Here is a 56,050-nt window from a genome sequence, read left to right as displayed (position 1 = left end):
CCTCGGTATGCGTGGGCTCGCTCACGCTCGGCGCGGCGGGCCTGCTGGAGGGAGTCAAGGCGACCACTCACTGGGTGGCCCACGACCTGCTCACGCAGTTTGGGGCACGACCGGTCAACGGACGCTCCGTCAGGGACGGCAAGATCATAACTTCGGCCGGTGTGACGGCCGGCATCGACATGGCGCTCTACCTCGCGTCCCTGCTGGCGGGCGAGGATGTGGCCATGGCGGTCCAGCTCGGGTTGGAATACGCGCCGCAGCCACCGTTCGACGCCGGGACGCCGGAGACCGCTCCCGCAGAGATCACCGAGCTGGTGCGCTCCCTCCTGAGGGATTCCTGAGCTCACAACGGGTGTCGCCACCCCATGCCGGGCCCACGGATCCTCGCCACAATCGTCCATATGAGATCACTCGTGGCCGCTCCCCTCCTCTTCGCCTCGTATGGCATCGCCCGCATCATCGACGGTCTTGACGGCAGCCGCGGCCCGGGCATCGCCTGGACCATCGGGCACCTGTGCTTCCTGGTGGGTCTGGTTCTCTGCGTGCCGGTCTTCCGCAGGCTGTGGGCTCTGGCCGGCGGCGGCGCGACGGCCACGGCGGGTTACGTGATCGGTCTGGTCGGGGCGCTCTCGCTGGGCGTGCAGTTCGTGATCGACCTCGTGGTCGGGTTCCTGTCCGCCGACCACGAGGCGATGGGGCCGCGGTTCGAGGCCGTCCAGGCCGTGCCCGGCGTCGAGCCCCTCGTCTACACCGTCGTACCGCCGCTGTTCTACGTGGGCATGCTCATGCTGATGACCCAGCTCGCCGTACGACGTTCCGTGCCGTGGTGGAGCCCCGCGCTCGTGCTCGCCCAAGCCGTGGTCCCGCTGGCGAGCAAGGACCTGATACCGCTGGCCGCTGCGCTGCTCCTGCTGGCGTTTGTGCCGTTGATGCGGGTGAACCCTGGGCCGACGGGGGCACCGGCCGCTCCGTGACCGGCGTACAGCGAGCCTTTACAACCTGATCTTGCAGGTCACCGCCGTGTTGCGGTCCCCGGAAATCGATCCCCGGGACCGCTTCATCCGAGCGGCCATGAGACCGCCGACCAGGTCTGAAGCCGTCCGGAGCTCCCACAAGAGCTTGTCAGCCCGCCGGACGCCACGCAGAAGGGTCACCTGCGTTGACACCGGTGCCGGCGAGCGTGCGTCTGCGTAACCCGGATAGACGGCTGCGGTGAGGTCAGGCGAAGTCCGCTGCCGGCATGCCGGATGTCAGCGCCGCCTCGACGATGCGGATCGCCTCGTTCGTATCGATGCCGACACCGGCGATCACTGCCGCGTACTCGGCGGCAGCACGGCGGGCACGTTCCCGCCCCTCCTCCCCGGTAGACGACACGAACGACCCTGCCCGTCCGCGGGTCTCGATCAGGCCCGCCTCCTCCAGTTCCCGGTACGCCCTGCCCACCGTGTTGACGGCCAGGCCGAGGTCCGCCGCCAGGTGTCGGATCGTCGGCAGCCGAGTGCCCACCGCGAGCGTGCGGTCCTGGATCTGCCTGGCGAGCTGGGCGCGCAGTTGCTCGAACGGCGGAACCGGCGAGGCCGCGTCGATGACGATCATTGGGCGCTCATCGCTCGCCGTGCCACGGCCACACTCGGCGGTGTCCTGACCTGGATCACGACACACGCCACCACGCCCAAAACCACGAAGGCGAGCGAGGCGACATTCCACCATCCGGGCGCGGATCCGAACAGAAGCACCACGGGCAGCGCCCACAGCACGGTCGGCGCTGTCAGCTCGCGTGCGTCCTCGACACGCATGACGACGTCGGCCGTCAGCGAGACCTCGTCCTCGGCCACGACCGGACGGACCAACAGCTCGCGCAGCCGCAGGGCAGCGCCGACGCCCACACCGAACAGACCGACCAGCAGCACGACGGCCGCGTACCGCACGGCGGAGTCTTGGACGGTCAGAGCACTCACCGCCAGCACCAGCGCGCCGCAGAAGGTTACGACCGCGAAGGCCGCGTACGGCCTACCGAGCACGGCTCGCCAACCGGGCGGGACCGGGTGGGCCACCCGCCGCGACAACGCCACACCGGCGCGCCGGTCGACGCGCCGCACCCACAAGTCGAGCAGCGACTGAGCCAGCAGCAGCCCGGCCACCAACACCGCCAGAGCCAGCAGCGGCATCGGCTGGTGCGGCTGGAACCTACCGAAGGCGGAGGTGGCCAGCCGGTCGTAAGCCAGCGCGAACGCCGCGGCCACGATCAGCAGTGCCAGCGCCATATTGCCGGCCAGGCGGGCCCGTCGCCGTACCTTGAGACGCGCGGCCAGCAACGGGGTCGGCCGGACACCGGCCAAGTCGTGCCGTACCAGCCATGCCTCCGCTCGCCGCAGGTCCTCCGGACGCGCCGGCAGGTAAGCGGCCGATGAGGATGTGGACCGCATGACACCTCCTTTGTCGCAATTATTGTCTCATCAGAATGAGTCATACATTGCGACAAAATCAATGCCGGGCAGCCCAGAGCATGCACCGCGAAAGGTCTCACCGAAGCTACGTCGCATGCAGAGGGCCACGGCTCGACCAAAGGGGCCCTCCAGCGCACAGGGGCCTTCGGTTGAGATGACGGGCGATGCACCTCGAAAAGAAACTGGCCCTCGATCGGCACCGGGCAAGCCGGGCGACCAAGGGCCAGGACCGATCAGTTACCGCAGGTCTACGCCTCGCCGGACGTGAGGCCGATCGGGCACGCGACGCCCGTGCCTCCGATGCCGCAGTAGCCGCCGGGGTTCTTGTAGAGATACTGCTGGTGATACTCCTCCGCGAAGAAGTAGTCCCCGGCGGGGGCGATCTCGGTGGTGATCTGGCCGTGGCCGGCCTCGGTGAGCACCTTCTGGTAGGCGTCGCGCGAGTTCAGGGCGGACTTCTCCTGCCCGGGCGAGTGGAAGTAGATCGCCGAACGATACTGGGTGCCGACGTCGTTGCCCTGGCGCATGCCCTGGGTGGGGTCGTGGGCCTCCCAGAAGACACGGAGCAGCTCCTCGTAGGACACCCGGGACGGATCGAAGACCACGCGGACCGCCTCGGTGTGGCCGGTCTGTCCGGTGCAGACCTCTTCGTAGGTCGGGTTCTGGGTGTAGCCACCCGCGTAGCCGACGGAGGTGGACACCACTCCGGGGGTCTGCCAGAAAATACGCTCGGCTCCCCAGAAGCAGCCGAGGCCGAAGTCGGCGATCTCACTTCCCTCGGGGTACGGCGGAGCCAGCGGAGCGTCGAGGACCGCATGACGCGCGGGCACCGCCATGCGGGTGGGGCGACCTGGGAGCGCGTTCTCCGGGGACACCATGGAAGTCTTGTTGCCGAACAACCAGCCCATTGCGAACCTCCTCTGCGAACCTTCCGACAGAGGCAACCAGCCGGGAGGCCCCGGTGTTCCCGTAAGCATCTCTTAATGATCTGGAAGGGATCGCTAATTTGTATTAAATGCGGTAAGCAGTAAAAATAGGTGACATGCCTGAATCGCGCCGCGGGGTCCTGTATGGCCTCGCCGCCTACACCATGTGGGGCCTGTTCCCGCTGTACTGGCCGCTCCTGAGGCCCGCCGGCGCCCTGGAGATCCTGGCCCACCGCATCGCGTGGTCCCTCGTCGCCGTCGTCGCCATCCTCGCGGTGCGACGCCACTGGTCCTGGTTCCGCGAACTCCTGCGCACCCCGAAGAAGGCCGGCCTGCTCGTCCTGGCCGCAGTGATCATCACGGTCAACTGGGGCGTCTACATCTACGCGGTGAACACCGGGCATGTGGTCGAGAGCGCGCTCGGCTACTTCATCAACCCCCTGGTCAGCGTGCTCTTCGGCGTCTTCCTGCTCAAGGAACGCCTGCGGCCGTGGCAGTGGGGCGCGGTCGGGCTGGGCGCCCTGGCCGTCGTCGTCCTCGCCCTCGACTACGGCCGGCTGCCGTGGATCGCGCTGGTCCTGGCCGCCAGCTTCGGCACCTACGGCCTGGTCAAGAAGATCGCACAGGTCGGCGCGGCAGAGAGCATGACCATCGAGACGCTGGTGCTGCTGCTCCCCGCACTCGGTTACCTGGTCTACCTGGAGGGGCAGGGCACCGCCACCTTCGGGACCATGGGCGCGGGGCACGCCCTCCTGCTGGCCGGCGGCGGCGTGATCACAGCCGTCCCGCTGCTCTGCTTCACCTCCGCCGCGATCCGGGTGCCGCTCACCACGATCGGCCTGCTCCAGTACATCGCCCCGGTCCTGCAGTTCCTCGTCGGCGTGTTCATCGCCCACGAGGTCATGCCGCCCAGCCGCTGGACCGGATTCGCCATCGTCTGGCTGGCCCTGTCGGTCTTCACCTGGGACAGCCTCCGCGCCGCCCGTGAGGCCCGCCGTACGGCGCTGGAGGTCGCAACCGTCTAGGACGGAGGGTTCCGTCACATTGGGCGAGCGAGCTGTCACGTTTACCGGGTAAAGATGGAACGGTCCTGTTACCGTTGACCCGTTCGGACCGGCCAGAGCCTGGCTCACCTCCCTTGGCGGGGGGGAGGTGAGAGACCGCGCCCCTCCGGGACGGAGAAGTCAGCACGACACCTGTGGCGAGGGAGGCGGGTCCTCAGCCGGAGCGCTCGACGACGTAGTCGCAGAGGGCGAGGTAGGCGGCGCGGGCAGGGATATCCGGAAGACCGGAAAGGTCCTCACGTGCCCTGTCGACCCAGCTGACCAGTTCGGCGCGGGCACGCTCCATTGCCGGGTTCGCGCGCAGCAGCCGGAGGGCCTCGTCGATGTCGCTCTCGGCCACCGGTCCGGCCAGCAGTTCGCGCAGGCGGGCGTCCTGCGGCGCGTCGGATGACAGGACGTACAGCACCGGGAGGGTCCGGATGCCCTCACGTAGGTCGGTGCCGGGTGTCTTGCCGGACTCGATCGAGTCGGAGGCGACGTCGAGCAGGTCGTCGCCGAGCTGCCAGCCCACCCCGATGGCCTCGCAGGCGCGGGTCAGCCGGCTGACGATCTCGGGCGAGGCGCCGCTCAGCAGGGCGCCGAAGCGGCCCGAGGTGGCGATCAGGGAGCCGGTCTTGTCGGCCAGGACGTTGATGTAGTGGGCCACGCGGTCCTCGTCGGGACCGGGACCGATGGTCTCGCGGATCTGACCGCGGACCAGGCGGGAGAACGTCTGGGCCTGGATCCGGATGATGTCGGCGCCGAGGTCGGAGAGGATCTCCGAGGCCTGGGCGAACAGGTAGTCGCCGGTCAGGATGGCCACGGTGTTGTCCCAGCGGGCGTTCGCCGACGGGGAGCCCCGGCGCACCGGGGCCTCGTCCATGACGTCGTCGTGGTAGAGCGTCGCCAGGTGGGTCAGCTCGATGACCACGGCGCCGGGGATCACCCCGGCGGCCTGCGGGGACCCGAACTGGGCGGCGAGCAGCACCAGCATGGCGCGGAACCGCTTGCCGCCCGCTTCGATGAGGTGCTTGGACGCCTCCGTGACGAAGGCGTCCTCGCTCTCCACCGAGGTCCGCAGCAGCTTCTCGACCTCTGCCAGCCCACCAGCGAGGTCCTGCGCCAACCGTTCGTCGACAAACGGCAGATCAACAACCGGTGGCGCAGCCATGAAGCCCTACTCCTCTAACGAATGAACAACGCGGACGCAGCCTGGTCCGCCAGATCGAGCACCGGCTGCGGAAATACCCCCAGCACTACGGTAGCCGCTGCCGCGAGGGCGACCACCGCCGAGGTACCCACGGTGGGTGTGGCAATTGTCGGTCCGTCGACGGCCGGCTCGTTGAAGAACATCAGCACGATCACGCGGACGTAGAAGAACGCGGCGATCGCCGAGCTCACCACACCCACGATGACCAGCGGCAACGCGCCACCGGAGACCGCCGCCGCGAAGACGGCGTACTTCCCGAAGAAACCGCTGGTCAGCGGGATTCCCGCGAAGGCCAGCAGGAAGAAGGCGAAGATACCGGCCAGCACCGGGGACCGCTTGCCGAGACCGGCCCACCGGGACAGGTGCCCGGCCTCGCCGCCCGCGTCGCGGACCATGGTGACCACCGCGAAGGCGCCGACCGTGGTGAAGCCGTACGCGGCCAGGTAGAACAGGATGGCCGACAGCGCCTGGGTGTTCTGCGCGAAGGTACCGATCGCGATCACACCGGTGAGCAGGAAACCCGCGTGCGCGACCGAGGAGTAGGCCAGCATGCGCTTGATGTCGGTCTGGGTGATGGCCAGGATCGCACCGACGATCATGGTGAGGATCGCGACACCCCACATGACCGGCTGCCAGTTCCACTGCAGGCCGCCCAGGGCGACCCAGAAGACCCTCAGCACGGCACCGAAGGCCGCAACCAGCACGGTGGAGGCCATCAGTGCGGTGACGGCGGTGGGTGCGCCCTGGTAGACGTCGGGCTTCCACGCCTGGAACGGCGCGGCACCGATCTTGAACAGCAGGCCGACGCCGAGCAGCGCGACGCCGATGTACAGCAGCAGGTTCTGGCCGGCGACCGAGCTGAGCGCGTCGGCGATGACCTTCAGGTCGACCGAGCCGGCGTAGCCGTAGATCAGGGCCATGCCGTACAGGAAGAAGGCCGAGGAGAACGCGCCGAGCAGGAAGTACTTGACCGAGGCCTCCTGCGAGAGCAGGCGGCGACGGCGGGCCAGGCCACAGAGCAGGTACAGCGGCAGGGACATGACCTCAAGGGCGACGAACATGACCAGCAGGTCGTTGGCCGCGGCGAAGAGCAACATGCCGCCGACCGCGAAAAGCAGCAGCGGGTAGACCTCGGTCTGGACGAACCCGCTGCGGACCGCCTCCTCCTCGTCGACGCTCCCCGGTACGGATGCCGCCTGCGCGACGAACTGCTCGTCGTCGTTGACCAGCAGCACGCTGACGAAGGCCAGGATGAGGATGATGCCCCAGATGAACAGGGAGGGCCCGTCCACCGCGACCGCGCCCATGGCGGCGGCCTTGTCCGGCAGGCCGTTCAGGGCCGTCAGGATGGTCGTGGTGAACGCACCGACCAACGCCAGCAACGTGAGCGGCACGTGGATCGACTTGCGCAGGTAGCGGGGCGCGAACGCCTCGACCAGCACACCGAGGATCGCCGCGCCGAACACGATCAGCATCGGGGAGAGCAGTGCGTATTCGATCGTCGGAGCTTGGATGGTGCCGTTCACTGCCCGGCCCCCTTCTTGTCAGCGACGGCTGGGGTGAACTGGACCACCTGGACATTGGACAGCGTCTGGTCCACCGCAGGGTTGATCACGTTGAGCACCGGCGCGGGGAAGAAGCCGAGGGCGATGATCACCGCGACCAGCGGTGCCACCACCCACCGCTCCCGACTGTTCAGGTCGGTGAAGCCCTTGACCGACTCGACCGTCGGGCCGGTCATCATGCGCTGGTACATCCACAGGATGTAGATGGCCGCCAGGACCACGCCACTCGTGGCGATGATCGCCGCGACCGGGTTACTTTCGAAGGTGCCCATCAGGACCATGAACTCGCTGACGAACGAGGACAGGCCAGGCATGGAGAGGCCGGACAGGCCGGCGATCAGGAAGGTGCCGGCGAGCAGCGGGGCGACCTTCTGCACGCCGCCGTAGTCGGCGATCTGACTGGAACCCCGGCGGTAGATCAGGAATCCGGCGATCAGGAACAGCGCGCCGGTCGAGAAGCCGTGGTTGACCATGTAGAGCGTGGCACCCGCACCGCCCCGCGAGGTCATCGCGAAGACGCCCAGCGCGATGAAGCCGAAGTGCGAGATCGAGGTGTAGGCGATCAGGCGCTTGATGTCGGTCTGACCGATCGCCACGATCGCGCCGTAGACGATGCCCACGACCGCCATGACGATCACCATCGGGGTGAAGAACTTCGCCGCGTCGGGGAACAGCTCCAGGCAGAAGCGGAGCATGCCGTAGGTGCCGACCTTGTCCAGCACGCCGACCAGCAGCACGGCGGCACCGGCCGGGGCCTGCGCCGCCGCGTCGGGCAGCCAGGTGTGGAACGGCCAGAGCGGCGCCTTGACCGCGAACGCGATGAAGAAGCCGAGGAACAGCCACTTCTGCGTGGTCGGGTCCTGGATGACGCCGACCAGCTCGGGGAACATGAACGTGCCCTTTTCGGCGATCACGTAGAGCGCGATCACCGCGACCAGCATGAGCAGTCCGCCGAACAGCGAGTAGAGCAGGAACTTCACGGCCGCGTAGGACCGCTGGGCGCCGCCGTATGATCCGATCATGAAGTACATCGGGATCAGCATGGCTTCGAAGAAGATGTAGAAGAGGAAGACGTCGGTCGCCGCGAAGACGCCGATCATCATCGCTTCCAGCACCAGCAGCAGCGCGAAGTAGGTCTTCACCGACCGCTTGGGCGGGGCCGCGGCCCCGGTGCCGTCGGCGTCGTGCCAGGAGGCGAGGATCACGATCGGCACGAGCACCGCCGACAGCGCGATCAGCACCAGGGCGATGCCGTCCACGCCGACGCCGTAGTGCACGCCGAAGCGGGGGATCCAGTCGTAGACCTCGGCGAACTGGAAACGCGTCGCCGAGGAGGGGTTGAACTGGGCCGCCACCACACCGGTCAGCACCAGCACGACCAGGGAGACCGCGAGGGCCACCTGCTTGGCGAGCTTGTCACTCTTGGTGAGGGAGACCCCGACCGCGCCCAGCACGGGCACGGCCATCAGGATCGAGAGCCAGGGCATCACATGTTCCCTACGTAGAGCAGCGCGCCAACGACCACGGCGGCACCGAAGAGGATGGACAACGCGTAGGACCGTACGTAGCCGGTCTGGATGCGGCGCAGCCGCCCGGAGGTCCCACCGATCGTCGCGGCCAGCCCGTTGACCAGGCCGTCGATGCCGCGGTTGTCCACGAACACCGCGATCCGGGCCAGCCACTGACCGGGGCGCATGAACAGCGTCTCGTTCAGCGCGTCGCCGTAGAGGTCACGACGGGCGAACGTGGTGAGGAACGAGCCACGCGGGGCGACCTGGGGCACCTCGGCCGAGCCGTACCGGAACCAGGCGAAGACGGCGCCGACCGCGACCAGGGCCAGCGTGGCCAGGCCGGGGACGCTGAAGGCGTGGAACTCGGGCAGGTGCTCGGGAAGGCCGACGGCCGGGGCGAGGAACTGCATGAACCGGTTGCCCAGGATCAGGTAGCCGCCCAGGAAGATCGAACCGATGGACAGGATGACCAACGGCACGGTCATGACCGAGGGCGACTCGTGCGGGTGGGCACCGTCGGCCCAGCGCTTCTTGCCGAAGAAGGTCATGAAGATCATGCGCGACATGTAGAAGCCGGTGATGCCGGCGCCCACGACGGCGAGCCAGCCCAGGGTCTCGCTGTGCTCCATGGCCGTCTCGATGATGCCGTCCTTGGTGAAGTAGCCGGACAGCAGCGGGAAGCCGATGATTGCCAGGTAGCCGATGATGAAGGTGATCGCGGTGACCTTCATCACCGAGAACAGCCCACCGTACCGGCGCATGTCGACCTCTTCGTTCATGGCGTGCATGACCGAACCGGCGCCGAGGAACATGTTGGCCTTGAAGAAGCCGTGCGTGATCAGGTGCGCGATGGCGAAGGCGTAGCCCGCCGGGCCGATGCCCGCGGCGAGCATCATGTAGCCGATCTGCGACATCGTGGAGCCGGCCAGGCCCTTCTTGATGTCGTCCTTGGCGCAACCGATGATCGCACCGGCGAGCAGCGTGACCACACCGACGATCGTCACGACGAGCTGCGCGGTCGGGGCGACCTCGAAGAACGCGCCGGAGCGGACGACCAGGTAGACACCGGCGGTGACCATGGTCGCGGCGTGGATGAGGGCCGAGACCGGGGTCGGGCCCTCCATCGCGTCCAGCAGCCACGACTGCAGCGGGAGCTGGGCGGACTTGCCGCAGGCGCCGAGGAGCAGCAGCAGGCCGATCGCGGTCACCGTGCCCTGGGAGGTGCCACCGTTCTGGAGCGCCCCACTGACGGCGGCGCCGGAGACCTCGCGGAAGGCGACCGAGCCGAACGTCGTCCAGATCGTGAAGATCGCGATCAGCAGACCGAAGTCACCGACCCGGTTGACGATGAAGGCCTTCTTGGCGGCGGCCGCCGCGGTGGGCTTGAACTGCCAGAACCCGATCAGCAGGTAGGACGCGAGACCCACGCCCTCCCAGCCGATGAACAGGGCGACGTAGTTGTCGGCCAGCACCAGCAGGAGCATCGCCGCGACGAACAGGTTCAGGTAGGCGAAGAACCGGCGCCGGTCGGGGTCGTGCGACATGTAGCCGATCGAGTAGATGTGGATCAGCGAGCCCACACCAGTGATCAGCAGGGCGAAGCTGATCGACAGCGGGTCGACCAGCAGTCCCATGTCGGCGACGCCGGGGATGAACTGGTACAGCTCGATCCCCAGGCGGCGCTGTCCCTCGGGCAGGCCCAGCAGCTCCATGAAGGAGAGGACGGCCACCACGAAGGCACCCAGCGACATGGCGACGCCGAGGAAGTGGCCCCAGCGGTCGGTACGGCGCCCGCCCAGCAGCAGGATCGCGGCACCGAACAACGGCAGCACGATCATCAGCCAGGAGACCCCGATCACTCCACCGGAGTGCTGGAAGATCTCAACAGGAGATTGCACCGGCCACCTCTTAGTACTTCAGCAGGTTGGCGTCGTCCACCGACGCGGACCTGCGGGTTCGGAAGATCATCACGATGATGGCAAGGCCGATCACGACCTCCGCCGCAGCCACCACCATCACGAAGAACGCAATGATCTGGCCGTCCAGGTTGCCGTGCTGCCTGGCGAAGGTGACGAACGCGAGGTTACAGGCGTTGAGCATGAGCTCCACGCACATGAACACCACGATCGCGTTGCGTCGCACCAGCACGCCGACGGCGCCGATCGCGAACAGCAGCGCGGAGAGCACCAGGTAGTGAGTGGTCACTTGGCGTCCTCCTGATGGGCCGCTTCGCTCGCGACGTCGTCTTCCCGCACGACGGTGTCCTTCTCGATGACCTGCTTGATGAGCGCCGCCTTCACCGGGTCGGTCGGCCTGACGCCGTCCTCCTGGTGCCGGGCGAGCACCCGGTTGATCGACTTGGGCGCGACCGAGCCGTCGGGCAGCAGGGCCGGCATGTCGATCGCGTTGTGCAGCGCGTAGGTGCCCGGACCGGGCAGCGGCGACGGCTGGGGACCGGTGAACCGGGCGCGGGCCAGGTCACGCTGGGTGGCCTTGGGCCGGATCCGCTCACGGTGGGCCAGGACCATCGCGCCGAGCGCGGCGGTGATCAGCAGCGCCGAGGTGACCTCGAAGGCGAAGACGTGCCGGGTGAAGATGAGCTGCGCCAGGGCCGGAATGTTGCCGCCCGCCCCCTTGATGGCGCCCTCGATGCCCGCCGCCGGGGCGAACACCGTGTTGCCGACCCCCAGGGCGAGCAGGGCGGCGAAGCCTAGGCCCGCGATGGCCGCCCAGAAGCGCTGCCCCTTGATCGTCTCGACCAGCGAGTCGGCGGAGTCCACGCCGACGAGCATCAGGACGAACAGGAACAGCATCATGATGGCGCCGGTGTAGACGATGATCTGCACCGCGGCGAGGAAGGGAGCCTCCTGAACGGCGTAGAGCACCGCGAGGGACAGCATGACGGCGCCCAGCATGAGGGCCGAGTAGACGGCCTTGCGGCTGAAGACGAGCCCGAATGCGGCCGATACCGAGACGACCGCCAGCACCCAGAACGTGATGGTCTCACCCATTGTTACGTCCCAGCCGGTAGTAGTCCTCTTCGGTCTCGCCCAGACGCATCGCGTGCGGAGGGAGCTCCATGCCGGGCCCGAGCGGCGCGAGGAGCATCTCCTTGGTGTAGATGAGGCTCTCGCGGCTCGAGTCGGCGAGCTCGTACTCGTTGGTCATGGTCAGCGCGCGGGTCGGGCAGGCCTCGATGCAGAGGCCGCACAGGATGCACCGCAGATAGTTGATCTGGTAGGTGCGTCCGTAGCGCTCGCCCGGTGAGAAGCGCTCCTCGTCGGTGTTGTCCGCACCCTCAACGAAGATCGCGTCGGCCGGACAGGCCCAGGCGCAGAGCTCACAGCCGACGCACTTCTCCAGGCCGTCGGGCCAGCGGTTGAGCTGGTGCCGGCCGTGGAAGCGCGGAGCCGTGGGCCGCTTCTCCTCGGGGTAGTTGACCGTCTCGACCTTCTTGAACATGGTGTGGAAGGTCACGCCGAACCCCTTGACGGGGTTCAGCCAATCAGTTAGTCCCACTGGGAACCTCCTTGCGCTCTACCCCGTGGTAGTGCGGCAGGTCGAGCGGCGGCACAGGGAAACCGCCCGCGGCCGGCTCGGCGTTGAGCTGCTCGAACTCGGCCTGGACCTGAGCGGCCTTCTCTTCCTTGCGTCTCTGCAGCACGCTGTCGAAGCGCCACCAGACGGCGAAGCAGCCGACGAGCACGAGCGCGCCCAGGACCAGCACCAGCGTCACGTTGGCGCCGTCCATCCGCATGGCCTTGAAGGTGGCGACCAGCAGGATCCAGCCGAGGTTGATCGGAATGAGGATCTTCCAGCCGAGAGCCATGAGCTGGTCGTAGCGGACACGCGGCAGCGAGGCACGGCACCAGATGAAGAAGCCGAAGACCAGCACCATCTTCAGGAAGAACCAGAGCAGCGGCCACCAGCCGGTGTTCGCCCCTTCCCACATGGAGATCGGCCAGGGAGCCCGCCAGCCGCCCATGAACAGGGTGATCGACACGGCGGACACCACGAAGACGTTGACGTACTCGGCGAGCATGATGACCGCGAACTTCAGCGAGTTGGAGTACTCGGTCTGGAAGCCGCCGACCAGCTCGCCCTCGCCCTCGGGCAGGTCGAAGGGGACCCGGTTGGTCTCGCCCAGCATCGTGAAGATGTAGATCAGGAAGGACGGGATCAGCAGGATCATGTACCACGAGGGCATCGGGATGTTGAGGCCACCCAGCGTGAGCGTGTTGCCGTTCGCCTGGGCGGCGACGATCCCCGAGGTGGAGAGCGTCCCGGCGTACAGGAACACGCCCACGAACGACAGGCCCATCGCGATCTCGTAGGAGACCACCTGCGCGCTGGCCCGCAGGCCGCCCAGGATCGTGTACGGCGAGCGCGATCCCCAACCGGCGAGCACGATGCCGTACACGCCGATCGAGGCCATCGCCAGCACCAGCAGCACGGCGACCGGCAGGTCGGTGAGCTGCAGCGGCGTTTCGACGCCGAACATCGAGACGATCGGCCCCATCGGGATGACCGAGAAGGCCAGGAAGGCGGGGACCGCGAGGACGACCGGGGCGATGAAATAGATCACCTTGTCCACGGTCCGCGGCATCAGGTCTTCCTTGAGACCCATCTTCAGGCCGTCGGCCACCGACTGCAGCAGACCGAACTTACCGGCCCGGTTGGGGCCGTACCGGTTCTGCATGCGGGAGATGAGCTTGCGCTCGAGCCACACGCCGAAGAGCACGCCCAGCATCAGGACGATGAAGATGACGACGGCCTTGATGATGCTGATCCAGAGCGGGTCCTTGCCGAAGTCGGCAAGGGTCGGATCGGCCGCTAGAAGAGTCCGCGAATTCATTGGTCGCTCACCGCTCCTCATTCGCTTCGCGGGCGGCTCGTTCCTCGCCGACCACTCCGCTCATTGCGTCGGGTTCGCTCGCGAAGGCACTCCCGATCTTGACGATGTCACCGGCGGTGGCGCCCAGGTCGCGGGTCACCGAGCGGCCGGCGGAGTTCGCCGGCAGCCAGACCACCCTGTCGGGCAGGTCGGCGATCCGTACCGGCAGGCTCAGCGAGCCCTGCCCCGTGGTGACGGTGATCTTGTCGCCGTCGGCGACGCCGGACTCGGCCGCGGTGGCCGCCGAGACCAGAGCCTCGCCCGTCCGGGCGGTGCCCGCGAGGTACGGCTCACCGTCCTGCAGACGGCCGTCGTCGAGCAGCAGGTGCCAGGTGGCCAGGACCGCCTCCCCCGCCCCGGGGGCGGTGGCCGCCCGGGCGCTCACGGCCGGGGCCGCGGTCCGGGAGCCGCGCCACGCGCCGATGGAGCCGAGCTCGCGGCGGACGGCGGCGGGGTCCGGGAGACCGAGGTGCACGTCCATGTGGTCGGCGATCGCCGAGAGGGCCCGCAGGTCGCTCATGATCCCGGGGACCGGGAGCGCCTCCTCGAACGTACGGCCGCGTCCCTCCCAGTTGACGAACGTGCCGGACTTCTCGGTCACCGTGGCGACCGGCAGCACCACGTCGGCGCGGTCGGTGACCGCGCTGGCGCGCTGCTCCAGGCTCACGATGAACGGGGTGTTCTCCAGGGCCGCCAGGGCGGCCTCGGGGTCGGCCAGGTCGTAGGGGTCGACACCGGCGACGACGAGGGCGTCGAGCTCCTCGTTCAGCGCCGCCGCCAGGATGGCGGAGGTGTCGCGGCCCGGGACCTCGGGGAGCGAGGCGACGTTCCACACCCTGGCCACTTCGGCGCGGGCGGTCTCGTCGTCGGCCGGACGGCCGATCGGCAGCAGGTTCGGCAGCGCTCCGGCCTCGATCGCGCCACGCTCACCGGCGCGGCGCGGGACCCAGGCCAGGCGGGCACCGCTGGACTCGGCCAGCCGTACCAGCGCGGACAGGGCGCCCGGCGCGGTGGCGAGCCGCTCACCGGCGAGGATGACCGTGCCCGGCTGCGTGACCGCCTCGGAGATCGGCGAGACCCCGGAGAGCAGGTCCTCGACGGCCGCGGCCTCGGCGCCGGGCAGCGTGCGCACCAGCGTGCCGCCCATCTTGGCCAGCGACTCGGTGGCGAACGGCGCGATCGAGAAGACCTTCAGGCCCTTCTTCCGCCACGCCTTGCGCAGGCGCAGGAAGACGATCGGCGACTCGTCCTCGGGCTCGAAGCCCACCAGGAGCACGGCCGGAGCCTTCTCCAGGTCGCGGTAGCGGATCTCGATGCCCTTGCCCGCGACGGCGTGCGCGAGGAACTGCGCCTCCTCCGCGGAGTGGGGCCGGGACCGGAAGTCGACGTCGTTGGTACCGAGCGCGATCCGGGCGAACTTGGCGTAGCCGTAGGCCTCCTCGACGGTGACCCGGCCACCGACGAGCACCCCGGCCTTGCCGCGGGCGGCGGCCAGGCCCTTGGCCGCGGCGGCGAGCGCCTCGGGCCAGGAGGCCGGCACCAGGTGGCCCTCCTCGTCACGGACGAGGGGGGTCTTCAGCCGGTCGGGCTGGGTGGCGTAGGTGAAGGCCCAGCGACCCTTGTCGCAGTTCCACTCCTCGTTGACCTCCGGGTCGTCCCCGGCCAGCCGGCGGGTGACCTTGCCCCGGCGGTGGTCGGTGCGGAGCGAGCAGCCGCTGGCGCAGTGCTCGCACGCGCTGGGCGTGGAGACCAGGTCGAACGGGCGGGCCTGGAACCGGTAGGCGGCACCGGTCAGCGCGCCCACCGGGCAGATCTGGATGGTGTTGCCCGAGAAGTAGGACTCGAACGGCTCGCCGTCGGCGGTGCCGACCTGTTCCTTGGCCCCGCGCTCGAAGAAGTCGATGAGCGGGTCACCGGCGATCTCATCGGAGAAGCGGATGCAGCGGGCGCACTGGACGCAGCGCTCGCGGTCGAGCAGCACCTCGGTGGAGAGCGCGATCGGCTTCTCGAAGGTGCGCTTCTTCTCCTGGAAACGGCTCTCGCCCTGGCCGTTGGACATGGCCTGGTTCTGCAGCGGGCACTCGCCGCCCTTGTCGCAGACCGGGCAGTCCAGCGGGTGGTTGAGCAGCAGCAGCTCCATCACACCGCGCTGCGCCTTCTCGGCGACCGGGGAGGTGAGCTGGGTCTGGACGACCATGCCCGGGGCGACCTCGATGGCGCAGGAGGGCTGCGGCTTCGGGAAGCCGCGGCCGTTGCCCGCGTCGGGGATGTCCACCAGGCACTGGCGGCAGTTGGCCGCCGGCTCCAGAAGCGGGTGGTCGCAGAACCTGGGAATCTGGATTCCGAGCAGCTCGGCGGCCCGGATGATCAGCGTGCCCTTCGGGACGCTCACCTCGAAGCCGTCGATCGTGAGGGTCACCAGGTCCACCGGCGCCTGGGCCGGGGTCGTCGCTTCGACTGTCATGCGGTCCCCCAAACCGTGGACGGAGCGTGATCGAACGGGCAGCCGCCGATCTCGAAGTGCTTGAGGTACTCGTCGCGGAAGTACTTCACCGACGAGTGGATGGGGCTGGTGGCGCCGTCGCCCAGGGCGCAGAAGGAGCGTCCCAGGATGTTGTCGGCGATGTCGGTGATCGTGGTCAGGTCCTCCTCGGTGCCCTGACCCTTCTCCAGCCGCTTGAGCACCTGCTTGAGCCAGTAGGTGCCCTCCCGGCAGGGGGTGCACTTACCGCAGGACTCGTGCGCGTAGAACTCGGTCCACCGCAGGACGGCCCGGACCACGCAGGTGGTCTCGTCGAAGATCTGCAGGGCTCGGGTGCCGAGCATGGAGCCCTTGGCCCCGACCGACTCGAAGTCGAGCGGGACGTCCAGGTGCTCGTCGGTGAAGATCGGGGTGCTCGACCCGCCGGGGGTCCAGAACTTGATCTGGTGTCCCTCGCGGATACCGCCCGCCATGTCGAGCAGCTCCCGCAGCGTGATGCCGAGCGGGGCCTCGTACTGGCCGGGGCGGGTGACGTGACCGCTCAGCGAGAAGATGCCGAAACCCTTGGACTTCTCGGTGCCCATCCCCGCGAACCAGTCGGCCCCGTTGGAGATGATCGAGGGGACGCTGGCCACGGACTCCACGTTGTTCACGACGGTGGGCGAGGCGTAGAGGCCCGCCACGGCCGGGAAGGGGGGCTTGAGCCGAGGCTGGCCGCGGTAGCCCTCCAGCGAGTCCAGCAGCGCCGTCTCCTCGCCGCAGATGTAGGCGCCCGCTCCGCTGTGGACCACGAGCTCCAGGTCGAAACCGGAGCCGAAGATGTCCTTGCCGAGCAGCCCCTTGTCGTACGCCTCCGCGACGGCCGCCTGCAGGCGGCGGATGACGTGCAGCACCTCGCCGCGGACGTAGATGAAGGCGTGGTTGGCGCGGATCGCGTAGGACGTGATGATGACGCCCTCGACCAGCGAGTGCGGGTTGGCCATCATCAACGGGATGTCCTTGCACGTTCCCGGCTCGGACTCGTCGGCGTTGACCACCAGGTAGTGCGGCTTGCCGTCACCCTGGGGGATGAAGCCCCACTTCATGCCGGTGGGGAAGCCCGCGCCGCCACGGCCGCGCAGACCGGAGTCCTTGACGGCCTGGATGACGGCGTCGGGGTCCATGCCCAGCGCCTTCCTGGCCGCCGAGTAGTCGCCGTAACCCTCCAAGGTGAAGGAGTTGGGCTGGTCCCAGTTCGCGGTGAGGACCGGAGTGAGAGTCGTCATGGTGCCTCGGGGGCCTTCCATCCGTTGGCCTTGGCGATCTTGAGTCCTTCAAGTGAGGGACCGTTCGCCGAGGGACCGTCGCCGGCCAGACCGTCGGGCAGGCCGGACAGCACCCGCGAGGCCTCCTTGAAGGTGCACAGCTTCTTGGGACCGCGGGTCGGCGAGATCTCCTTGCCGTCCCTCAGGTCGTCGACGAGCTGCTTGGCCGAGTCGGGGGTCTGGTTGTCGAAGAACTCCCAGTTGACCATCATCACCGGGGCGAAGTCGCAGGCGGCGTTGCACTCCAGCCGCTCCAGCGAGATCTTCCCGTCCGGGGTCGCCTCGTCGTGGCCGACGCCGACGTGCTCCGACAGCTCGTCCCAGATCTGGTCGCCGCCCATGACCGCGCACAGCGTGTTGATGCACACGCCGACGTGGTAGTCGCCCGCCGGCTTGCGCTTGTACATCGTGTAGAAGGTCGACACACCCACGACCTCGGCCTTGCTCAGGCCGAGGATCTCGGCGCAGAACTCCTGACCGTCGTCGGAGACGTAACCGTCCTCAGACTGCACCAGGTGCAGCAGCGGCAGCAGGGCCGACCGCGTCTTGGGGTAACGGCCGATGATCTCCTTGGCGTCTCGTTCCAGACGCTCGCGGACTTCCGGTGTATAGGTCACCGGTCCACACCTCCCATGACCGGGTCGATCGAAGCCACTGCCGAGATTACGTCGGCGACCATACCGCCCTCGCACATCACGGGCATGGCCTGCAGGTTCGTGAAGGACGGGTCGCGGAAGTGAACACGGTAGGGCCGGGTGCCGCCGTCGCTGACCACGTGGGCGGCGAGCTCGCCGCGGGGCGACTCGACCGAGGCGAAAGCCTGCCCCGCCGGGACCCGGAAGCCCTCGGTCACCAGCTTGAAGTGGTGGATCAGCGCCTCCATCGAACCGCTCATGATGTGCGCGATGTGGTCGGGGGAGTTGCCGAGACCGTCAGGGCCGAGCGCGAGCTGCGCGGGCCAGCCGATCTTCTTGTCGTCCACCATCACGCGGCCGCCCTTGAGCGGGCCGGACAGGCGGTCCAGAGCCTGCTCAATGATCTTGAGCGACTCCTCCATCTCGGCCATGCGCACGAGGTAGCGGCCGTAGACGTCGGCGGTCTTCTCGGTCGGGACGTCGAACTCGTAGGTCTCGTAACCGCAGTAGGGCTGCGACTTGCGCAGGTCCCAGGGCAGGCCCGCGGCCCGCAGGATCGGGCCGGTGACACCCAGGGCCATGCAGCCGGTGAGGTCGAGGTAGGCGACGTCCTTGGTGCGGGCCAGGTAGACCGGGTTCGCATCGAGGATCTTGCGCATGTCCTTGATGCGCTCCGGCATGACCTTGAGCAGCTCGCCGACCTTGTCCACGGCACCGGCCGGAAGGTCGACGGAGACGCCGCCGGGCCGGACGTAGGCCATGTTCATCCGCAGGCCGGTGATGTACTCCATCACGTCGAGCACCATCTCGCGCTCGCGGAGCCCGAAGAGGAACGGCGTGGTCGCGCCCAGCTCCATGCCGAAGGTGCCGACGGCCATCAGGTGCGAGGAGATGCGGGTGAGTTCCATCATCATCACGCGGATGGCCTGAGCCCGCTCGGGGATCCGGTCGGTGATGCCGAGCAGCTTCTCGATGCCCATGCAGTAGGCGGTCTCGTTGAAGATCGGCGCCAGGTAGTCCATCCGGGTGACGAACGTGGTCCCCTGGGTCCACGTCCGGAACTCGGTGTTCTTCTCGATGCCGGTGTGCAGGTAGCCGATGACCGTGCGGGCCTCGGTGACCGTCTCGCCGTCCAGGTTCAGGACCAGGCGCAGCACACCGTGCGTGGACGGGTGCTGCGGGCCCATGTTGACGACGAGCTGCTCGTCCTGCTGGCCGGTGAGGGTTTCGACGAGCTCCGTCCAGTCGTTGCCGGAGACGGTGTAGACCTTGCCCTCAGTGGCTTCCTCATACGGAACGGTCACTTGTACGACCTCCTCTCATCCGGCGCGGGAATCTGGGCACCGCGGTATTCGATCGGGATGCCGCCCAGCGGGTAGTCCTTGCGCTGGGGGTGACCGTCCCAGTCGTCGGGCATCATGATGCGGGTCAGCGACGGGTGGCCGTCGAAGACGATCCCGAAGAAGTCCCAGGTCTCCCGCTCGTGCCAGTCATGGGTCGGGTAGACCGAAACGGTGGAGGGCATGTGGGGGTCGGCGTCGGGACAGGACACCTCAAGGCGCAGGCGCCGGTTGTGCGTGATCGAGCACAGGTGGATCACCGCGTGCAGCTCCTCACCCTCCAGGTGGGGATAGTGCACGCCGGAGACGCCGAGCGAGAGCTCGAAGCGCAGGGCCGGGTCGTCGCGCAGGATCCTGGCGACCTCCAGCAGGCGCTCGCGCCTGACGTGGAAGGTCAGCTCGTCGCGGTCCACGACAACACGCTCGATCGCGTCGCTCAGGTCGCCGCCCAGCGCCCGCTCCAGCTCGTCGGCGATGACGTCGAAGTAACCGCCGTAGGGGCGGACGGTGGACAGCTGGGGCTTGCGCCGTACGACCAGGCCACCGTAACCGGAGGTGTCACCGGATCCTGAGGCGCCGAACATGCCCAGGTGGGCGATCGGCTCCTCCGGAACCTCGGGGAGATTGTCCGTACTCATTTGGCTGTTCCCTGGTCGATGAGCGGCAGCGTCCGCAGCGCCTGCAGTTCGAGCTCGTCGATCTGCTTGGCACGGTGCGCGCCGAACTTCATGTTCTGGATCTTGTCGTGCAGCTTGACGATCGCGTCGATGAGCATCTCGGGCCGCGGCGGACAGCCGGGCAGGTAGATGTCCACGGGGACGACGTGGTCCACGCCCTGCACGATGGCGTAGTTGTTGAACATGCCACCGCTGGAGGCGCAGACGCCCATGGCGATGACCCACTTGGGCTCGGCCATCTGGTCGTAGATCTGGCGCAGCACCGGGGCCATCTTCTGGGACACCCGGCCGGCCACGATCATCAGGTCGGCCTGACGGGGAGACGCCGAAGCGCGCTCCATGCCGAAGCGCGCCAGGTCGTGCTTGGGACCACCCGTGGACATCAGCTCGATGGCGCAACAGGCGAGACCGAAGGTCGCCGGCCAGACGGAGTTCTTACGCGCCCAGCCGGCAACCTGCTCGACCGTGCTGAGCATGAACCCGCTCGGAAGTTTCTCTTCAAGTCCCATATCTAGTCCCAGTCCAGACCCTTGCGGCGCCACACGTACGCGTAGGCCACGAGCACGGTGACGATGAACAGCACCATCTCGACCAACCCGAACATCCCGAGCTGGTCGAACGCGACCGCCCACGGGTAGAGGAAGATGATCTCGATGTCGAACACGATGAAGAGCATCGCGGTGATCATGTACTTCAACGGGAAGCGACCACCGCCGACAGGTTGGGGTGTCGGCTCGATCCCGCATTCGTAGGCGTCGAGTTTCGCGCGGTTCCAGCGCCTGGGACCGGTGAAGGGTGCGATCGTCACTGAGAAGATCGCAAATCCCGCCGCGAGAACGGCGAGCACCAGGATGGGTGCGTACAGCTCCATCGCTACGCCTCCTCTCCCATCTCCACGCGCGCCGGCGCGTAGCTCATCACGTTGTTTTGTTGTGCAAGTTTATGCAGGGGGATCATCGCTCTGTTCCAGGTGCGGAGACGTCTGATGCGGTCATGCCGGTGGCGCGACCTTCGACAGAGCGTTGATGATGCGGTCTGACGCGTCGCCTCGCCGGTCGGTGAGGTTAGCAAGAAGTTTGAGCGCGAAGCGCATCAGGCCGGGGTGCGGCAGCGCGTGACGTGTGAAGAAGTCCATCACGCCCCGGTGCCCGATGAGTTCCACGAAGCCCCTGCCAAGACTGAAGTAGCCACCGTAGGCGTCCTTCAGCGTCTGAGGATAGGCCCGCAGCACACGCTCCCGTTGGGCGGGGGTCGCTCTGGCCAGCGCCTGGACGATGGTCTCGGCCGCGATATGGCCGGTCTCCATGGCATAGGCGATGCCCTCACCGTTGAACGGGTTGATCATCCCGCCCGCGTCGCCGACCAGCACCAGGCCCCGGGTGTAGTGCGGCTGGCGGTTGAAGGCCATCGGCAGCGCCGCGCCCCTGATGGGGCCCGTCATGTTCTCCTCGACGTAGCCCCACTCGGGGGGCATGCCCTTGACCCAGCGCTTGAGCAGGTCGCGGTAGTCCATGCCCTTGAAGGCCTCGGAGGTGTTCAGCAGTCCCAGGCCCACGTTGGACGTGCCGTCGCCGACGCCGAAGATCCAGCCGTAACCGGGCAGCAGGGTGTCGCCGTCCCACAGCTCCAGCCAGGTCTCCAGGTAGTCGTCGTCGTGTCGCGGACTCTCGAAATAGGTCCGTACGGCGACGCCCATCGGGCGGTCCTCGCGCTTGTGCAGCCCCATCGCCAGGGAGATCCGGGTGGAGTTGCCGTCGGCGGCGACCACCAGGCGGGACCGGTAGGAGACCTCCTCGCCGTCCTTCTTCGCCGTCACACCCACGATGTGGCCGCTGCGGTCGTCGAGGATCGGGGCGGTGACGTTGACCCCCTGCAGCAGACGGACCCCGCCGCGCACCGCGTTGTCCGCGAGGATCTCGTCGAAGTCCTGCCGGGTGCGGACCAGTCCGAAGTCCGGGTAGCTGGACAGCTCGGGCCAGTCGAGCTCGAATCGCAATCCGCCGCCGACCACGCGCAGGCCCTTGTTCCTGACCCAGCCGGGGGCGTCGATGTCGATCCCCATGGCGATGAGCTGCTTGACCGCCCGGGGCGTCAGCCCGTCGCCGCAGACCTTCTCACGGGGGAATGTAGTCTTCTCCAGCAACAGGACGTCGAGCCCGGCCTGCGCGAGGTGGAAAGCGGTTGTCGAACCGGCGGGCCCGGCGCCGACGACGATGACGTCGGCATCAGTATCAGCGACATTCCGCTGCACGGCGGCTGGCACGGTCACGGGACCTGTCCTGTCCTACAAACTCTGACGGCCTCGGGGTGAGGGGCTCTTCGTTCCTTTGTGAAGGTCTTCACAAACTTGTCGGGCCGAAGTCTAGCCCCTTTGAGGGATGAAGTGGCAGTCGGGTACGGCTATCGCCTGCGAATCTTCTATACAGGCTTATATGCACGGTGGAGTGCCACGATGCCGAAAGCGAGATTACGCCAGGCGACCCGTTCCCAGCCCGCGCCTTGAATGATCTTCGCCAGCGCCGCCTGGTCCGGCCACTCCCTGATCGACTCCGCCAGATACTCGTAGGAGTCGTCGTTGGAGCCGACCAGCTTGGCGGCCTGCGGCATGAGCTTCATGAGGTACTGGGAGTAGATGAGGTCGAAGGACCTGTTCGTGGGGTGGGAGAACTCCAGGATCACCAGGCGCGCTCCCGGCTTGGCCACCCGGAGCATCTCGCGCAGGGCCTGATCGGTGTCCTGGACGTTCCGCAGCGCGGTCGAGATCGTCACCGCGTCGAAGACCTCGTCGGCGAAGGGCAGCCGCAGCGCGTCGCCCGCGACGAAGGTGACGCCCCGCACCCCGCCGCCGGAGAGACCGGAGCCACCCCGCCGCCGCACGCCGGTGCGCAGCATGCCGAGCGAGAAGTCCGAGGCGATCGCACGGGCGCCCAGCGTGGTGAAGGCGTCGGTGGAGGTGCCGGTGCCCGCCCCCAGGTCGAGGACCAGCTCCCCGGGGCCCGCGTCGACGGCCGCCGCGGTCGCCTTGCGCCACAGCCTGACCTGCCCAAGGGAGATCACGTCGTTGACCAGATCGTATCGCCGGGCCGTGCGATCAAACATCGCGGCGACCTCATGCGGTTGCTTGTCCAGCGAAGCGCGCGTCATGAGGATAAGCCTAGGCCTGCTTGGACAATCCACGGAAAGTAGCCACGACGTCACTCTCGGTCTGCTAGAAATTGCCGAATGTTTGCCCGAACCACTTCACTGCTGGCCGCGGCCTTGATTCTGGTCCCCGCCGGGGTCGCCGCCGCCGGCACCACGGAGCACAGCAGAGTCGTCTCCGCCGCTCCGGTGAGAACCACCCCGCACGTGCTCAACGGGATCGTCAACGCCCTCGCCCTGGTGGACGGCACGGTGGTGGTCGGCGGCTCCTTCAGCGAGGTGCGCGACGCCGGGAGCACGACGGTCCTGGAACGCGACAACATCTTCGCCTACGACCTGGCCACCGGGCGGATCCTGCCCGGCTTCGCGCCGTACCTCGACCGCCCGGTGTACGCCCTGGCGGCGGGCACCGGGGGCACCGTCTACACCGGCGGCGAGTTCGCAGTGACCGACGGGGTGCGCGCCAAGGGCCTGGTCCGCCTGCGGCTGTCCGACGGCTCGCCGGTGACCGGCTTCGACGCCCCGGTCCAGGGAGGCATGGTCACCAGCCTGGTCCGCAACGGCTCCCATCTCTACGTGGGCGGCGACTTCACCGGCGTGGGCCACACCCTCCGCACGGCTCTCGCCCGGCTGGACACCACCACCGGCGCCGTGGATCCGGGCTTCACGATCCGGCCGGGCGCGCCCCGGAGCGGCCGGGTCAAGGTCCAGGCGATGGCGCTCTCCGGGGACCGGCTGGCGGTCGACGGCAACTTCACCACCCTCGACGGCCAGTCGCGGCCCCAACTCGGCCTGGTCGACGTCGGCGCCCTGCCCGCGGCGGTGGCCGACTGGCGGACGGACGCCTACGCCGGCAAGTGCATGGACGTCTTCCCCAGCTACGTGAGAGGCCTGGACTTCGCCCCCGGCGGCGACTACTTCGCGGTCGTCACGACCGGCGGGCCCATGGGGGCCAGGACGATGTGCGACACCGCCGCACGCTTCGAGACCCGTACCAGGGGAGAGGTGAGACCGACATGGGTGAACCACACCGGTGGCGACTCCCTCTATTCGGTTGCGGTCACCGGCGCGGCCGTCTACGTGGGTGGCCACCAGCGCTGGCTGGACAATCCCCTCGGCCACGATTCGGCCGGCCCGGGGGCGGTGGAACGGCCAGGCATCGGAGCGATCCATCCGCAGACCGGGAAGGCACTCAAGTGGAATCCGACAAGAGAGCGCGGAATCGGCGTCAAGGCATTCCTGGCCCATCCGGGCGGACTACTCGTGGGGAGTGACACAACCCGGCTGGGCCACGAGTACCATGCCCGAGTCGGCATGTTCCCGTTGCCGTGATCACTCCCGATTCTTGGTGATTCGCTCACTCACCGCGTCGCGCTGTTTGGACAGCAGAACGTAACTGGCCACACCGCTTATCAGGAGTGACGCGACCAGAAGGATCAGCGGCTGACGGAGGCCGAGAAGATAGAGCACACCGAAGGTCACGGCCAGGAGGCCCAGCCGGGACGCGGTGTAAACGAAGACAGGATGCACAGCGTCGAGGTTACGTCACTCTGCCCGCATGAACGCGGGCACGGAGACAGAGCCAACGCCCCCCGCGTCAAGCACAGGCAATGCTAGTGTGCCCAACAGATCAGTTTCGTAAAGAAACAACCACGAGAGTCCCAAAGAGGCTCTATCATATAACAATCGGGCAGTCAGTCGATAACAACCCGTGATCTTTGTTCAAAAGCACGGATAAATCAGGCTTCGCTCGGCACACTGGTTACCTGTCCGCCCGCTGGCAGGAAGCGGGATGCGAGGGGGAGAGATTGTGGAGAGTAGCAGCGAGCGTCTGCTGACGCCCGGAGAGGTTGCCGCCCTCTTCCGGGTCGACCCAAAAACGGTTACACGCTGGGCCGCGGCAGGCCGTATCAGCAGCATCCGTACCCCCGGAGGGCACCGGCGGTTCCGCGAGTCGGAAGTGCACGCCCTTCTGCGCGGAGAGGACGTACTGACGGCCGAACGGCCGGCAGGCGAGTCCCCGCGCGTCTGACGACTTATGACGTCACACCATCGGTGATCCTGCGCGCCCTACCCGGAAGCCGCAGGGTCACCGTGGAGTCGTATAAGATGCCGTCTTTCGCTCCGCGACCGGTGACCTCCCCCCCACAACCGAGTCGCCGCGCTGACGTCAGCTGTCCTGCTCGGCCTTGAAAGCCAGGAACTCCCGCTCCAGCTCGTCGTTCTCCTCGATCCACCGGCGCCGCCGCCGCGCCGACTCCTCCTCCGTGAGTGCCTCGGGCAGCCAGCGGTCGTAGTCCGGATCCCCCGGTGAGAGCTCCACATACGCGTTGCCGATCAGGCGCCCGTCATCGCTGGACAGGCTCTGCGGCACACGCAGAGTCCCGTCAGCGAGCCGGATGACGTACATCCCAGATCACCTAGATTCCGTAGCGCCGGTTGAAGAACAACATGACATTGAGCGCCATCCGCGTGTCACCGCCCAGCATGTCCACCAGGGCGGGGCGCTGCCGGGAGGCGATGGCGGCGAAGGCGTCGGCGAAGAACTCCCTGCGGCCCAGCTCCCCCGGCTGCCGGTGGAAGCCCGAGGCCAGCACGGGAACGCACTGGGCGTAGAGGGCGGCGAACTCCGGGGAGTCGGAGACCCAGTCCCCGTGGGGCGCGTCCACGTCGTCCAGGGCGTGTCCGATCTCGTGCATCATCACGTCGGGGGTGGGTGAGGGGCGATCGCCCACCACCACCTTGCGGTCACCGTACGCTCCAGCGCAGATGTCCCAGGTGGCCCGGCCCGACGGCAGCGGCGCACCCCGCAGGTAGGCCATGTCGTCCAGGTCGGGCACCCCGCCCTCCCCGACGTAGATGCCGTCGAGGCCCTCGGCCAGCTTGTCCTTCAACCGGTCCGGCAGCCTGGCGAGGCTCTCCACGGCCCGCACGATCTCGGGGGGCGGCGACCCCTGCCAGGAGTCCCACTGGCGGTGCAGGATGCGCTCAAGGCTCCCGCAGTGCCGCAGGCCGTCGCCCAGGTCAGGGAGGTCCGGAGCGTTGGGCTGCGCCCGGGGACGCTCGTCCTCCAGCTCGAAGTCCTGCCAGGTGTACTGCGGGCGGTCCACCACGGGCGCCGTCACGGCGCCCAACCGCCACTCGGGCTTCGGCGGGACCTCACGCGGCACCTCCCTGACGGCACTCTCCGTGTGCTGGGACGGACCACGCTGCCACCAGCGCCGCCGATGACGGCCCTTGTCCGCTGAACTCGCCATCACGCCCCCGGGGGAAGTGGCAACAGGTCCCACCGTACGACGTGGACCTCCACCCGTCATCCGGAACGACGGCCTTGGCACACCCCCGCTTGGAATGGCTTACAGTTCGGGCATGCCCCTGCTTGTTGCTCTGGCACTGCTCGCCTTCTGGCTCTACTGCCTGTTCGACGCCATCACCACGCCGGACGAGCAGTCCAGGAACCTGCCCAAACTGGTATGGGTGATCATCATTGTGCTGCTGCCGCCCTTCGGCGGCCTGTTCTGGCTCCTGCTCGGCCGGCCCTTCGGCCCCCAGGAGCCTCGCGCGTTCCCACCTCAGGAGAGGCAGGCGCGCCCCCGCGCCCCGAAGGGCCCCGACGACGACCCCGACTTCCTCAAGGATCTCGACCGGCGGCTGCGCGACGATGAGTAGGCGAGGGCACGCGGGGGCGGACCCCACGTCAGGGATGTCCCCCGGCGGTCAGGGGACCTCCGCGTAGGAGTGCAGCCCGCCGAGGAAGATGTTCACCCCGACCAGGTTGAACAGCAGGCAGCCGAAGGCGATGAGCTGCACGATCATGGCGGCCCTGCCCTTGAAGCCCGCGGTGGCCCGGGCGTGCAGGTAGGCGGCGTAGGCGATCCAGGTGATGAAGGCCCAGACCTCCTTGGGGTCCCAGCCCCAGTAACGGCCCCAGGCCTTGTCCGCCCAGAGGGCGCCGGCGATGACGGCGAAGGTCCAGATCGGGAAGCCGATCACGATGGCCCGGTGCGCGACCCGGTCCAGGTCCGCCAGGGACGGCAGGCGGACGGCGGTGTCCTTCCTGACCAGGTAGAGGATGCCGGAGACCCCGGCCATGATGAACAGGCCGCTGGCGATGATCGCCGCCGACACGTGGATCGCGACCCAGTAGGAGTTGAGCGCGGGCACCACCGGTCCGGCCTGCACATGCAGATACCGTACGGCGAAGCCGAGCCCGAGAGCCGCCGCGACCGTGACGAACGCACCGAGGAAGCGGGTCCCGTAGCGGATGCTCATGAACAGGAACGCGCCCACCGCCGCGAAGCACATCGCGACCACAAACTCGTACATGTTGCCCCACGGCCACCGGCCCACGGCCAGGCCGCGGGTGAGGATGGACACCAGGTGCGTGGCCAAGCCGAGCCAGGTCAGCCCGGCCGCGACCGGACCGGCCCACACCGTCCAGGCCGGAGGCGCCTTCTCGACGGGACCGCGGTCCTCCTCGGCGGGGCTGTCCTCCCCGGAGTCGGACGGGGCCGTGACCGTACCACCGCCGACCGTGGCGAGCGCGGGTTCGGCCCGCGCCCCGGCCCTGACCTTCGACCGGCCGAAGCCGAGGTCGAGGGCATAGCCGATCATCGCGAAGACGTAGAGCAGCACCGTCGCCAAGATGAACTGATCGCTCAGCATGGCGAGGCCGGCGTTGACCTCAGCGGTCATCCTTCACTCCTGGATTCAGAGCGGAGACGATCTCGGCGAACTCCTCGCTGAAATCGCCGCCTTCGTTACGTGTGAGACCGCCCACCTCGACGCGCCGGCGTCCGTGCTCGCGACGTCCTTCCGTCCGTCCCGAGGGATCGCCCGGCTCCTCCCCCGCTCCCTGCCCTGTCGCCGGAGCCACGTCCTTCAGCCGTACCCACACCCTTCGGCGGCGAACGGTCAGGGAGAGCACCAGGCCGAAGACGGCCAGGACGGCGGCCACGAACGCGGGCATCCGGCCCGGATCGTGGGTGATCTGGAGCGCGATCCACTCCTTGACGCCGGTGAACTCGATCGATCCCATGCCGTTCGGCAGATCGAGCTTCTTGCCCACGGCCAGCGGGTCGGCCTTCATGACCAGCGGCTTCATCTTCTTCAGGCTCGCCGGGTCGAGCTCGTAGACCGACTGGGGCCGGCCGTTCCTCATGCCCAGGTCACCGGCGAACGCGCCGTACACCTGGGCCGTGGGGTTGGCCGCACCGGGGAAGACCGACACCCATTGTCCGTTCATCGGCACGGTGGTCGGCAGGAAGGCCACCAGGAGGCCGAGCTGTTCCGGCTGGGCGTCCGGCACCTTGATCACGCATTCGGAGGTGAAGGTGGCCGGCTGGGCGACCAGACACGGCACCGGGCCGTCGAAGGCGACCTGCCCCTTACCATCTGTGATCTTGAAGGTGGGCGCGTAGCCGTGGTCGATCAGGTAGGTCAGCGTACCGTTGACGTCCAGTGGCTCGTTGACCTTGAGTTCGTAGTCGCGCTCCGGCGCTCCGGGGGCGTCGGTGACCTTGAGCTTCGCCCCGAAGTCCAGGGGCTGTCCCCGCCGCTCGCCCATGGCGATGTAGGTGGCCTGGAAGTCGTCGAGGGTGAAGGAGAACGGCTCCAGCGACTCGGCGCTCACCTGCTGGCCGGGCATGTAACGGTCGTAGGCGGCGACCGTGTTGGCGAACCCGTCCCCCTCCACGACCAGCACGTTGCCGCGGTAGCCGTACAGCGCCCCCGCCCCGACCGCGACCAGCAGCCCGAGCAGTGCGACATGGAACACCAGGTTGCCGGTCTCGCGCAGGTAGCCCTTCTCGGCCGCGACCCAGTCCGGGCCCGTGGTCACCCGGAACCGCTCCGCCCGCAGCCGCGCCGCCGCCGTCTCGACGGTCAGGTCGCCGTCGAACGCGGCGTGCTGGGGCAGCCGGACCAGGTTGCGCGGCGGCGCGGGCGGCTTCCTGCGCAGCTCGCGCAGGTGGGCCGCGGTACGCGGGAGCACGCAGCCGATGAGGGAGACGAACAGCAGCAGGTAGATGGCCGCGAACCACGGTGCCCTGAACACGTCGAACAGCCAGAACCGGTCCAGCCACTCGGCGAGCGTCGGGCTGTCGGTGAAGTACTGCGCGACCTTGGCGTCGGAGACGCCGCGCTGCGGCCAGATCGACCCCGGGACCGAGCCCAGGGCGAACAGGAACAGCAGGATCAGCGCGGTCTTCATCGAGGTCAGCGTGCGCCAGAACCAGCGCGCCCACCCCACGGGCCCGAGCTTCGCGGGCCGTACGGCGGGCCTCTCCTCGACCAGGGCCGTGTCCACGGCGACGCCCGACTGACCGTTCGACGGTTCCGGACTGGTCTCACTCACCGCGCGCTCCATCAGATCACCGGCTCGAATCCGCCGATCCACCCCTGCATCGTCACGATGAGCTCTCCCCAGAGCCCGGTGACGAGCAGCAGGCCGACCGCGACCAGCATGGTCCCGCCCACCCGGGTGATCAGCTGCGAATGGCGGCGGACCGCCTTGAAGGTGTGCAGGGCCCTGCGGTAGGCCAGCCCGGCCGCCAGGAACGGCAGGCCCAGGCCGAGCGCGTAGGCGAAGGCCAGCAACGCGCCGCGCCCGGCGCTGCCCTCGGTGAGGCCGAGGGTGAGCACGACCCCGAGGGTCGGGCCGATGCAGGGCGTCCAGCCGAGGCCGAACACCACCCCGAGCAGGGGCGCCCCGGCGAGACCGGCGGCGGGGAAACGGTGGATGCGGAAGTCACGCTGGAGGCCGGGGACGACTCCCATGAAGGCCAGGCCCAGCACGATGGTGAGCGCGCCCAGCACGCGCGTGATGACCTCGACGTTACCGAGCAGTGCCGCGCCGAGCCCGCCGAAGAGCGCCCCGCCGGCCACGAACACCACGGCGAAGCCGAGGACGAACAGCGCGATTCCCGCGACCATGCGCCCTCGTCTGGGGTCGGCGCTCATCCCGGTCACGTATGACAGGTAGCCGGGGACGAGCGGCAGCACGCAGGGCGACAGGAAGGAGACCAGACCGGCGGCCACCGCGATCGGCAGCGCGAGGACGAGCGACCCGCTCGCCACCGTGCTCGCCAGATCAGCGCTCATCGCCGACCTTGGTGACCGTGCTGAGCAGGTCGTTGTAGGTGACCGCGCCGAGCGCCCGAGCCGCGATCCGGCCCTGCCGGTCGATGATCAGCGTCGACGGGATGGCCGCCGGGGGGACCGTGCCCTGGAAGGAGAGCGCGACCTTGCCCGGCTGGTCGAAGATGCTTGGATAGCCGGACTGCTGGCTGCGCTCGAAGGCGAGCGCGTCGGCCCTGCGATCCTTGAAGTCGATGCCGAGGAACTCCACGCCGTCTGCCTTGGTCTTGGCGGCGATGTCCTTGAGCACCGGGGCCTCGGCCCGGCAGGGGGCGCACCAGGAGGCCCAGAAGTTGAGCACGACGACCTTGCCCTTGTGCGCGGCGAGTGTCGCCGAGCCTCCGTCGAGAGTCTCCCCCTCGACCGCGGGGGCGGGCCTACGGTCGGAGATCTCGAACAGGGTGATCTTGCCGTCACCGGCCACGAAGCGGGTGTCCCCGGACTGCGGCTGCGTCCCCTGGTTACCGGCGCAGCCGGCCACGGCCAGGAGCAGCATGGCAGCGGCGAAGGATTGTGCGCGCATGTGAGGCGGGGTCTCCCTGTACTACAACCGGTAGAGCATCAACTCTACCGGCGCGGTCACGCGCCCGGCACAGTGGGGCGCTTGACGAGCCCACCTGCGGGTTCGCCGTAACCCACGCCGATCAGCCGGTCTCCCTCGAAGGAGAAACTGGTGAGGCTGGCGAGGGCGCACTGCCTGCGGCGGGGGTCGTGCGGGAGCCGTCGGCCCTCGGCCGCGAGCCGGATGACCCAGATCGGGAGCTGGTGGCTGACCATGATCGCCTCGTGGCCGCGCGCCGTTTCGCGGGCGGTGTCGATCGCGCCCCTCATCCGCCGGACCACGTCAATGTAGCGCTCGCCCCAGGAAGGACGGAACGGGTTCCACAGGTGGCGGTAGTAGCGCGGGCTGCGGAAGATCCCGTCGCCGTTGCCGACCGAGACACCCTCGAAGATGTTCGCCGCCTCGATGAGACGCTCGTCGAGCGTGACCTCCAGGCCGAAGGTCGCGGCAAGCGGGGCCGCGGTCTCCTGCGCCCGCTCCAGCGGGGAGGAGAACAGCGCGACGACGTCGCGCCCGGCGACCGCTCTGGCAACCGTCTCGGCCATCTGCCTGCCGGTCTCCGAAAGGTGATAGTCGGGCAGCCTGCCGTACAGGACGTTGTCGGGGTTGTGCACCTCACCGTGGCGCAGGAGGTGAACGACGGTGGTCTCAGCCATGGTGCCGCCAGCCTACCGACTGGTACGGGTGGGTGGTGAACGCTAGACCGGCTGGTGGAGGACGGAGACCGCCTTGAGCGCGTCGACGGCGGCCCTGATCACCGGCCTGCGGGTCGCGTCGCTCCGCCAGAGCGCGTAGATCTTCCGGGTCGGGCGCGGCAGGATCGGGATGACCCGCACCCCGGCCGGGACGGAGTCACGGCCGAGCCGGGGGATGATGGCGCACCCCTGCCCCGCCGCGACGAGGGCGAGCTGGGTCGGATACTCGTCCACCATGCAGGTGATGTCCGGCTCCAGCCCGGCCGCGCGCAGGGTGTAAACCAGCCAGTCGTGGCAGATCGTGCCGGGCGAGGAGCTGATCCACTGCTCCCCGGACAGCTCAGCTAGATTGATCTCCGGCCGGGCGGCCAGCGGATGGGTCCCGGGAAGGATCGCGTCCGCGATGTCGTCGAAGAGCATCGCCCGCGACAGCCCCTCGGGGATGGCGATCGGCCGGTTCGTCCAGTCCTGGATCACCGCGAGGTCGAGCTCGCCCCTGGCCACCTCGCGGATCTGCCGTTCCGGATCCCGTTCGAGGAGCTGGAGCCGGAGGTCGGGGTGATGCTCCCGCAGATGGACCAGCGCCGCGGGCAGCAGCCCCCGGGCCGCCGTGGGGAAGGCCCCGATGCTCAGCCGTCCCACGACCTCCCCGCGCAACGCCTCGAAGTCCGCCTCGGCGGTCTCCACCAGCGCGAGAATGCGCTCGGCGTGGTCGGCGAGCAGCCCGGCCGCGTCGGTCAGCCGCACCCCACGCCCGCTGCGCTCCAGCAGCGTCGCACCGGTCTCCCGCTCCAGCTTGGCGAGCTGCTGCGACACCGCCGACGGGGTCACCATGAGCGCGTCGGCCGCCGCCCCCACCGACCCGTAGACGGATACGGCGTGCAGAGCCTTGAGACGGTTGAGATCCAACATGTAAGCAATTCTAAACGACGGAGGTAAGAAATTCTCGCTTGTGCTGAATTATCGAGATGAACGACTTCACGCTGCGGGTGTTCCGGCCGGCCTCCGGTTCGCGCTGCGGTGGATGGGTGTTCCGGCCGGCCGTCTCAGTCGCTGTCTCGTTTTTCAGGCCTCCGGCCTGGCGGGCGCGCTGGTTGCGGTCCTTTAATACGCCGGCCGGAACACCCACCCACCTCCGCGCACCCCTGCCTCGCCGTACGGCAGGCGGACCGTAGCCGCTCGCTCTCAGTCCGCCCAGCGTTCTCCGTACGGCTGAAGCAATCCGTGGTAGCTCGGCACAGGGTTGATCACCGTAGCTGAAGCCTCACCTCAGAAAGGAGCGCAGGGTTAACGAGCTTCGCTCTTCAACGTCCCGCATGAGGAAATGACGATCACCTTAAGCCGTCGAACTCACCGGTTCTGATGCCATCAGTAAAGGATCGCCAGCCATCGAGAGAGAGAACCAGCGCGGGACCCTGAGGGTCCTTGCTGTCCCTGACAGCCACGATCCCCGGCAAATTGCGAGCCACCTCGACGCATGCACCGCCGTTGCCGTTGCTGCGAGAACTCTTGTGCCACTCCGCACGGGACAGGTCCACAGGCTGGTCCTTCACCATCCCGCACCCCCTTCTGCTCCTGGCTCAGCTGCTACTCTTCCAGCTCACTTGCCGCTCGCATGATGAGCGCTCGTGAAGCATCGGTAGGCAGGGCAGCAGCGCGTAAATAGTCGAACATCAGCGTATAACGCTCTACTTCGGGCTGCTTCTCTAAATAAATCGTTCCGGTGGGGTATTCGATGTAGACCACATCAAGGTCGTTCGGCCCGAACCCGAGAATATGGAACCCTCCGCCCATGGCGGGATGCGCACCAACCGAGAACGGAAGGACCTGGAGGGTCACGTTTGGCCGGGTAGCGGACTCGGCCAGGTACTCAAGCTGCGTGCGCATCGTCTGGATGCCACCCACCGGCCGCCGGATGGCTGCTTCGTTGACGATCACCCAAAGGTGCAGCGAACCATCGCCTGCCAGCAGTTTCTGACGTGCGACGCGTACCGCCACACGTTGATCGATCTCTTCTTCGGATGCTCTGATCTGTGCGGCACGATGCACTGCGCGTATGTAGTCCTCCGTCTGCAGCAGTCCTGGCACGAATTCGGACTCGTAGAGGTGAAGCGCCGACGCCTCTGACTCCAGCCCGACATAGACCTCGAACCACTCGGGGACGGCTTGCCCATAAGCGTGCCACCACCCTCGCTGACGCGCTTCTCGCGCCAGAGCGAGCAACGCGTCATGTTCGCCGGACTCGATCTCGTATATGGCCAGCAACGCTCGCACATCGCTGGGCTGTACGGCACGACGGCCGGTCTCAAAGCGGCTCAACTTGGTGGCATGCCAATCAAGCTGAGCCGCTACCTGATCGATGGTCAGGCCTCTTTCTTCACGGATACGCCGTAGTTCAGAGGCGAGCCGACGACGCCTGACCGTTGGGCTGTGTCCTTGACGAACCACTACCGGCTCCCTTCGCCGTGGATCTCGGTCTCTTGCTCCCGCCCAAACCGTAGAGGTTTTGTCAGATGCCGTCTGGCAGTTGCCAAACAGCGGTTAGCTGGAGCACACTTGCGATGGCTCCACGATCCGGCATTGCGGCGCTTACGTACGGCCACTTAAAGCAACCGTTCCATCACGTTAAGAGATGGATTGCCGGACTTACCCCTCCGCTGCTCTGAGATTCGCGACCGCATGCCTTGCATGCCGTACGGCCGACGAAAGGCAATCAGGGAGATGAAGGTGTGTGATCCGCAAGTGCAGTTCATTCATCTGGTGCGGCTGGGATGGGACCTCAGAGTCCTCGGCGTCGGCACCTCATTGGTGCTGCCCACGACCGGGCCACCGATCCTGGAGGTCACATCCGCAGGCGACCGGCGCATCCGCATCACCGCCGTCCGCCGCGCCTGCGGCTGGGTCTTCACCTGGCGGCCCCGGTGGTCGCGGCTGTGGCGGCGGAGCGACTACGTGTGGGCCGAGGCCGACAACGTCGCCGACATCATCGTCTCGGCGGTGATCGTATGAGCACGACGGCCCTCTCACCGGCCGCCTGCCGCTACGAACGCCACCAGGCCACCACCCCCCGCTGGGCCACCCTGCGTCTGCTCGGCCACGCCGAGTTCCCCGCCACCCCCACCGCCGTCGCCACCGCCCGCCAATGGATCCGCGACCTGCTGACCGGAAGAACCAGCGCCCCCACTCTCGACGACGCGATCCTCCTGCTCAGCGAGATCATGACCAACGCCGTCATCCACTCCGACTCCGGCCGCACCCCCAACGGCTCAGTCATGATCTGCATCGGCACCGACATCGGCACCGGCGCTGACGGCAACACAGGAAAGCTCCACCTCGAAGTCATCGACGACGGCTCGGCCACGAACATCCCCTTCATCCGTGCCGCCGACACCGACAGCGACGGCGGACGCGGCCTGCTCCTGGTTGACCTGATCGCCACCGACTGGGGCACCCACCACGACCACGAGACAGGCAACGCCGTCTGGTTCCACCTCACCGACCACGCACCAGGCCACCACCATCCCCGCTGAAGACCGTTTGCCGGGAAGCGCACGCCTTCGAGACACCCCGCCCGTGCACTTCTCGGCAAACGACCTCCCGCCAACCACCACCCGGCTTCGCCGTACCTGGTGCTCTGTCCATTACCTGTGAGTGTGCTTTGGTAAGCGCGCTCCCCAGCAGCTCCCGCCTTACGACGTGAGCGTTCTCCCTCGCGGGAGTTCTCGCCTCAACGCCAACGCGGGCGACGGCGGGCGCGGCCCCGCCCGGCCTTACGGCCTGGACTTACACCGGCTGTCGGGTAGACCCGGGTCCACCATCCCCGCATGCGCGGGGAGCACAGACAGGACGCACTCGGGCGAGCTCCACCGATGGGACCATCTCCGCGTGCGCGGGGAGCACACGACATTCTCGCCGACTCATATCTGCGCGTCGGGACCATCCCCGCGTGCGCGGGGAGCACTACACCGCGGAGCAGGTGACCATGTCGCTGCAGGGACCATCCCCGCGTGCACGGGGAGCACGGGTGGAAGGTTGAGGCCCGGCCGAGGATGACGGGACCATCCTCGCGTGCGCGGGGAGCACTCCGTGATCTCGGACTCGAAGGCAGCGAAATTGGGACCATCCCCGCGCGCGCGGGGAGCACAGGTCGGTGGGTGACGAGCCTGCTCGCATCACGGGACCATCCCCGCGTGCGCGGGGAGCACCGGAGGGGGCTTCGTCGTTCCCTGGCCTGTTCGGGGACCATCCCCGCGTGCGCGGGGAGCACGGTTTTTCCGGTTGGTGTTTTCACCGTTTGAGGGGACCATCCCCGCGTGCGCGGGGAGCACAGCCTCGCCTGCCGATATGACCTCCAGGACCGGGGACCATCCCCGCGTGCGCGGGGAGCACTTCGAAGACGAATGGACCACAACGGACCAGGGGGACCATCCCCGCGTGCGCGGGGAGCACCTTGGCCAGGCCGAGTCCGGTGTCGGGGCCGGGGGACCATCCCCGCGTGCGCGGGGAGCACTTTACGGCAGGGTCGATGACCCACGTGCGTACGGGACCATCCCCGCGTGCGCGGGGAGCACTCGACCGCCTTGCCGGCCATGTCCTTGACCCCGGGACCATCCCCGCGTGCGCGGGGAGCACCCCCCGCTACGGGACACCCGCTCCGTTGAAGTGGGACCATCCCCGCGTGCGCGGGGAGCACTTGGTGATGTCGGCGTCCTCGCGGACGGTGGCGGGACCATCCCCGCGTGCGCGGGGAGCACGGAGAGACTCGGTGAGAGCGGTCACGTGGAACTCTTGATCGGCGGACAGAAAAGTCGCGGCTGACGGACACCGGTTCCTGGTTGGCGGCCACCAAAAGTCCTGGTCAATGGCCAGGTTAATCTCCTGATCTTGTCCGTGTGTCACAGCTCGGGTCCCCCTCCGCGGGGGCTTGGGTTGCGGGTTGTCGAGACCTTGCACCCCAGACCCGCGGAGGGGGCCCGTGACGAAGTCTGGCATGGAGCTGATGGAGATTTACGAGGCTTACGACCTGACCGGGTGCGCCTGGTCGGCGGGGCAACTGGCGGGGTGTGACCCCAAGACGGTGCGCCGGTATATCGCGATCCGCGCGGCGGGCGGCAACCCGCACCAGCCAGCGCCGCGACCTAAGGCGATCGACGCGTTCCTGGCGAAGATCGAGGAGAAGGTCGACCGGTCGAAAGGGAAGATCCGCGCGGACGTGGTGCACAAAGACCTGGTCGCGATGGGATTCGCCGGGTCCGAGCGGACCACGCGGCGGGCGGTCGCCGAGATCAAGGCGGCCTGGAAGGCAGGACGGCGGCGCATCTACCGGCCCTGGGTGCCTGAGCCGGGAATGTGGCTGCAGTGGGACTGGGGCGAGGGCCCGCGGATCGGTGAGCGCCGCACGCAGCTGTTTTGTGCCTGGCTGGCCTGGTCGCGGTTTCGGGTGGTGATCCCCACCTGGGATCAGACGCTGGCCACGTTGACGTCGTGCCTGGACGCGGCGCTGCGGCGGCTGGGCGGGGCGCCGACGTATCTGCTGACCGACAACCCCAAGACGGTCACGATCGAGCACATCGCCCGCGTTGCGGTGCGCCACCCGCAGATCGTCGAGCTGGGGCGGCATTACGGGTGCGTGGTGACTACCTGCGAGCCGTTCGATCCCGAGTCCAAGGGCGGGGTGGAGGCGACGGTGAAGATCGCCAAGGCGGATCTGGTGCCCACTCATGCCAACCTCCGCGCCGCCTATGGGAGTTTCACCGAGTTGGAGCAGGCGTGCGCTGCCTGGAGTGAGCACATCAACGGCCGCCGCCATCGCGAGACACACCGGCCGCCGATCGAGATGCTGGCCGAGGAGCGCGCTCGCCTGCACGTGCTGCCCGCCGATCCCTACGTGCTCGCGCTCGGGGCCGAGCGCCTGGTCGGTGACGACCGGACCGTCCGCTGGGGCGATGTGCGCTACTCGGTGCCTCCCGGCCACGAAGGACAAACGGTCTGGTGCCGCGTCCACGGCGACGAGTTGGTCATCGTCGGCCGCTCCAGCACCGATGAGCAGCACGGTCAGCACGGTCAGCACGGTCTGAGGGAACTGTGGCGGCATCCGCTGTCGGTTCCGGGCCGGCCGCAGATCGTCGATGCCCACTATCCCGAGCATGAGTGCGGCAACGGCCCCAAAGCGCCCCGGCCTCGCCCGCGGACCAAGGCCGAAGAAGCGTTCCTGGCGATCGGGCCGGGTGCGCAGGCGTGGCTGATCGAGGCCGCCGCCACCGGAGTGGCACGGATCCGCACCAAGATGGCCCGCGCGGTCGAGCTGGCCAGCCTGCTGGGCGCGGCCCGGACGGATGAGGCGCTCGGCCTGGCCGCGATCAACGGCCGGTTCGCCGAAGCTGACCTGGCCTCCATCTGCGACCACCTCGCAGTGCATGAGCACGCCGGTGAAAACACCCGCGTCGACGAGGCTCACTCGGCCCAGCCCGGCACCGCCTCCTGGGCCGCCTTCAGTAACACCAACAGCGTCAAAGGAGATCACTCGTGAGTGTCACCCTGCCTGCGGCCCCACCGGTCCCGGCCGAGTTGGAGGCCCTGTTTCGCCGGATGCGTTTTCCTTACGCCCGCAAAGCGGCGCCCGAGGTGCTGGCGACCGCCCGCGCGCAACGCTGGGACCCGGCCGAAGTCGTGCGCGTCCTGCTCAATGAGGAGGTCGTCGGCCGCGACCAAGCGACCCGCCGCAACCGGCGCAAGAGCGCGGGTTTTCCCTCCGGCAAGACCTTCTCCTCCTGGCGGCGCGAGGGCTCCACGATCAACGAGGCCACCCAGAACGCGCTGATGACGCTGGAATGGGTCAGCCGCGCGGAGAACCTGGTGATCGCCGGACCGTCCGGCACCGGCAAGTCCCACTTCGCTGAAGCACTGTCGCATCTGGCGATCGAAAAAGACCTACGGGTGGCCTGGTTCACCCTGGAGTCTCTCAGTGCCACGGTCGGCCGGGCCAAGATCGACGGATCGGTCTCGCGCGCCATCGGCCGCATCTGCCGCAGCGACGTCATCGTTATCGACGATATCGGGTTGCTGCCGGTCGGCCACGAGACCGCCGAGGCGTTCTACCGCGTTATCGATGCCGCCTACGAGCGCCGCTCGGTCGCGGTCACCAGCAACATCCACCCATCGGGCTTCGACACCATCATGCCCAAGACGCTCGCCACCGCGACCGTCGACCGGCTGATGCACCACGCCCACCTGGTGGAGACCAGCGGCGACTCCCACCGCCTGGCTGAGGCCCTGTCCGGACGCGGAGTGATCCCGCTGACCTGACCGCCCACCCGGAGATCGACCTGGCCACCCACCGGGATTTCCAGTGGCCACGCCAGGAATTTTGATGGCCATCAGCCAGGAGAAATCTGGCCGCTCAGCTGGAGAACGGCGTGTCCGCTAGCACTCGGAATCACTCCGGGACACTCCGGGGACCATCCCCGCGTGCGCGGGGAGCACGCGTCGAAGGACGATGAGGCGTGGGCGGAGTCGGGACCATCCCCGCGTGCGCGGGGAGCACATAGCCCGCGCCTCAGTGAAGGGGATCTTCAGGGGACCATCCCCGCGTGCGCGGGGAGCACCGCCAGCTGGTGTTCTCCGAGGCCCGATTCCAGGGACCATCCCCGCGTGCGCGGGGAGCACATCTCGGCGGAGTTCAAGTCCGGTAAGACCACGGGACCATCCCCGCGTGCGCGGGGAGCACTTTGCGTTCGACAGATCAGTCATGTGCTAGCCGGGACCATCCCCGCGTGCGCGGGGAGCACATCTGCTGCCGCATGACCTTGACGTAGGTGTCGGGACCATCCCCGCGTGCGCGGGGAGCACAATCGCTACGAAGCTTCTCCATCACCTCGGCGGGGACCATCCCCGCGTGCGCGGGGAGCACGATCGCCCTGCCCGACGACGACGGCAACGTGGGGGACCATCCCCGCGTGCGCGGGGAGCACACTGCCTGACCTGCAGGATTATCGGCGGCTAGCGTGAAATGCGAGCACTTTGGAGGGATCGGACATTTCAGACACCGTCAGTCAGCTCGTTGTTTCCAAATCATCAAGTTGTTCTGGAGGAGGCTAGCGCTCCGTGAGGACATCGTGTGCTGTCTCGCCATGAGCCCCTGAAACTTGTTTAGGGCCTGATCTGCAGCTGCAGCCGAAATTTCTGGGGGTCGGAATGAGAGAACCGGCTTCATGGGGTGTCTCTGCAGCTGGTGCGACGTTGTAGCAAGGGGGCCGTAGTGGGGTTGGCGCAGAGTCGCAGCCGGGGATTCCGCCTTGATCGTAGAAGGCCTCCCGGCTGGAGTGGCTCGTGTTACTCTCTGGTCCTCCTCTTATCGGAACACGAGAAGTGGAACGAAAAGTAATCCGCAACCAAGAGACGTAGGAGGCGTTCGTGAGGCCTGTTCTGGACTTGGAAGCTCTCGTACTGTTGCTGTTCGCCGCCGTGGTGGGAGGCGTGGTGGCCACATTGACGCATCTGTCGGGTGCAAGGTTGCCGCAGTCTTTGATCGCGGGTGGCGCCGCCGCCGGGGCTGCACTCCTCTGGGCGAGATCGTTACTTGGGCCACCAGAGGGAAGATGATCGAGTTCGTGAGCTGCTCTCGGTCCAAACCCTGCGTGTAGATATCCTGCAGGGTGTGGCGACATGCTCCCCGTGCGTGCGGGGATGGCTCCACGAGAAGTGGAACAGCCACCTTCATGTGTGAGTGCTCCCCGTGCATGCGGGGATTTGGCTGCTCTCGAACATACTGGATGGCAGTGGATTTATTTCCCGAAAGGGAAGAAATCCACTCCTCCGGTGCGTCAATTCAAGGAGAATCCAAGCTTCCTGGAATATCCAGGAGATGATGCCATTTAATGGCTCCATGCTTAACGAGGAGCCAGCCTGCAGCCGGTTTGCCAACGGGCTTTCGAGCGCGGCGCGCGCGGTCTGGGCCAAGCATGATCGGGAAACTGATGGGTGGCTGCCGTTGTGGCAGCACCTTGCCGACAGCGGTGCGGTCGCCGGACTGCTATGGGACCACTGGCTTCCTCTTCAGGTTCGGCAAGTGATCGCTGAAGCGCTTCCCGGTGGTGCCGATGACGCGCGCCGCATGGCGGTCTGGCTGGCGACCACTCACGATATCGGGAAGGCTACGCCGGCGTTCGCCTGCCAGGTGGAGTCGCTCGCCGATGCCATGCAGATAGTCGGACTGGATATGCCGCCGTACAAGCAGCTGCCCGACCGCAGGCTCGCCCCGCATGGCCTGGCCGGGCAGGTGTTGCTCCAGGAATGGCTGGTAGAGCGGTACGGCTGGGCACGGTCCGCTGCCGTGCAGTTCGCGATCATCGCCGGTGGTCACCACGGAGTCCCGCCGACCCACGCGGACATCCAAGAGCTGAATGTACATCCAGAACTGCTCCGCACTCCTGGATGCTCGTCGATGTGGCGGGGGGTGCAGCAGGAGATCCTCGACCGCTGTGCGGAGGCATCCGAAGTCCAGGACCGCCTGGCCGAATGGCGGGAGGTCAGGCTCCCGCAGCCGACCCAGGTGCTGCTGACCGGGCTCGTCATCGTCGCAGACTGGATCGCGAGCAATCCTGATCTTTTTCCGTATTTCCCCGAGACACGACAGCAGAACGATAGGGGGCGGGTCGATGCGGCGTGGCGGGGCCTCGATCTGCCGGAGCCGTGGCAGGCAGTGGAGTCCACCGGGGAAGTGACCGACTTCTTCTCCTCCCGGTTCCGGCTGCCACCTGGGGCGCACATCCGCCCGGTCCAGGAACATGCGGTCCGAACGGCACAGGCGATGTCATCCCCTGGCCTGATGGTGATCGAGGCTCCGATGGGGGAAGGGAAGACCGAAGCCGCGCTAGCGGTCGCCGAGATCTTCGCGGCCCGTTTCGGAGCGGGCGGCTGCTTTGTCGCCCTGCCCACCATGGCCACGGGGAGCGCGATGTTCCCCCGGATGCTGGACTGGCTGCGCCGGGTCCCCGACAGACAGGCCGGATACGGCTCACGCTCGGTGCTGCTGGCACATTCCAAGGCGGCGCTCAACGAGGACTACGCCGAGCTGATACGCGCCAGTCGGAGGACAGTGCGCGGAGTCGACGCGGATGGTGGAGAAGACGAGCGACGTCACCGCGGTGACCGCCAGGTTTCCTCCGCTGAGCTCGTCGCGCATCAGTGGCTGCGGGGCAGGAAGAAGGGGATGTTGTCCTCGTTCGTGGTGGGGACGATCGACCAGCTGCTTTTCATGGGGTTGAAGAGCCGTCACCTGGCGCTGCGCCACCTCGCTCTCGCGGGCAAGGTGGTCATCATCGACGAGGCACACGCCTACGACACCTACATGAACTCATACCTGGACCGGGTGCTGTCATGGCTGGGCGCCTACCGCGTGCCAGTCGTGGTGCTGTCGGCGACGCTCCCGGCCCGACGCCGGCGCGATTTGGCCGAAGCGTACGCCGGGACGGCCGCAGACAGCGCCGACCTCGCCGGACTGGAGACCGAGGACTGCTATCCCCTCCTGACAGCGGTCGAGCCGGGCGGCCTCGCAGTAGCCAAGGCCATCGAGCCCTCTGGCCGCACCACTGACGTACGGCTTGAGCGCCTGAGCGACGACCTGTCCGAGTTGAGCGACAGACTCGCACAGGAGTTGACCGAGGGCGGCTGTGCTCTGGTGGTGCGTAATACCGTTGACCGGGTTCTTGAGACCGCCGCGTACTTGCGAGAGCGATTCGGCTCCGAGCAGGTCACCGTGGCGCACGCCCGTTTCCTCGATCTGGACCGGGCCGACAAGGACGCCGGTCTACTGGATCGGTTCGGTCCGCCGGACAGAAGTGCAGGTCACCGGCCCACTGGTGCGCACATCGTGGTAGCCAGTCAGGTCGCTGAGCAGTCCCTCGACATCGACTTCGATCTACTTGTGTCGGATTTATGCCCTATTGACCTTTTGCTCCAACGGATGGGGCGTCTGCATCGGCACCGACGCGGCAAGGACCAGTGCGACCGCCCGAAGCGTCTGCGTACGGCCCGCTGTCTGCTGACTGGCGCGGACTGGGAAATGACCCCGGTCGAGCCGGTGAGCGGCTCCAGGCGGATCTATCGGCTGCACGCGCTGTTGCAGTCGGCGGCCGTTTTGGAACCGTACCTATCTGGAACCGCCGAGACAGGACGTACGGTGCGGCTGCCCGAGGACATCAGCCCACTCGTTCAGAAAGCGTATGGATCCGAGTCGATCGGCCCGGACGCATGGCAGGACGCCATGACCCGAGCACGTGCAGACCAGGACCTGCACCAGGAGCGACAGCGCCAGAAAGCGCTGGATTTCCAGATCAACGACGTCGGCAGGGCAGGTCGCGCGCTGGTCGGCTGGATTGATGCCGGGGTCGGGGACGCCGACGACACCCGCGTCGGCCGAGCCCAGGTTCGGGACGGCGCCGAATCCCTGGAAGTACTGGTCGTGCAGCGCCGTACCGACGGGACACTGGTAACGGTGCCATGGTTGAGCAAGGGGCGCGGCGGTCTGGAGTTGCCCACCGAGGCGGCACCCGAACCGAAACTTGCCCGCATTGTGGCCTCCTGCGGCCTGCGGCTGCCCTACCACTTTTCGATCCCCCGCACCCTGGACCGGGCGATCGAAGAGCTGGAGGCCGAGTGCGTCCCGGCATGGCAGTCCAAGGAGAGCCACTGGCTGGCCGGAGAGCTGATCCTCATGCTCGACGAGAAATGTCGGGCCCGGCTGGCAGGCTATGACCTGCATTACAACCCCGCTGATGGCCTGAAGGTGGCTCATGCCGAGTGAACCCGCCATACCGTCCTTCGATTTGACCTGCAACCGGTGGCTACCTGTGCAGCGTCGGGATGGCAGCGAGGACGAGCTTTCCCTGCGGGAGGTCTTCACTCAAGCCGACGACCTGCGGCGGCTGGTGGGAGACGTTCCCACCCAGGAGTTCGCGCTGCTGCGACTGCTGTTGGCGGTCCTGCACGACGCGATCGACGGACCGCGTGATCTTGACCAATGGCAGGAGCTTTGGGAGAACGGGCTCCCCATCGGCCGCATCACCGAATATCTCGACGGACACCGCGAACGCTTCGACCTCTTGCACCCTCAGACCCCCTTCTTCCAGACCTTCGACTTGCGCACCGCCACCGGCGAGGTCGGCTCGCTCGACCGCATCATTGCCGACGTCCCCAACGGAACGCCCTTCTTCACCATGCGAGCCCACGGAGCCCAGCGGCTTGGCTTCGCCGAGGCCGCCCGCTGGCTCGTGCACGCTCATGCCTTCGACACCTCCGGCATCAAGACCGGCGCCGTAGGCGATGACAGAGTCAAGGGCGGCAAGGTGTATCCACAAGGTGTCGCATGGGCGGGCACCCTCGGCGGAGTCCTCGTGGAGGGCGAGACTCTCCGCGAGACCCTGCTGCTCAATCTGATCGCTTTCGACACCGACAACCTCCGCATCGACCCCGAACATGACCGCCCCGCTTGGCGTCATCTACCGTCAGGCCCGAAACAGGCGGACGCGTTGGAGCTGAGTAGACGCCCGGCAGGAGTCCGCGACCTTTACACCTGGCAGTCCAGACGGGTGCGGCTCGCCCACAACGCGTTGGGCGTACACGGGGTGGTCCTCGCCTACGGCGATCCACTCACCCCGCACAACAGGCACCAGCGCGAGCCGATGACGGGCTGGCGGCGCAGCGCCGCCCAGGAGAAGAAACTTGGCGTGGCCCAGGTCTACCTGCCACGCGAACACGATCCCAGCCGCAGCGCGTGGCGAGGACTGGGCGCGTTGATCGCTGGCCGTACCGAATGGGCCGAGCAGCGTGGCGAAGCCGCGGCCATCGTCCGGCCGCGCATCCTCGACTGGGCCGCCCGTCTCACCGTCGAAGGCGACCTGCCGCCGGACTTCCTGATCCGGGCACGGCTGTTCGGCGTTGTCTACGGCACCCAGCAGTCCGTCATCGACGAGATCGTCGACGATACCGTGGCGATGCGGGTGGTGCTCCTGCACGAGCGGGACAGCGCCCTCGGCCAGGCCGCGATCGACGCGGTGGCGGATGCGGAGAGAGCCGTGACCGTGCTTGGTGACCTCGCCGCCGATCTTGCCCGAGCGGCCGGAGCCGATGCCGAACCCCCCAAGGCGGCGGCGCGGGATCTCGGGTTCAACACCCTCGATGGCCCGTTCCGTGACTGGCTCACCGGGCTTCTTCCCGACGACGATCCCCAGGCGCGGAGATCGGCCTGGCAAGACCGAACGCACCTGATGGTCAGCAAGCTGGGGCAGGAACTGTTGAGATCGGCCGGGGACGCGGCCTGGCAGGGGCGCGTGGAGACGTGGCAGGGCCAGGAGATCTGGTTGACCGCATCGCGTGCCGACCTGCTGTTCCGCGCCAGGCTACGCAAAGCACTGCCCGCGGCTACGGCGAACGCCCCTCGGCCTGGTTCTCAAGACAGTGGCAGCGAACGGCAAGACGTGGAGGCACGGTCATGACCCCAGTCACCCTCGCCGTCCGGCACCGGACGGCGGATCTGGTCGGCGAGGCCGCCGACGCGTACATCACCGAGCTGCAGCGGGGATACCGCGCCGACAAGAGCGGGGCCGTTGCGACCCTCGCCCAGCTCAGACGGGGCGCGGGCAAGCTTCCTGAGGACGTGCCGGAGCTGTGGGGCATGACCGGCACCGAGCGGTTGTACGCCGAAGGGAAACTGCCCGAAGCCGAGGCGGTCAGGAGCGAGGCTGCTCTGTTCCTGGCCGTCACCCTCTACGCGCTGCACCAGCAGTCACGTCCCGACCAGAACATGCACCGTCCCGGCGTTGAGCTGGGGACGGCCGTACGCCGACTGATGCCGGGCGGCGCCATCGACGGACCGATCCGGCGCCGCTTCGTCCGGATCGGGACCGCCGAGACTCGGGAGGCGCTCGCCGAGCGCCTCCGAGGGATCATCTCACTACTGCGCAGGGAATCGATCTCCCTCGACTACGCACTCCTCGCCCGGCAGCTCTACCAGGCTCAGCTTCCTGACGGGCTGCGCCAGGTCCGCCAGAGCTGGGGCCGCAGTTTCCACGCCTACCGAGCCGACAACACGGGGGCCGGAACCCGCTCCGACGACACCGCCCCTACTGACAAGGACGTTTGATGACTCGCACCATCCTCGAACTCCACGTGCTGCAGACCGTTCCCCCGAGCTGCCTGAACCGCGACGACACCGGCACCCCCAAGACCGCCGTGTACGGCGGGGTACGCCGCGCCCGGGTCTCCAGCCAGTCATGGAAGCGCGCCACCCGTCGCAGCTTCCATGACCTACTGGACCCCAGCGAACTCGGCGTGCGCACCCGCCGGGTGGCCGAGCTGCTGGCCGAGCGCATCGGAAGATTGGATGGGACGATCGAGCAGGCTGAGGCATGGGCCTTGGCCGCCGAGACGATCCAGATCGCCACCGGCTCCAAGGTCGAGGCGCCCAAGCGCAAGGCGGAGACGGCCAAGGGCAAGGGCGGCGCCGAGCCCGCGCCGGAGTCCAAGTACTTGCTGTTCCTCAGTGCCCACCAGCTGGACGGCCTGGCTGAGATCGCAGTCAAGGGATACGGCGCCGGCAAGGAGTACTTCAAGGACAAGGCCACCAAGGACCGCGCCAAGCAGCTCGCCAACAGCCGGCACTCGGTCGACATCGCGCTCTTCGGCCGCATGGTGGCCGACGGCGCCGACATCAACGTCGACGCCGCCGCCCAGGTCGCACACGCCATCAGCGTGCATCGAGTGGACAACGAATCCGACTACTACACGGCGGTCGACGACTACAAGGAGCGGGAGAACGACGACCTCGGTGCGAGCATGATCGGCACTGTGGAGTTCAACTCCGCCACCCTCTATCGGTACGCCGCCGTCGACGTCGACTTGCTGCGCAAGAATCTCGGCGCAGGACTGCGAGAGGACGAACCGGTCACTGAACCCGTGCGCCGGGCCGTGGAGGCGTTCGCCCAATGCTTCCTCACCTCGCTGCCCACCGGAAAGATCAACACTTTCGCCAACCACACACTGCCGGACGCGGTGGTGGTGAAGGTCCGCTCGTCCAGGCCCATCAGTTTCGTCGCGGCGTTCGAGGAGCCGTGCCGAACCGACCCGGAGACCGGCGGACACCTGCGACAGGCGTCTGAGGCTCTGGCCTCCTACATTCCCGAGCTTGAGCATGCCTACGGCGTCACGGAGGACACTCAGTCCTGGGTGCTGCGGGTCGGTAAGAACACCGAGGCGCTGACCGGCCTCGGCACCGAGCTGTCCCTCCCGGAACTGGTCACGGCGATCGGTGCGGAGGTCGCCCGGCGGCAGGGCGGAGCATGAGCGTCCTTCTGATGCAGCTTGCCGGCCCCTTGCAGTCCTGGGGGGCGTCGTCGCGCTTCGCCCGACGATCCACCGAGTCGGCACCGACCAAGAGCGGAGTCATCGGATTGCTGGCCGCGGCCCTGGGACGCCTGCGGTCGGACGACCTCGGCGACTTGACCACGCTCCGCTTCGGAGTACGCGTCGATCAGCGCGGCACCCTCCTTCGTGACTTCCACACCGCGCACCACTTCGCCAGCGGTGAGGCTCTGCCGGTGTCGGAGCGCTTCTACCTGGCCGACGCGGTCTTCGTGACAGCGGTGGAGGGAGAGAGGGAGTTGATCGACAGTCTGCATCAGGCGTTGCGGGCCCCGGTCTTCCTTCCGTACCTCGGGCGTCGATCATGCCCCCCGTCTCGGCCGGTGGACTTGGGCGTTCATCACGAACGCACGCTGGAACAGGCGCTGGAGCGGGAGCAGTGGCGGGCCGCACGCTGGTACCAGCGGCGCCACCGCAACGAGCCCCAGATCGACCTGGAGGTTCTTGTCGAGGCCACGGCGGCCGACGGACCGGTCGACAGCCTGCGCGACCAGCCGGTCAGCTTCGATCCGCTACACCGCCGCTACGCACTCCGCGGAGTCCGTCACGCAAGAGTGAAAGTGCGCAACCTCGCCGGGCGTCCCGATCACGACCCGACGTCCGTCCTGGGAGGCGCGCGATGTATCTGACCCGGTTCCGCATCAACACCGCCCGCGTCGGTGCCCGTCGACTGCTATCGTCACCGCAAAACCTGCACGCCGCGGTGATGTCCTCCTTCGCTGAGATTCCACTGTCCGAAAACGACGGACCGAGAGTGCTGTGGCGTATCGATCGCAACAGTCGGGCCGAGACCTACCTCTGCCTCGTCAGCCCGGCCAAACCTGATCTCACTCACTTGGTCGAGCAGGCTGGTTGGCCTGAGACAGGGCGCTGGGAAACCTACGACTACGAACCGTTCCTGTCCCGGCTGGCCGCAGGTGATCAGTGGGCCTTCCGGCTCACCGCAAACCCGGTTCACAGCATCCGTCGCACCGACGGGGAACCCACCAAACTCACCGCACATGTCGGGCTACATCACCAAGTCCGCTGGTTACTGCAGCGCCAGGAGCCCGCCGGATTCAAAGTGGTGGAAAAACCGGTAGAACGGCGTCTCCTCCCTGAGGGTGACCAGCACGAGTTGATCGTCCACGACCGACGTCAGCTCGCCTTCAAAAAGGCCGGGCAACGGCAGTCGGTGACTCTGGTGACCGTCACTTTCGACGGGCGGCTGGAGGTAACCGACCCTGACGCGCTTCGGAACACTCTCACTCGGGGGCTCGGCAGGGCAAAGGCATACGGCTGCGGCCTGATGACCCTGGCGGTGGTGTGACACATGACCACCATCGGTCGACGCGGTATGTCCTCGCCACGCGAGCTCACCCGGATGGGGGACCGGCTCTCGTTCGTCTACCTGGAGCGGTGCACCCTGCATCGCGAGGACAACGCTCTCACCGCCGAAGATGCTGAGGGCATCACCCACATCCCGTCCGCCACGATCGGGACACTCCTGCTCGGCCCCGGCACTCGCGTCACCCATCAGGCAATGAGCGTGCTGGGTGACAGCGGAGCGGGAGTGGTATGGGTCGGAGAACACGGCGTGCGCTTCTACTCGGGCGGTAGATCACTCAACCGCTCGTCCGCCCTGGTCGAAGCGCAGGCGACCAGATGGGCCAACCGCCGTACCCGGCTTGAAGTGGCACGCGAGATGTACCGGATGCGGTTCCCCAACGAGAACCCAGCCGGCCTCACCCGGCACGAACTCCTCGGCAGAGAAGGGCGAAGGGTCAAAGAGTGCTACCGCAGGGAAGCCGCGAGAGTCGGTATTTCCTGGAACGGCCGGGAGTACCTCCCCGGTGACTTCGGTTCTGGTGACCCCGCCAACCAGGCGGTCACCGCAGCCGCCCAGTGCATGTACGGTATCGCCCAGACTGCCGTCGCTGCACTCGGCTGCGCCCCCGGGCTCGGCTTCATCCACTCAGGGCATGAGCTGGCGTTCGTGCTAGACATCGCCGATCTCTACAAGACCGAGATCGCCATTCCCACCGCTTTCGATGTGGCGGCACAAAGCCCGGAGGATGTTGGCTCCCGCACTCGTCGGGCGATCCGCGACCAGGTCAACAAGATCGGTCTACTGAGGCGATGCGTGGACGACATCAAACATCTCATCTTGCTTGATGGAGTGAAAGACGACCTCACCGGAGATGACATCGACCGCGTCACGCTCCAAAGTGACCACGGAGCCGAGGTGGAGGCAGGCCGTAACTACGACGACGGGGTGATCTGGTGACGGTCATCGTGCTCACCCGCTGCCCTGCAGGGTTGCGCGGCTTTCTGACCCGCTGGTTGATGGAGATCTCCCCCGGTGTCTTCATCGGAGGTCCATCGGCGCGGATCCGCGAAGCGCTGTGGGCGGAAGTACGGCAGTACGCAGACACTGGGCGTGCTCTTCTCGTCTACAGCACCAATAACGAGCAGGGCTTCACTTTCGAGACCCACGACCACAAATGGCACCCGATCGACCACGAGGGCCTCACGTTGATCCGTCGGCCAAAGGAGAAGCCAGCGATCTCTTCAACAGCAGCCGCTCCCCAGGGTTGGAGCAAGGCCTCTAAACGCCGCCGGTATGGACAGCTCTGAGGGCTCGCAGTCCTTGTCCAGCCGCACATGGTGCCAAAAAATTATTATTCATCAGTACAGCCTGCCGACGTCTGCGCCGTATCCTCAGCAACTCCTCGCCAAGCGCGCACGCCGCAACGTGTTGGCCGTAGAGAGTAAGCCGTCCAACGATGTCCAAAATGTCTGAACCTTGGAAAGTGCTCGAAATTCGTGCCTGCTCAGGTTAAACATGCAGGTCCGCCAGTGTGCTCCCCGCGCACGCGGGGATGGTCCCTCCCGTCAACACCAACGTCGCCGACGTCACCAGTGCTCCCCGCGCACGCGGGGATGGTCCCACATCCGGTTGGGTCAGCTCAACGTGGGTGATGTGCTCCCCGCGCACGCGGGGATGGTCCCAGCCTGTCGAAGCGGCGATCGAAAGGTGGGCTGTGCTCCCCGCGCACGCGGGGATGGTCCGGTCTATGCGGGCTAGCCTGCTCGGGACGGTGGTGCTCCCCGCGCACGCGGGGATGGTCCCGGTTCAGCAGGCTGCTCTTCCTCGATGTGACCGTGCTCCCCGCGCACGCGGGGATGGTCCCACCACCAGCAGGTCACCGACAGCCGTCTCCGGGTGCTCCCCGCGCACGCGGGGATGGTCCCGATAGGGTCAGCCCAGGGCAGGAAATCCAGGTGTGCTCCCCGCGCACGCGGGGATGGTCCCTCGACTCCGGCACCGATCGGGCGCACCGCCAGGTGCTCCCCGCGCACGCGGGGATGGTCCCTACCTGACGGTCGAGACCCGCCCGGACGGGTCGTGCTCCCCGCGCACGCGGGGATGGTCCCGGGACGGCGCTGGCCGGGGTGGCGGCGTTGGAGTGCTCCCCGCGCACGCGGGGATGGTCCCTCGGGTCCCTGTCCGGTCTGGCGCAGGTGGCGGTGCTCCCCGCGCACGCGGGGATGGTCCCCCCATCGTCGAGCTGATGCGCATCGCCGGCCGGTGCTCCCCGCGCACGCGGGGATGGTCCCTCCTGGCAGCAGGACCGGCGCCCACCCGGAATGTGCTCCCCGCGCACGCGGGGATGGTCCCTCTGCGGCCGTGACGTACGGCTGGGTGAGCAGGTGCTCCCCGCGCACGCGGGGATGGTCCCCAGTTTTCCGCTGATGATCAGCATCGGGCCGAGTGCTCCCCGCACACGCGGGGATGGTCCCCATGAACAAGCGCGAGCTGATCGAGAAGACCGGTGCTCCCCGCGCACGCGGGGATGGTCCCAGGATGTCGCCGGCGACGACGCGGTCCGGGCGGTGCTCCCCACGCACGCGGGGATGGTCCCGTTACCGACCCCTACGGTGATCGGCCCTGCGCTCCTTTCGACAGGAAGGCGTCAGCTACGGCGCCGCGCCCCGAACCGGACCCGAGGGGATTGCTTCAGCCGTACGGAGAACACTGGGCGGTCCGAAAGGGAGCGGCTACGGTCTGCGGGCCGTACGGCGAGGCCGGGGTGCGCGGAGGTGGGTGGGTGTTCCGGCCGGCGTATTAAAGAACCGAAACCAGCGCGCCCGCCAGGCCGGAGGCCTGAAAAACGAGACAGCAACTGAGACGGCCGGCCGGAACACCCGCCCACCGCAGCGCGAACCGGAGACCGGCCACTTCAGTCGCCCACCGCAGCGCGAACACCGGCAAGCCAGAACACCCGCAGCGCGAACGCATACCCGGCCGGCTATACGCAGGGCTGCAAACCCAGCCCGGGAACCTAGTCCGTGTCGGCGCCCACGCGTCCCGCCAGCCGTTCATAGCGCTGCCTGGCGGCCTGGGACGTGCCCAGCCCCAGGCCGAACGCGATCTCCTGCCAGGTGAGACCGCGCCCCCGGGCCATCAGCAGGAGACCGGCCTCCAACTGGTCCATCTCCGCGCGCGCCAGCGGGAGCAGGGTCAGAGCGGCGGTGATGTCGGCGTTGTCCACCTCCGGCTCGCCGTCCTCCACCTGCGCACTGCCACCCGCGAGGAATGACACGAGCCTGATGGCCTCGTGCGGGCCGAGGACATCGGGGTGAACCTGCCGGGAACGCTGGGCCTCGGTGGCCGCGTGCCGCTCGGCGATACGGAAGAGGGACGCGTACACCCGATGCGCTCGCGCCTTGCCCGGATCGGGAGGGGTGAAGGGATCGGACGACCGATCGGACTCGGTATTCATGCGACCAGAATGATCGCTTCAACGAAGCGTTGTCAACAAAACAGAGCAAACAGTTTGTTTACTAGAGGCGAGGCCCCAGGATACGACCTTCCCTGCCCAGCGACCGGCGGGAGCAACGAGAATGCCCCCTGCCCCGGTAGTTTCCGGGGCAGGGGCCCTGGTCAGGACGCCTGGGCGGCGGCCTTGGCGGCGAGGGGAAGGGCTTCGGCGATGCGGGACAGTGCCTCGTCGTCGTGGGCGGCCGACAGGAACCAGGCCTCGTAGGCCGACGGGGGCAGGTAGACGCCCTGGTCGAGCATGGCGTGGAAGAACGCCCGGTAGGCGGCGGTGTTCTGCTTCTGGGCACCCGCGAAGTCGGTGACCTGGTCCTCGGTGAAGAAGATGGAGAACAGGCTGCCGGCGCGCTGCAGGCGGTGCGGCACCCCGGCGGCAGCCAGGGCGTCGGCGGCGGCACGGCCGATGATCAGGGCCGCGGCGTCGACCCGGTCGTAGACGTCGTCGTCGCAGGCGCGCAGGGTGGCCAGACCGGCGGCGCAGGCCAGCGGGTTACCGGACAGGGTGCCGGCCTGGTAGACCGGGCCCTCGGGCGCGAGGTGGGCCATCACGTCGGCACGGCCACCGAACGCGGCGGCGGGCAGGCCGCCGCCCATGACCTTGCCGAAGGTCATCAGGTCGGCGTCCACCGGGTCGAGGCCGTACCAGCCCGCCTCCGACACGCGGAAGCCGGTGAGCACCTCGTCGATGATCAGCAGGGCGCCGTGCGCGGTGCAGAGCTCGCGCAGCTTCGCGTTGAACCCGTCCAGCGGCGGGACGACGCCCATGTTGGCCGGGCAGGCCTCGGTGATCACGCAGGCGATCTCGGCGCCGAAGGTCTGGAAGGCCTCGGTCACGGCCTCGATCGAGTTGTAGGGCAGCACCACGGTGTCAGCGGCCGAGGCGCCGGTCACGCCGGGGGTGTCGGGCAGGCCGAAGGTGACCAGGCCGGACCCGGCGGAGGCGAGCAGGGCGTCCACGTGGCCGTGGTAGCAGCCGGCGAACTTGACGACCTTGGACCGGCCGGTGAAGCCGCGGGCCAGCCGTACGGCGGACATGGTGGCCTCGGTGCCGGAGCTGACCAGGCGGACCTTCTCCACCGGGTCCATCCGGGCGACGATCTCCTCGGCGAGCTCGACCTCGCCGGGCGTCGCCGTGCCGAACGAGGTGCCCGCCGCGAGGGCCTCCTGCAGTGCCTCCACCACGGCCGGGTGCCGGTGCCCGAGGATCATCGGCCCCCAGGAGCAGACCAGGTCCACGTAGCGGTTGCCGTCCACGTCGGTGATGTAGGGCCCCTGGCCGGAGGCCATGAAGCGGGGGGTCCCGCCGACGGCGCCGAAGGCGCGGACCGGGGAGTTGACACCTCCCGGGACGATCTCACGTGCGCGGGCGAACAGGTCCTCAGAGTTCTCAGTACGGCTCACGCCCTCCAGGGTAGTCACGGCCATGGCAGGCTCCGCCAGAACCGGTGACCATCGGACCGCACGCTGGTGATTTACCACCAAAAATCCCCATGAACCTGATCACACCAAGCCGGATGGCTCCGTTCCCCGGCTTCTGACGTCTAGTCGCAGACGTCGGCGAGCACGTCCAGGACACGGAGCGGGTCGGGCAGCGGGCGGCCGTCCGGGGGGCGGAGCCAGGAGGCGACACTGCCGGAGGGCAGGACCGAGGGCGGGGCGAGGACGTAGCTGTCGCGGCAGTGCCAGCGCAGGCCGGGCATCTCGTCGATGGTCGCCGGGCCGAAGTCGAGGGGGCAGGACCACCATTCGTCCTCGTCCTCGGACATGTTGCGCGTGGCCACATAGAAAAGGACCCGGTCGCCATCCGTGGCGACCGGGCCCGTTGCCGATCCGGCGGCCTCCATACTCGCGAGGGCGGTGAGCCCCGCCTGGGCCGGTACGTCGAAGACGTCGAAGACGCGGCCGGTGGGAAGGATCACGTTCGCCTCGGGATCCCGCTGCCACCAGTGGGTGAGCAGGGCCGGATCGGTCGTGGCCTCCATCTGCCAGGCCCGCGAGAGCGGATGGGCGCCCGGGTCGGGACAGCCGACCCGGTCACAGGAACAGGCGCGGGAACCGCCCCGCAGCGGCCGCGCGCCGGGACAGCTCGCCCAGCCCAGGGCGGCGTACTCCAGCACGGAACCGATCATCTGCTTCGGATGAGTACGTCGTCTGCCACGACGAGTCAGCGGTACGCCCACCATTGTGTCCTCCGTCGTCTGCCCATCCCGGGTGCCCTCGGATGTGATGACGTACCCACATTCTGGTCAGCAAAGAGAAGTCAGACAGCCAGGGTCTACGTCACCTGGAACACATCCGCACCGGTCTTCGCACTCTAACGCACCGACCACAGGAGCAAGCGGCAAACCCCCAGTTCTCGGCATGTGCCGCTGGTCTCACCGGAGCTTCCTGGCCACCTCGGTCGCCCAGTAGGTGAGGATCATGTCCGCCCCGGCCCGGCGGATCGCGACCAGCGATTCCATGATCACCCGGTCCCGGTCGATCCAGCCGTTCGCCGCGGCGGCCTCGACCATGGCGTACTCCCCGCTGACCTGGTAGGCGGCCACCGGCACGTCCACCGCGTCACGCACCTGGCGCAGGATGTCGAGGTAGGCCAGCGCCGGCTTGACCATCACGGCGTCGGCACCCTCGTCGAGATCCAGCCGCACCTCGCGCAGCGCCTCGCCGACCGGCCCGGCCGCGTCCTGCTGGTAGGCGTTGCGGTCGCCGAACTGCGGCGCGCACTCGGCCGCCTCCCGGAACGGCCCGTAGAAGGCCGAGGCGTACTTCGCCGAGTAGGCCAGGATCGGGATCTGCTCGAAGCCGTCGCCGTCCAGCGCCGCGCGGATCGCGGCGACCTGGCCGTCCATCATGCCGCTGGGCGCGATGACCTGCGACCCCGCACGGGCCTGGGCCACCGCGGCGGCGGCGTAACGCTCCAGGGTGGCGTCGTTGTCGACCTCGCCCTCGGGCGTCAGGATGCCGCAGTGCCCGTGGTCGGTGAACTCGTCTAGGCACGTGTCGGTCATCACGACCATCGCGTCACCCACGTCGGAGACCAGATCGGCCACGGCCCGCTGGACGATCCCGTCCGGGTCGTCGGCCGCCGACCCGCGGGCGTCCTTCACCGCGGGCACGCCGAACAGGATCAGGCCGCCGACCCCCGCCTCGGCCGCCTCGTGGGCGGCCTTACGCAGCGAGTCACGGGTGTGCTGGAACACCCCGGGCATCGAGCCGATCGGGTGCGGCCCGTCGATGCCCTCCTTGACGAACATCGGCAGCACCAGCTCCGCCGGGTGCAACCTGGTTCCGGCGACCATCCGTCGCATCGCCGCCGTACGGCGGAGCCTGCGCGGACGGGCGACAGGGAACTGGGCAGTCATGATCTCTCCCTCTGCCCCGGTCATAGGGGAGCGGGAACCGGGGGGCCGTGTTCGGATGTGCTCTCTGAGCTCACGGGAACCGTCACGGACGCCTCATACGAGGGCGTCCGCGACAGTTCCAGATTACTTGGCGCGGCGCCGGGCTCCTCGGCGGGTCTGGGAGGGCCTGCGAGGAACGTCCCCGGCCGCGAGCGCGGCCTGCCGCTGCTTCGCACCATACTCGGCCAGCGCGGCCGCGAGGGCCGAAGCCGACGGTTTGTCGGCCATCACGTCGACGCGGAGCCCGAACTCCTCCGCCGTCTTGGCGGTCTGCGGCCCGATCACGGCGATGACCGTGACGTTGTGCGGCTTGCCCGCGATGCCCACCAGGTTGCGCACGGTGCTCGACGAGGTGAACAGCACCGCGTCGAACCCGCCGCCCTTGATGGCCTCCCGGATCGGTGCGGGCGGCGGCGCCGCGCGGACCGTCCGGTAGGCGGTCACGTCGTCGCACTCCCAGCCGAGCTCGATCAGCCCGGCGACCAGCGTCTCGGTCGCGATGTCAGCCCGGGGCAGCAGTACCCGGTTGATCGGGTCGAGCATCGAGTCGTACGGTGGCCACTCGGCCAGCAGGCCTTCCGACGACTGCTCGCCCGACGGCATCAGGTCCGGCTTGACGCCGAACTGCACCAGCGCCCGTGCGGTGGCCTCGCCCACGGCCGCGACCTTGAGCCCGGCGAACGCGCGGGCGTCCAGGCCGTACTCCTCGAACTTCTCGCGCACGGCCTTGACCGCGTTCGCGCTGGTGAACGCCACCCACTCGTAGCGGCCGGTGACCAGGCCCTTGATCGCCCGGTCCATCTGCTGCGGGGTACGCGGCGGCTCGACGGAGATCGTGGGG

The 56,050-nt window shown here is 67.9% G+C and carries 54 protein-coding genes and 3 CRISPR repeat arrays (2 of these 57 running past the window's edge); of the genes, 18 read left to right on the top strand and 36 right to left on the bottom strand.

The window, feature by feature from the left end; translation table 11 throughout:
* Positions 1-341: the 3' portion of a DJ-1/PfpI family protein gene (locus ACIN94_RS02235; RefSeq protein ID WP_400698401.1), read on the top strand. The gene continues 283 nt to the left of window position 1, outside the view; the window shows 341 of its 624 coding nt (coding positions 284-624); its start codon lies off the left edge, out of view; the stop codon is at positions 339-341.
* 60 nt (positions 342-401) lie between these two features.
* Entirely contained in the window at positions 402-974 is a 573-nt protein-coding gene (locus ACIN94_RS02230) for a hypothetical protein (protein WP_400698398.1), read from the top strand.
* 244 nt (positions 975-1,218) lie between these two features.
* Here ACIN94_RS02230 and ACIN94_RS02225 read toward each other — a convergent pair whose 3' ends face one another.
* The 3 genes from ACIN94_RS02225 to msrA all read right to left on the bottom strand — a co-directional run bounded on the left by ACIN94_RS02225 (position 1,219) and on the right by msrA (position 3,355).
* Positions 1,219-1,596, bottom strand: coding sequence for a GntR family transcriptional regulator (locus ACIN94_RS02225; protein WP_066942251.1), 378 nt, complete (start codon positions 1,594-1,596; stop codon positions 1,219-1,221).
* Positions 1,593-2,426 carry a hypothetical protein gene (locus ACIN94_RS02220; protein WP_400698394.1) on the bottom strand — a complete coding sequence of 278 codons (834 nt, stop codon included), beginning with the start codon at positions 2,424-2,426 and terminating at the stop codon, positions 1,593-1,595. Before ACIN94_RS02220 ends, ACIN94_RS02225 begins: the two co-directional genes overlap by 4 nt.
* A gap of 269 nt (positions 2,427-2,695) precedes the next feature.
* Positions 2,696-3,355 carry a peptide-methionine (S)-S-oxide reductase MsrA gene (gene msrA, locus ACIN94_RS02215; RefSeq protein ID WP_400698391.1) on the bottom strand — a complete coding sequence of 220 codons (660 nt, stop codon included), beginning with the start codon at positions 3,353-3,355 and terminating at the stop codon, positions 2,696-2,698.
* Between the two features lie 134 nt (positions 3,356-3,489).
* Between msrA and rarD the strand changes: the two genes are divergently transcribed.
* Positions 3,490-4,398, top strand: a complete 909-nt coding sequence (gene rarD / locus ACIN94_RS02210) for an EamA family transporter RarD (RefSeq protein WP_400698388.1) — start codon at positions 3,490-3,492, stop codon at positions 4,396-4,398.
* Positions 4,399-4,591: 193 nt separating this feature from the next.
* On the opposite strand, the gene ACIN94_RS02205 is transcribed toward rarD, so the two are convergent.
* The 17 genes from ACIN94_RS02205 to ACIN94_RS02125 form a co-directional block, all read right to left on the bottom strand.
* Positions 4,592-5,587 carry a polyprenyl synthetase family protein gene (locus ACIN94_RS02205; protein WP_400698385.1) on the bottom strand — a complete coding sequence of 332 codons (996 nt, stop codon included), beginning with the start codon at positions 5,585-5,587 and terminating at the stop codon, positions 4,592-4,594.
* 14 nt (positions 5,588-5,601) lie between these two features.
* On the bottom strand, positions 5,602-7,152 hold the full coding sequence (gene nuoN / locus ACIN94_RS02200; protein ID WP_400698382.1) for an NADH-quinone oxidoreductase subunit NuoN: 1,551 nt from the start codon (positions 7,150-7,152) through the stop codon (positions 5,602-5,604).
* Positions 7,149-8,678, bottom strand: a complete 1,530-nt coding sequence (locus ACIN94_RS02195) for an NADH-quinone oxidoreductase subunit M (RefSeq protein WP_400698379.1) — start codon at positions 8,676-8,678, stop codon at positions 7,149-7,151. Before ACIN94_RS02195 ends, nuoN begins: the two co-directional genes overlap by 4 nt.
* A complete protein-coding gene (nuoL, locus tag ACIN94_RS02190; protein WP_400699935.1) occupies positions 8,678-10,540 on the bottom strand; it encodes an NADH-quinone oxidoreductase subunit L in 1,863 nt (620 codons plus the stop codon). Before nuoL ends, ACIN94_RS02195 begins: the two co-directional genes overlap by 1 nt.
* Before the next feature lie 70 nt (positions 10,541-10,610).
* Entirely contained in the window at positions 10,611-10,907 is a 297-nt protein-coding gene (gene nuoK / locus ACIN94_RS02185; protein ID WP_089208891.1) for an NADH-quinone oxidoreductase subunit NuoK, read from the bottom strand.
* Positions 10,904-11,713: an NADH-quinone oxidoreductase subunit J gene (locus tag ACIN94_RS02180; protein ID WP_400698376.1), complete on the bottom strand. Its 810-nt coding sequence runs from the start codon at positions 11,711-11,713 to the stop codon at positions 10,904-10,906. The genes nuoK and ACIN94_RS02180 overlap by 4 nt, the downstream gene beginning before the upstream one ends.
* Positions 11,706-12,221 carry an NADH-quinone oxidoreductase subunit NuoI gene (gene nuoI / locus ACIN94_RS02175; protein ID WP_400698373.1) on the bottom strand — a complete coding sequence of 172 codons (516 nt, stop codon included), beginning with the start codon at positions 12,219-12,221 and terminating at the stop codon, positions 11,706-11,708. Before nuoI ends, ACIN94_RS02180 begins: the two co-directional genes overlap by 8 nt.
* Positions 12,208-13,557, bottom strand: a complete 1,350-nt coding sequence (nuoH, locus tag ACIN94_RS02170) for an NADH-quinone oxidoreductase subunit NuoH (RefSeq protein WP_400698371.1) — start codon at positions 13,555-13,557, stop codon at positions 12,208-12,210. The genes nuoI and nuoH overlap by 14 nt, the downstream gene beginning before the upstream one ends.
* A 7-nt stretch (positions 13,558-13,564) precedes the next feature.
* On the bottom strand, positions 13,565-16,060 hold the full coding sequence (locus ACIN94_RS02165; protein ID WP_400698368.1) for an NADH-quinone oxidoreductase subunit G: 2,496 nt from the start codon (positions 16,058-16,060) through the stop codon (positions 13,565-13,567).
* A complete protein-coding gene (gene nuoF, locus ACIN94_RS02160) occupies positions 16,057-17,343 on the bottom strand; it encodes an NADH-quinone oxidoreductase subunit NuoF (protein WP_400698365.1) in 1,287 nt (428 codons plus the stop codon). Before nuoF ends, ACIN94_RS02165 begins: the two co-directional genes overlap by 4 nt.
* Positions 17,340-17,999, bottom strand: coding sequence for an NADH-quinone oxidoreductase subunit NuoE (gene nuoE, locus ACIN94_RS02155; RefSeq protein WP_400698362.1), 660 nt, complete (start codon positions 17,997-17,999; stop codon positions 17,340-17,342). Before nuoE ends, nuoF begins: the two co-directional genes overlap by 4 nt.
* Positions 17,996-19,321, bottom strand: a complete 1,326-nt coding sequence (locus ACIN94_RS02150; RefSeq protein ID WP_400698359.1) for an NADH-quinone oxidoreductase subunit D — start codon at positions 19,319-19,321, stop codon at positions 17,996-17,998. The genes nuoE and ACIN94_RS02150 overlap by 4 nt, the downstream gene beginning before the upstream one ends.
* Positions 19,318-19,995, bottom strand: a complete 678-nt coding sequence (locus ACIN94_RS02145) for an NADH-quinone oxidoreductase subunit C (RefSeq protein ID WP_400698356.1) — start codon at positions 19,993-19,995, stop codon at positions 19,318-19,320. The genes ACIN94_RS02150 and ACIN94_RS02145 overlap by 4 nt, the downstream gene beginning before the upstream one ends.
* Entirely contained in the window at positions 19,992-20,543 is a 552-nt protein-coding gene (locus tag ACIN94_RS02140) for a NuoB/complex I 20 kDa subunit family protein (protein ID WP_400698353.1), read from the bottom strand. Before ACIN94_RS02140 ends, ACIN94_RS02145 begins: the two co-directional genes overlap by 4 nt.
* Before the next feature lie 2 nt (positions 20,544-20,545).
* A complete protein-coding gene (locus ACIN94_RS02135) occupies positions 20,546-20,905 on the bottom strand; it encodes an NADH-quinone oxidoreductase subunit A (RefSeq protein WP_031169666.1) in 360 nt (119 codons plus the stop codon).
* A 120-nt stretch (positions 20,906-21,025) separates the two neighbouring features.
* Positions 21,026-22,303, bottom strand: a complete 1,278-nt coding sequence (locus ACIN94_RS02130; protein WP_400698348.1) for a geranylgeranyl reductase family protein — start codon at positions 22,301-22,303, stop codon at positions 21,026-21,028.
* A gap of 149 nt (positions 22,304-22,452) precedes the next feature.
* Complete coding sequence (locus ACIN94_RS02125; RefSeq protein WP_400698345.1) at positions 22,453-23,178, bottom strand: demethylmenaquinone methyltransferase; 726 nt, start codon at positions 23,176-23,178, stop codon at positions 22,453-22,455.
* A 78-nt stretch (positions 23,179-23,256) separates the two neighbouring features.
* Between ACIN94_RS02125 and ACIN94_RS02120 the strand changes: the two genes are divergently transcribed.
* On the top strand, positions 23,257-24,507 hold the full coding sequence (locus ACIN94_RS02120) for a hypothetical protein (RefSeq protein ID WP_400698342.1): 1,251 nt from the start codon (positions 23,257-23,259) through the stop codon (positions 24,505-24,507).
* On the opposite strand, the gene ACIN94_RS02115 is transcribed toward ACIN94_RS02120, so the two are convergent.
* The gene (locus ACIN94_RS02115; RefSeq protein ID WP_400698339.1) at positions 24,508-24,705 is read right to left on the bottom strand and encodes a DUF4229 domain-containing protein; all 198 of its coding nucleotides are present in this window, start codon (positions 24,703-24,705) and stop codon (positions 24,508-24,510) included.
* Between the two features lie 262 nt (positions 24,706-24,967).
* On the opposite strand from ACIN94_RS02115, the gene ACIN94_RS02110 reads away from it, so the two are divergent.
* Entirely contained in the window at positions 24,968-25,207 is a 240-nt protein-coding gene (locus ACIN94_RS02110) for a BldC family transcriptional regulator (RefSeq protein WP_012887349.1), read from the top strand.
* A gap of 138 nt (positions 25,208-25,345) precedes the next feature.
* Here ACIN94_RS02110 and ACIN94_RS02105 read toward each other — a convergent pair whose 3' ends face one another.
* On the bottom strand, positions 25,346-25,585 hold the full coding sequence (locus ACIN94_RS02105) for a hypothetical protein (RefSeq protein WP_400698336.1): 240 nt from the start codon (positions 25,583-25,585) through the stop codon (positions 25,346-25,348).
* Between the two features lie 10 nt (positions 25,586-25,595).
* Positions 25,596-26,432, bottom strand: a complete 837-nt coding sequence (locus ACIN94_RS02100) for a hypothetical protein (protein WP_400698333.1) — start codon at positions 26,430-26,432, stop codon at positions 25,596-25,598.
* 112 nt (positions 26,433-26,544) lie between these two features.
* Here ACIN94_RS02100 and ACIN94_RS02095 point away from each other — a divergent pair, with 112 nt between their 5' ends.
* Positions 26,545-26,844: a PLD nuclease N-terminal domain-containing protein gene (locus ACIN94_RS02095; RefSeq protein WP_400698330.1), complete on the top strand. Its 300-nt coding sequence runs from the start codon at positions 26,545-26,547 to the stop codon at positions 26,842-26,844.
* 48 nt (positions 26,845-26,892) lie between these two features.
* Here the strand turns inward: ACIN94_RS02095 and ccsB are convergent, their stop codons facing one another.
* The 8 genes from ccsB to ACIN94_RS02055 form a co-directional block, all read right to left on the bottom strand.
* The gene (gene ccsB / locus ACIN94_RS02090) at positions 26,893-27,870 is read right to left on the bottom strand and encodes a c-type cytochrome biogenesis protein CcsB (protein ID WP_400698327.1); all 978 of its coding nucleotides are present in this window, start codon (positions 27,868-27,870) and stop codon (positions 26,893-26,895) included.
* Positions 27,860-29,530, bottom strand: a complete 1,671-nt coding sequence (locus ACIN94_RS02085; RefSeq protein ID WP_400698325.1) for a cytochrome c biogenesis protein ResB — start codon at positions 29,528-29,530, stop codon at positions 27,860-27,862. The genes ccsB and ACIN94_RS02085 overlap by 11 nt, the downstream gene beginning before the upstream one ends.
* Positions 29,531-29,541: 11 nt before the next feature.
* Positions 29,542-30,276, bottom strand: coding sequence for a cytochrome c biogenesis CcdA family protein (locus tag ACIN94_RS02080; RefSeq protein ID WP_400698323.1), 735 nt, complete (start codon positions 30,274-30,276; stop codon positions 29,542-29,544).
* Positions 30,266-30,835 (bottom strand): TlpA family protein disulfide reductase, encoded by a 570-nt coding sequence (locus tag ACIN94_RS02075; protein WP_400698321.1) that lies wholly within the window; start codon positions 30,833-30,835, stop codon positions 30,266-30,268. Before ACIN94_RS02075 ends, ACIN94_RS02080 begins: the two co-directional genes overlap by 11 nt.
* Before the next feature lie 56 nt (positions 30,836-30,891).
* A complete protein-coding gene (locus ACIN94_RS02070) occupies positions 30,892-31,530 on the bottom strand; it encodes a histidine phosphatase family protein (protein ID WP_400698318.1) in 639 nt (212 codons plus the stop codon).
* Positions 31,531-31,572: 42 nt separating this feature from the next.
* Complete coding sequence (locus ACIN94_RS02065; RefSeq protein WP_400698315.1) at positions 31,573-32,481, bottom strand: LysR family transcriptional regulator; 909 nt, start codon at positions 32,479-32,481, stop codon at positions 31,573-31,575.
* A gap of 419 nt (positions 32,482-32,900) precedes the next feature.
* Positions 32,901-33,125 carry a DUF397 domain-containing protein gene (locus ACIN94_RS02060; RefSeq protein WP_400698313.1) on the bottom strand — a complete coding sequence of 75 codons (225 nt, stop codon included), beginning with the start codon at positions 33,123-33,125 and terminating at the stop codon, positions 32,901-32,903.
* A 31-nt stretch (positions 33,126-33,156) separates the two neighbouring features.
* Positions 33,157-34,017, bottom strand: coding sequence for a helix-turn-helix domain-containing protein (locus ACIN94_RS02055; RefSeq protein ID WP_400698310.1), 861 nt, complete (start codon positions 34,015-34,017; stop codon positions 33,157-33,159).
* Positions 34,018-34,311: 294 nt separating this feature from the next.
* On the opposite strand from ACIN94_RS02055, the gene ACIN94_RS02050 reads away from it, so the two are divergent.
* The 12 genes from ACIN94_RS02050 to cas2e all read left to right on the top strand — a co-directional run bounded on the left by ACIN94_RS02050 (position 34,312) and on the right by cas2e (position 49,602).
* The gene (locus ACIN94_RS02050) at positions 34,312-34,578 is read left to right on the top strand and encodes a hypothetical protein (RefSeq protein ID WP_400698307.1); all 267 of its coding nucleotides are present in this window, start codon (positions 34,312-34,314) and stop codon (positions 34,576-34,578) included.
* Complete coding sequence (locus ACIN94_RS02045; RefSeq protein ID WP_400698305.1) at positions 34,575-35,099, top strand: ATP-binding protein; 525 nt, start codon at positions 34,575-34,577, stop codon at positions 35,097-35,099. Before ACIN94_RS02050 ends, ACIN94_RS02045 begins: the two co-directional genes overlap by 4 nt.
* Positions 35,100-35,379: 280 nt before the next feature.
* Positions 35,380-36,323: direct repeats of the CRISPR family, unit length 29 nt; unit sequence GGGACCATCCCCGCGTGCGCGGGGAGCAC.
* A gap of 236 nt (positions 36,324-36,559) precedes the next feature.
* Positions 36,560-38,098: an IS21 family transposase gene (gene istA, locus ACIN94_RS02040; RefSeq protein ID WP_400699933.1), complete on the top strand. Its 1,539-nt coding sequence runs from the start codon at positions 36,560-36,562 to the stop codon at positions 38,096-38,098.
* A complete protein-coding gene (gene istB, locus ACIN94_RS02035; protein WP_399533119.1) occupies positions 38,095-38,874 on the top strand; it encodes an IS21-like element helper ATPase IstB in 780 nt (259 codons plus the stop codon). The genes istA and istB overlap by 4 nt, the downstream gene beginning before the upstream one ends.
* A 148-nt stretch (positions 38,875-39,022) precedes the next feature.
* Positions 39,023-39,539: direct repeats of the CRISPR family, unit length 29 nt; unit sequence GGGACCATCCCCGCGTGCGCGGGGAGCAC.
* Between the two features lie 914 nt (positions 39,540-40,453).
* A complete protein-coding gene (gene cas3, locus ACIN94_RS02030; RefSeq protein WP_400698301.1) occupies positions 40,454-43,372 on the top strand; it encodes a CRISPR-associated helicase Cas3' in 2,919 nt (972 codons plus the stop codon).
* Positions 43,362-45,062, top strand: a complete 1,701-nt coding sequence (gene casA, locus ACIN94_RS02025; protein WP_400698298.1) for a type I-E CRISPR-associated protein Cse1/CasA — start codon at positions 43,362-43,364, stop codon at positions 45,060-45,062. The genes cas3 and casA overlap by 11 nt, the downstream gene beginning before the upstream one ends.
* A complete protein-coding gene (casB, locus tag ACIN94_RS02020; protein WP_400698296.1) occupies positions 45,059-45,709 on the top strand; it encodes a type I-E CRISPR-associated protein Cse2/CasB in 651 nt (216 codons plus the stop codon). The genes casA and casB overlap by 4 nt, the downstream gene beginning before the upstream one ends.
* Complete coding sequence (gene cas7e, locus ACIN94_RS02015) at positions 45,709-46,908, top strand: type I-E CRISPR-associated protein Cas7/Cse4/CasC (protein WP_400698294.1); 1,200 nt, start codon at positions 45,709-45,711, stop codon at positions 46,906-46,908. Before casB ends, cas7e begins: the two co-directional genes overlap by 1 nt.
* A complete protein-coding gene (cas5e, locus tag ACIN94_RS02010) occupies positions 46,905-47,615 on the top strand; it encodes a type I-E CRISPR-associated protein Cas5/CasD (RefSeq protein ID WP_400698291.1) in 711 nt (236 codons plus the stop codon). The genes cas7e and cas5e overlap by 4 nt, the downstream gene beginning before the upstream one ends.
* Positions 47,606-48,295, top strand: a complete 690-nt coding sequence (gene cas6e, locus ACIN94_RS02005) for a type I-E CRISPR-associated protein Cas6/Cse3/CasE (RefSeq protein WP_400698288.1) — start codon at positions 47,606-47,608, stop codon at positions 48,293-48,295. The genes cas5e and cas6e overlap by 10 nt, the downstream gene beginning before the upstream one ends.
* A 3-nt stretch (positions 48,296-48,298) precedes the next feature.
* On the top strand, positions 48,299-49,252 hold the full coding sequence (cas1e, locus tag ACIN94_RS02000) for a type I-E CRISPR-associated endonuclease Cas1e (RefSeq protein ID WP_400698285.1): 954 nt from the start codon (positions 48,299-48,301) through the stop codon (positions 49,250-49,252).
* Positions 49,249-49,602 carry a type I-E CRISPR-associated endoribonuclease Cas2e gene (gene cas2e, locus ACIN94_RS01995; protein WP_400698282.1) on the top strand — a complete coding sequence of 118 codons (354 nt, stop codon included), beginning with the start codon at positions 49,249-49,251 and terminating at the stop codon, positions 49,600-49,602. Before cas1e ends, cas2e begins: the two co-directional genes overlap by 4 nt.
* Before the next feature lie 224 nt (positions 49,603-49,826).
* A CRISPR array of direct repeats spans positions 49,827-50,891; the repeat unit is 28 nt; unit sequence GTGCTCCCCGCGCACGCGGGGATGGTCC.
* 420 nt (positions 50,892-51,311) lie between these two features.
* Here cas2e and ACIN94_RS01990 read toward each other — a convergent pair.
* The 5 genes from ACIN94_RS01990 to ACIN94_RS01970 all read right to left on the bottom strand — a co-directional run.
* Complete coding sequence (locus ACIN94_RS01990) at positions 51,312-51,752, bottom strand: DNA-binding protein (RefSeq protein ID WP_400698279.1); 441 nt, start codon at positions 51,750-51,752, stop codon at positions 51,312-51,314.
* A gap of 161 nt (positions 51,753-51,913) precedes the next feature.
* Positions 51,914-53,233, bottom strand: a complete 1,320-nt coding sequence (gene hemL / locus ACIN94_RS01985; protein WP_400698276.1) for a glutamate-1-semialdehyde 2,1-aminomutase — start codon at positions 53,231-53,233, stop codon at positions 51,914-51,916.
* A 116-nt stretch (positions 53,234-53,349) separates the two neighbouring features.
* The gene (locus ACIN94_RS01980) at positions 53,350-53,991 is read right to left on the bottom strand and encodes a bifunctional DNA primase/polymerase (protein WP_400698273.1); all 642 of its coding nucleotides are present in this window, start codon (positions 53,989-53,991) and stop codon (positions 53,350-53,352) included.
* Between the two features lie 192 nt (positions 53,992-54,183).
* Positions 54,184-55,170 (bottom strand): porphobilinogen synthase, encoded by a 987-nt coding sequence (gene hemB / locus ACIN94_RS01975; RefSeq protein ID WP_400698270.1) that lies wholly within the window; start codon positions 55,168-55,170, stop codon positions 54,184-54,186.
* A 123-nt stretch (positions 55,171-55,293) separates the two neighbouring features.
* Positions 55,294-56,050 carry the end of a uroporphyrinogen-III synthase gene (locus ACIN94_RS01970; protein WP_400698267.1) on the bottom strand. The gene runs 824 nt beyond the window's last position, so only the last 757 of its 1,581 coding nucleotides appear in the window; the start codon falls outside the window, past its right edge — the gene reads right to left on this strand; its stop codon occupies positions 55,294-55,296.

The sequence above is a fragment of the Streptosporangium sp. NPDC087985 genome (genome assembly GCF_044741965.1).
Taxonomy (GTDB): Bacteria; Actinomycetota; Actinomycetes; order Streptosporangiales; family Streptosporangiaceae; genus Streptosporangium.
The sequence above is the reverse complement of the archived record's forward strand: the minus strand, read 5'-3'. Positions and strand labels throughout refer to the sequence as shown.

Excerpts from the sequence above, each read along its gene's own strand:
- ACIN94_RS02230 (WP_400698398.1), top strand. The coding sequence starts at position 402 with ATGAGATCACTCGTGGCCGCTCCCCTCCTCTTCGCCTCGTATGGCATC.
- ACIN94_RS02225 (WP_066942251.1), bottom strand. The coding sequence starts at position 1,596 with ATGATCGTCATCGACGCGGCCTCGCCGGTTCCGCCGTTCGAGCAACTG.
- ACIN94_RS02220 (WP_400698394.1), bottom strand. The coding sequence starts at position 2,426 with ATGCGGTCCACATCCTCATCGGCCGCTTACCTGCCGGCGCGTCCGGAG.
- msrA (WP_400698391.1), bottom strand. The coding sequence starts at position 3,355 with ATGGGCTGGTTGTTCGGCAACAAGACTTCCATGGTGTCCCCGGAGAAC.
- rarD (WP_400698388.1), top strand. The coding sequence starts at position 3,490 with ATGCCTGAATCGCGCCGCGGGGTCCTGTATGGCCTCGCCGCCTACACC.
- ACIN94_RS02205 (WP_400698385.1), bottom strand. The coding sequence starts at position 5,587 with ATGGCTGCGCCACCGGTTGTTGATCTGCCGTTTGTCGACGAACGGTTG.
- ACIN94_RS02195 (WP_400698379.1), bottom strand. The coding sequence starts at position 8,678 with ATGCCCTGGCTCTCGATCCTGATGGCCGTGCCCGTGCTGGGCGCGGTC.
- nuoL (WP_400699935.1), bottom strand. The coding sequence starts at position 10,540 with ATGATCGTGCTGCCGTTGTTCGGTGCCGCGATCCTGCTGCTGGGCGGG.
- ACIN94_RS02180 (WP_400698376.1), bottom strand. The coding sequence starts at position 11,713 with ATGGGTGAGACCATCACGTTCTGGGTGCTGGCGGTCGTCTCGGTATCG.
- nuoH (WP_400698371.1), bottom strand. The coding sequence starts at position 13,557 with ATGAATTCGCGGACTCTTCTAGCGGCCGATCCGACCCTTGCCGACTTC.
- ACIN94_RS02165 (WP_400698368.1), bottom strand. The coding sequence starts at position 16,060 with ATGACAGTCGAAGCGACGACCCCGGCCCAGGCGCCGGTGGACCTGGTG.
- nuoF (WP_400698365.1), bottom strand. The coding sequence starts at position 17,343 with ATGACGACTCTCACTCCGGTCCTCACCGCGAACTGGGACCAGCCCAAC.
- ACIN94_RS02145 (WP_400698356.1), bottom strand. The coding sequence starts at position 19,995 with ATGAGTACGGACAATCTCCCCGAGGTTCCGGAGGAGCCGATCGCCCAC.
- ACIN94_RS02140 (WP_400698353.1), bottom strand. The coding sequence starts at position 20,543 with ATGGGACTTGAAGAGAAACTTCCGAGCGGGTTCATGCTCAGCACGGTC.
- ACIN94_RS02135 (WP_031169666.1), bottom strand. The coding sequence starts at position 20,905 with ATGGAGCTGTACGCACCCATCCTGGTGCTCGCCGTTCTCGCGGCGGGA.
- ACIN94_RS02125 (WP_400698345.1), bottom strand. The coding sequence starts at position 23,178 with ATGACGCGCGCTTCGCTGGACAAGCAACCGCATGAGGTCGCCGCGATG.
- ACIN94_RS02120 (WP_400698342.1), top strand. The coding sequence starts at position 23,257 with ATGTTTGCCCGAACCACTTCACTGCTGGCCGCGGCCTTGATTCTGGTC.
- ACIN94_RS02110 (WP_012887349.1), top strand. The coding sequence starts at position 24,968 with ATGCGAGGGGGAGAGATTGTGGAGAGTAGCAGCGAGCGTCTGCTGACG.
- ACIN94_RS02105 (WP_400698336.1), bottom strand. The coding sequence starts at position 25,585 with ATGTACGTCATCCGGCTCGCTGACGGGACTCTGCGTGTGCCGCAGAGC.
- ACIN94_RS02100 (WP_400698333.1), bottom strand. The coding sequence starts at position 26,432 with ATGGCGAGTTCAGCGGACAAGGGCCGTCATCGGCGGCGCTGGTGGCAG.
- ACIN94_RS02095 (WP_400698330.1), top strand. The coding sequence starts at position 26,545 with ATGCCCCTGCTTGTTGCTCTGGCACTGCTCGCCTTCTGGCTCTACTGC.
- ccsB (WP_400698327.1), bottom strand. The coding sequence starts at position 27,870 with ATGACCGCTGAGGTCAACGCCGGCCTCGCCATGCTGAGCGATCAGTTC.
- ACIN94_RS02080 (WP_400698323.1), bottom strand. The coding sequence starts at position 30,276 with ATGAGCGCTGATCTGGCGAGCACGGTGGCGAGCGGGTCGCTCGTCCTC.
- ACIN94_RS02075 (WP_400698321.1), bottom strand. The coding sequence starts at position 30,835 with ATGCGCGCACAATCCTTCGCCGCTGCCATGCTGCTCCTGGCCGTGGCC.
- ACIN94_RS02070 (WP_400698318.1), bottom strand. The coding sequence starts at position 31,530 with ATGGCTGAGACCACCGTCGTTCACCTCCTGCGCCACGGTGAGGTGCAC.
- ACIN94_RS02065 (WP_400698315.1), bottom strand. The coding sequence starts at position 32,481 with ATGTTGGATCTCAACCGTCTCAAGGCTCTGCACGCCGTATCCGTCTAC.
- ACIN94_RS02060 (WP_400698313.1), bottom strand. The coding sequence starts at position 33,125 with ATGGTGAAGGACCAGCCTGTGGACCTGTCCCGTGCGGAGTGGCACAAG.
- ACIN94_RS02045 (WP_400698305.1), top strand. The coding sequence starts at position 34,575 with ATGAGCACGACGGCCCTCTCACCGGCCGCCTGCCGCTACGAACGCCAC.
- istA (WP_400699933.1), top strand. The coding sequence starts at position 36,560 with ATGGAGCTGATGGAGATTTACGAGGCTTACGACCTGACCGGGTGCGCC.
- cas3 (WP_400698301.1), top strand. The coding sequence starts at position 40,454 with ATGCTTAACGAGGAGCCAGCCTGCAGCCGGTTTGCCAACGGGCTTTCG.
- casA (WP_400698298.1), top strand. The coding sequence starts at position 43,362 with ATGCCGAGTGAACCCGCCATACCGTCCTTCGATTTGACCTGCAACCGG.
- casB (WP_400698296.1), top strand. The coding sequence starts at position 45,059 with ATGACCCCAGTCACCCTCGCCGTCCGGCACCGGACGGCGGATCTGGTC.
- cas7e (WP_400698294.1), top strand. The coding sequence starts at position 45,709 with ATGACTCGCACCATCCTCGAACTCCACGTGCTGCAGACCGTTCCCCCG.
- cas5e (WP_400698291.1), top strand. The coding sequence starts at position 46,905 with ATGAGCGTCCTTCTGATGCAGCTTGCCGGCCCCTTGCAGTCCTGGGGG.
- cas6e (WP_400698288.1), top strand. The coding sequence starts at position 47,606 with ATGTATCTGACCCGGTTCCGCATCAACACCGCCCGCGTCGGTGCCCGT.
- cas1e (WP_400698285.1), top strand. The coding sequence starts at position 48,299 with ATGACCACCATCGGTCGACGCGGTATGTCCTCGCCACGCGAGCTCACC.
- ACIN94_RS01990 (WP_400698279.1), bottom strand. The coding sequence starts at position 51,752 with ATGAATACCGAGTCCGATCGGTCGTCCGATCCCTTCACCCCTCCCGAT.
- hemL (WP_400698276.1), bottom strand. The coding sequence starts at position 53,233 with ATGGCCGTGACTACCCTGGAGGGCGTGAGCCGTACTGAGAACTCTGAG.
- ACIN94_RS01980 (WP_400698273.1), bottom strand. The coding sequence starts at position 53,991 with ATGGTGGGCGTACCGCTGACTCGTCGTGGCAGACGACGTACTCATCCG.
- hemB (WP_400698270.1), bottom strand. The coding sequence starts at position 55,170 with ATGACTGCCCAGTTCCCTGTCGCCCGTCCGCGCAGGCTCCGCCGTACG.